Origin of the sequence: Nocardioides sp. (assembly GCF_036493135.1) — a bacterium.
GTDB lineage: Bacteria > Actinomycetota > Actinomycetes > Propionibacteriales > Nocardioidaceae > Nocardioides.
Map to the genome: position 1 here is coordinate 1 of NZ_DASXQG010000063.1, position 57,671 is coordinate 57,671.

The window sequence follows — 57,671 nt, forward strand, 5'->3', positions numbered from 1 at the left end:
CGCACGGCGTCGCTGCCGTACTCGTCGAACAGCGCGATCGGGGTGATGACGTCGCCCTTGGACTTCGACATCTTCTTGCGGTCAGGGTCGAGGATCCAGCCGGAAATCGCGGCGTTGGCCCACGGCGTGACACCGAACTCCAGATGCGAGCGGACCGTCGTCGAGAACAGCCAGGTGCGGATGATGTCCTGGGCTTGCGGGCGCAGGTCCATCGGGAACACCCGCGACATCAGGTCGTCGTCGGTGCCCCAGCGGGAGGCGATCAGCGGCGTCAGCGACGAGGTGGCCCACGTGTCCATCACGTCCGGGTCGCCGATGAACCCGCCGGGCGCGCCGCGCTGCGACTCGTCGTACCCGGTCGGGCAGTCGCTCGACGGGTCGACCGGCAGCGATGCCTCGTCAGGCACCAGTGGCTCGTCGTAGCTCGGCTCGCCTGACTCGTCCAGCCGATACCAGACCGGGAACGGCACCCCGAAGTAGCGCTGCCGGCTGATCAGCCAGTCGCCGTTGAGACCCTCCACCCAGTTGGTGTAGCGGTGGTGCATGTACGCCGGCGTCCACGCGATCTGGTTGCCGCGCTCGACCAGTGCCTCCCGGAGCCCCTCGTCGCGACCGCCGTTGCGGATGTACCACTGGAGCGTGGAGACGATCTCGAGCGGCTTGTCGCCGTTCTCGTAGAAGTTCGTCATCCGCATGGTCGGTTTCGGGTCGCCCTCGAGGTCGCCGGCCGCGCGCAACAGCGCGACCATCGCCTCACGCGCGGAGAACGTCGTCTTCCCGGCCAGCTCGGCGTACGCCGCAGCGGCCTGGTCGCCGGCGAGCCACGCAGGGGTGTCGGTCTGCAGCCGACCGTCGCGGCGGATCACCGTGCGGACCGGCAGCTGCAGCTCGCGCCACCACTGGACGTCGGTGAGGTCACCGAACGTGCAGCACATCGCGATGCCCGCGCCCTTGTCCGGCTCCGCGAGGTGATGGGCGAGGACCGGGATCTCCACGCCGAAGACGGGGCTCCTCACGGTGCTGCCGAACAGCGGCTGGTAGCGCTCGTCGTCCGGGTGGGCGATCAGCGCGACCACCGCCGGGATCAGCTCCGGCCGCGTCGTCTCGATGTGGACCGGCGCATCGGGGCCGTGGAAGGCGATGCGGTAGTAGTGGCCAGGATACTCCTGGGCCTTGAGCTCGGCCTGCGCGACCGCGGACTGGAACGTGATGTCCCACAGGGTCGGCGACTCCTGGAGGTAGGCCTCGTCCCGGCCGAGGTTGCGCAGGAAGGCACGCTGGGACGTGATCCGGGTGCTCTCGCCGATGGTGCGGTAGAGGTAGCTCCAGTCGACCGACAGACCGAGCTGCCGGAAGAGCGCCTCGAACGCGACCTCGTCCTCGGCCGTCAGCTGTTCGCAGAGCTCGATGAAGTTCTGCCGCCCGATCGGCACCTGCCGCTTGCGGTCGGGCTTCTCGGGCGGGGTGAAGTCGGCGTCGTACGGCACCGACGGGTCGCAGCGCACGCCGAAGAAGTTCTGAACCCGGCGCTCGGTCGGCAGACCGTTGTCGTCCCAGCCGATCGGGTAGAAGACCTCCTTGCCACTCATCCGCTGGTAGCGGGCGATGACGTCCTTCTGGGTGTAGGAGCAGACGCTGCCGAAGTGCAGGGTGCCGGACGCGGTGGGCGGCGGGGTGTCGATCGAGTAGACCTCGGCCCGCTCCTTGGTGCGGTCGAAGGCGTAGGTCTGGTCGACCTCCCACTGCTTGGACCACTTGTCCTCGAGACCCTCGAGTGCCGCCTTGTCCGGTACGACGACGGCCGGCTGCTGCGGCGGCGTCGTGGACAGGTGCGGCTGGGTCTGGGTCATGGCGGAAGTCTATGGAGGATGGCCGAGAGGCCGAAAACCTGTTTGTCCCCGAAGAACCGAGACGAGGCGACTCAGGACGCCCGGGCCCAGCCGTGGACGCGAGTACGGTCGTCGGATGACGCCGGAGCCGGAGCAGCCCACTGGCGACGTCTCCGGAACGATCGACCGCAACTGGACCGAGCTCGTGCAGGAGCTTCGCGCGACCCAGGTCGGGGTGCAGGTGCTCATCGGGTTCCTGCTCGCCCTGCCCTACACCGACAAGTTCGGCTCGCTCGACCACTTCGAGAAGGGGGCCTACCTGGTCGTGCTGAGCCTCGCCGTGGCCGCCACGGCCGCCGTCCTGGCCCCGGTCGCCTACCACCGCATCCTGTTCCGGCGCGGCTTGCGTCCCTGGCTGGTGGACACGGCGAACACGATCGCACGCGTCGGTCTCGTGCTCGCCGCGCTGTCCATGTGCGGCGTCGTCTTCCTGGCCTTCGACCTCGCGGCGGGGACCGCGGCGGGCGTCGTGGCGTCGCTCGTGGCAGTCCTCGGCTACGTCGTGCTCTGGCTCGTCGTGCCGCTGCGCGCCCACCCGCCCGTGCGCTCGCGCTGACCGACGCCGGCTGGACCCCCGATGGTTCCGTACAAACGGGTGGTCGCCGCCGACGGAGGCCACGTAGCGTCGGTGCATGGAGCTGCGCTTCTTCGACGACCCGGTCGCCTTCCTCGACGTCGCCGGCGACGTGCTCGCCGAGCAGCCGGTGCTCAGCACCGTGATCGCCGGCGTGGCGGAGCGGATCGCCACCCAGCGTGAGGCGGGGATCGCGTGGCCGGAGGGCCTGCCGTGCTGGTTCGTGGTGGTGCTCGATGGCGACGACGTCGTGGGTACGGCGATGCGGACCGCGCCGTTCGGCACCTACCCGGCCTACCTGATGCCGATGCCGGAGGACGCCGTCCACTCGTTGTCGAAGGCACTGCTCGACCGCGACGAGCCGGTGCTCGGCGCCAACGGCGCGCTTCCCGCGGTGCAGACCTTCTGCGAGGACATGGCCGAGGGGACCGGAAAGACGGCTCGGGTGGAGCGGCACACGCGGTTGTTCGAGCTCGGCGACCTGGTCGAGCCGCGGCCGGTGGCCGGACGGCTGCGCCCGGCCACCCTCGACGAGCAGGACCTGGTCGCCTCCTGGTACGAGGCGTTCATGGCCGACGCCGATGAGCAGGCCGGCCGCGAGCCGGGGGCGTCGCCGCACGAGGCACCGACCGACGAGGAGCTCGGACGGCGGATCGAGTCCGGCCGGGTGTTCGTCTGGGTCGACGAGGACGACGTCCCGGTCAACGTCACCGTCGCGACGGCTCCGACGTACGGCGTCTCCCGGATCGGGCCCGTCTACACGCCCAAGGAGCAGCGTGGGAGGGGCTTGGCGAGTGCGGCCGTGTACGCCGTCTCGGCGCTGCTTCGGCAGAGCGGCGAGCGGCCGTGTCTGTTCACCGACCAGGCCAACCCGACCTCGAACAAGATCTACGAGGCGATCGGCTACCGGCGTCTGGTGGACATGGCGAATCTGCGCGTGGAGTGAGGCCTCCCTAGACTCGGGCTCGACATGAGCGAGCAACCCCAGGCGCGTCTCGCCGAGACCTTCGCGGAGGTCGAGGACGCCCTCCAGTCCCGCTGGCCGGAGACCCGGCTCGAGCCGTCGCTCGAGCGCATCCGGGCGTTCACCGAGCTGCTCGGCGACCCGCAGCGCGCGTACCCGGTCATCCATCTCACCGGCACCAACGGCAAGACCTCGACCAGCCGGATGATCGACACGCTGCTGCGCGCGCGCGACCTGCGCACCGGCCGGTTCACCAGCCCCCACCTCGAGCGGATCAACGAGCGCATCTGCATCGACGGTGAGCCGCTGACCGACGAGGAGTTCGTCCGCGCGTTCAACGACGTCGCGCCGTACACCCATCTCGTCGACGAGTCCCAGCCCCACCCGCTGAGCTTCTTCGAGACGATCGTCGGGATGGCGTACGCCGCGTTCGCGGACGCACCCGTCGACGTGGCCATCGTCGAGGTCGGGCTCGGCGGCGTCTGGGATGCCACCAACGTCGCCGACGGCGCGGTCGCCGTGGTCACGCCGATCGCCGTCGACCACGCCCGGCTGCTGGGCGACACCCCCGACGTGATCGCGATCGAGAAGGCCGGGATCATCAAGCCCGGCGCCACGGCCGTGCTCACCCAGCAGCTGCCAGGTCCGGCCGAGGTGCTGCTGAGCCGCTGCGCGGAGGTCGGAGCGACGCCGGTGCGTGAGGGCCTGGAGTTCGGCGTGGTCTCACGCGTCCCGGCCGTCGGCGGTCAGCTGCTGACGCTCAAGGGGCTGCGGGCGGAGTACGACGACGTCCTCCTCCCGCTGTACGGTGCGCACCAGGCACAGAACGCCGCCGCTGCGCTGGCCGCGGTCGAGGCGTTCGCCGGCGACGAGCCCCTCGACGCCGACCTGGTGCGCGACGCCTTCGCCCGGGCGACCTCACCGGGACGGCTGGAGATCATCCGCCGCAGCCCGATGATCCTGCTCGACGCCGCGCACAACCCGCACGGTGCCGAGACCGTCGCCGCCGCGCTCGACGACTCCTTCTCCTTCTCCCCGCTGATCGGCGTCATCGGCGTGATGGCGGACAAGGAGTACGAAGCCGTGCTGGCCGCGTTCGAGCCGCTCCTGGCTCACGTCGTCTGCACGCAGAACTCCACCACACGGGCCCTGCCCGCCGTCGAGCTCGCGGCGACCGCGCGCGAGGTGTTCGGCGCCGACCGGGTCTCGGTGACGCCGCGCCTGGCGGACGCGATCGACGAGGCCACGACGCTGGCCGAGGCCGGGGAGGCCGTGGGCAGCTCGATCGGGAGTGGGGCCGTGCTCGTGACCGGCTCCGTGGTCACGGTCGGGGAGGCGCGGGCCATGCTGCGCCGTCGAGAGCGGACTGCCGGTGGCTGAGCCGTCGGCGACCTCGGCCCGGTCGACGGAGCGGTCGCCCAGGCGCGGGATGTGCGCCGCGATCCTTTCGCTCGAGGCGGTCGTGCTCGGGCTCACCACGCCGGTGATGATCAACCTCGCCGACGTGCCGTGGCGTACGGCGTGCGCGGTCGGCCTCGGGCTGTGCGTGATCTGTCTACTGCTCGCGGGGCTGCTCCGCTCCGAGGCGGCGTACGTCGCCGGCTGGGTGGTCCAGGTCGCGGCCATCGCACTGGGATTCGTGGTCCCGATGATGTTCGTCCTCGGCACGATCTTCGCCCTGCTGTGGGGCTCGGCGTACTTCCTCGGCCGAAAGATCGAGCGTGAGCGGGCGGCTGCGTACGCCGCGTACGACGCGGAACAGCAGACCGGCTAGCTACGACGGGCGACCGCATGGTGCCGCGATCCGGTCAGCCGAGGCCACGGGCGATCGCGGCCAAGGCTCGGTCGAGCTCGTCGTCGGTGCAGCCGCCGAACCCGATGATGATCCCGGTGAGGTCGGCCGTCCGGCAGTAGTCGCGCAGCAGCGGCACCTCGAAGCCCGACGTGCGGGCGGAGCGGGCGACCCGGACCGCGGTCGGATGCGGCATCAGGACCGTGACGTACATCCCCGCCACCGGCTGGATCGGCTCTGCCACGCCACTCAGCGCGGCCACGACCCTCTCGGCGCGCGCGGCGTACGTCCGGCGGGCGGAGCGGACCACCTGGTCGACGTACCCGTCCCTGAGCAGGGAGACGAACGCCCGCTGGACGGGCCACGCGCTGGTGTCGTGGGTGATCTCGCGGCGTTCCAGGATCGCGCGGTGGAGGCTCGGGGGAGCGACCAGCCAGCCCAGACGCATGCTCGGGCCCACGGTCTTGCTGGTGGTGCCGAGGTACGCGACGACGTCGCGGTCGAGCGCCGCCAGGGCCGGCACCGGCGCCACGTCGTATCGGAACTCGGAGTCGTAGTCGTCCTCGATCACCACAGCGGCCGCGCGACGGGCGGCGGCGAGGAGCGCGAGCCGGTCTGCGCCCGACATCACCGGCCCGAGCGGGTGCTGGTGGGCGGGCGTGACGTACGCCGCGGCGCACCCACCGAGGTCGGTCACCGGCTCGGTGGCCGGTACGTCGCGGATCTCCCGGCCGCCGGCCCGGATCGCCTCGGCGGCGGCCCGGTAGCCGGGGTCCTCGTGTGCGATCGGGCCGGATGGGAGGGCCGCGAGCACCTGGTTCAGGCCGCCGATCGTCCCGGTCGTCACCAGGATCTCGTCGGGCTCGCAGGTCAGGCCCCGAGTGCGGCCGAGGTGGCCGGCGAGCTCGATGCGGAGCTCCGGCATCCCGGCCGGGTCGTCGTACGCGGCGGGAGGCGTGGCGACCGAGACGTCACGCCAGGCGCGGCGCCACGCGGCGCGGTGGCGGGGGTCGATCCACGGCGTGCCGGTGTCGAGGCGCAGCAGATCGGATCCGCCCGGGCGCGGTCGCGACGGGCGGTGCCGTCGGCGCGGTGCCGCGCCGGCCGCGACGTACGTCCCCGAGCCGTGACGGCTCTCGAGCCAGCCCTCGGCGGCGAGCTGGTCGTACGCCTGCTCGGCGACGCCGCGCGAGACCGCGAGGTCGGAGGCCAGGGCGCGCGTGCTCGGGAGTCGCTGGCCGATCGGCAGCGTGCCGGCGACGACCTGGTCCCGGACCGCGCCGGCCAGCTGGCGGGCGAGCGGGACGCCGGACGCGCGGTCGAGGGTGACCGGGACGGGGGAGCTGCGTGCCACAAGTGTCCTGTCTGATCGGCGCTCAAGTGGCCCGTGCGGACAGGCCACTTTCGGTTCAGCATAGGAGCATGAGCAAGACCCTGTCGTCGACCCAGCGCACCCGGCTCACCCGCCACCGTGAGCGGGGGAGCGAGGATCGATCCGACCTGTACGCGATCATCGCCGAGGCGCTGGTCTGCCACGTCGGCATCGTCCGCGACGGCGAACCCGTCGTGCTGCCGGCGATCCACGCCGCCGATCCGGACGGCCCCGACGAGGGCGGCACGCTCTACCTCCACGGCTCGGTCGCCGCACCGTGGCTGCTGCAGGCTCCCGGGCAGACCGTGTGCGCGACGTTCACACTCGTGGATGCCGTGGTGCTGGCGCGTGCGGCGTTCAGCCACTCGATGAACTACCGCTCCGCCGTCGTGTACGGCGCAGCGCGCCGCGTGGAGGACCCCGCCGAACGTGACCACGCACTGCGACTGATCGTCGACCACGTCGTACCCGGCCGCTCGGCGACCCTGCGTGCGAACACCCGCAAGGAGCTCGTCGCGACCACCGTGATCGCGGTCGCCCTCGCCGAGGCGTCGGTGAAGGCGCGGACCGGCGGGCCCAAGGACGAGCCCGAGGATCTCGCGGCCGGCACCTGGGCAGGTGTCGTCCCGCTGACGGTGAGAGCCGGTGCCGTCGAGCCGGACCAGGACGGCCCGATTCCGGACGACGTCAGGCACCGGCTGGCCGACTGGTGAGCATGGATAGGGTGCCGCCCATGGAGCGCACCCTGGTCCTGGTCAAGCCCGACGGCGTACGCCGTGGACTCACCGGAGAGGTGATCCGGCGGATCGAGGCCAAGGGCTACGCGCTGGTCCGGCTCGAGCTCCGCGCCGCCACTCCCGAGCTGCTCGCCCGGCACTACGCCGAGCACGAGGGCAAGCCGTTCTACGAGCCCCTGGTGGAGTTCATGCTCTCCGGACCGGTCGTGGCGATGGTCGTCGAGGGCGAGCGGGTGGTCGAGGGCTTCCGCTCGCTGGCCGGCGCCACCGACCCGACCGCCGCTCTCCCGGGCACGATCCGCGGGGACCTCGGCCGCGACTGGGGCCTGGCGGTCCAGCAGAACCTCGTCCACGGCTCCGACGCACCCGAGTCCGCCGAGCGCGAGATCGCCATCTGGTTCGAGGGCCTCTGACCGCGCGAGGCGCGGCCAGAGACCCGACGCGGACGCCGTCCTAGGCGCGGAACGTGCCGAGGAACGCTCCCAGCGACGGCCGGCCCAGGTGACCCGCCTCCTGCATGATCCCGGGGGTCTCCGGGTCGGTGGCGAAGGCGCTCCAGCCCTCCTCGTCCCAGTCGAAGACCGCCCAGACGCGGTCCTCCTCGATCGGGTCGCGGTACACGCTGGAGCCCTTCGACCCGTGCGATCCGCGCTTGTCGGCGCCGGCCGCGCCGTACACCTTCAGGAACTGGTCCAGGTCCTTGATCTTCGTCGTTGCCAGGATCATCTGTCTCTCCTCGGGTCTCCCAGCACTGGTCGGCTGGATCGAGGGAATCCTGATCCGCCGGCAGGGTCGGACGCATGAGGAGATCTCCTCATTTCGGGCGCTCGAGCGCCCACCGGGTGGCGGCGGCACGGTTCGTCACCCCGAGCTTGATGTAGATGTGCTGGATGTGGTTGTCGGCGGTCTTGGCAGAGATGAACAGCCGCTCGGAGATCTCGCGCGTGGTCGCCCCCTCGGCGACCAGCCCGAGCACCTGCGCCTCGCGGGCGGTCAGGCCGGCCGGACCGCGACGCTCCTCCGCGGCCGCGAGTGCGCTGCGGGCCACGTCGATCTGGTGGACCGCGTACGCCGCAGCCTCGGGCAGGTCAAACCCCGCGCCGGTGGCCGCCACGCGCTCCGACTGCTCCTCGCCCAGGGCGTCGCGCAGCCGTTCACCGAGATCGCTGAGCGTGGGCACGTGGTGGAAGCTCGCGGGTTCGCGGGCCATGGCACCGAGCAGCGTGCCCGCGACCGCCGGACGGCCGAGGCGTTCGAACAACGCCGGCAGGCTGGCCAGGGTGATGATCAGCTGGGAGACGGCGCCGGCGCGCAGGAAGGTCTCGATCGACGAGTCGAACAGCGTCAGTGCGGTCTCCAGCTGGCCGTCCGAGGTGTGCAGCAGCGCGGCGTCGCGGGCCATGAAGCCTTCGAAGAACCGGATGTCGTGCTGGCCGATGTGGGCGACACCCTCGTCCCAGGCCTCCAGGGCACGCTGGGGGTCCGCCTTCGACCAAGCGAGCCCGACGATCCACCACGTGTACGCCACCCAGTAGGGGTTGCCCAGCTCGCGCGCCGCCTCCACCGCGGCCTCGGTGAGCTCCAGCGCCTGCTCGAGCCGACCCGCGGCCTGCAGACCGTCGACGTACGCGGCGATCGCGTACGCCCGGCTGGTGCCGGGCAGCGCTGCGATCTTGCCGGTCAGCTCGACGTAGCGGTCGAGGTTGCCGGAGTAAACCTGCCCGAGCGCCTCGATGAACGTGGCATAGCCGGGCTCGCAGGACTCGTACCCTGCTCGCCCCTCCAGCTCGGTGGCACGGTGGGCGTTCGCGGTCGCGGCCTCGGCGCGCCCCACGAAGCAGGCGTACCCGGCCGCGGCGTACAGCCGGGGCAGCCGGCGTACGTCGGCACGCGCCGCCTCCTCGAGCAGCGCCTCCGCCCACCCGATCGTCTCGAACAGCTCGACGGAGAACCCCATCAGGGCAGCGTGGGCGGCGACGTCGGTCGCCACCGCGACCTGACCTCGATCGACGCTCCACCGGAAGGCGTAGCGCAGGTTGGCAAGCTCGGCCTGCACCCAGTCGACCTGGTCACGCCATCCGGGACCGTTCCACCGTTCCCATCGGGCGGCCGCCTCGCGCCCGAAGTGGGTGGCGTGCCGGTCTCGCGCATCCCCTCGGTCGGTGACCTGCGCGAACGTCTCTTCGGCGAACGTCCGGATGGTCTCGAACAGGCTGTACCGGGTCCGGTGGGGGTCATGGTGAGCGACGACCAGGGACTTGCGCACCAGTGAGTCCAGGAGCCGCAGGGCCTCGACGTCGTCGCTGGTCTCCGCGACCGCACACAACGCCGGTAGGTCGAAGCCACCCGCGAACACCGATGCCGTGCGCATCACCTCTCGCTCCGCGTCGTCCAGGAGATCGAAGGACCACGCCACGGCGTGTCGCAGGGTGAGCTGACGATCGGGTCCGTACTCCGGGCCGGTCAACAACCGGAACCGGTCCCCGAGCCGGTCGCGCACCTCGGTCGCGCTCATGGCCGCCATCCGCGCCGCGGCCAGCTCGATGCCCAGGGGGAGACCGTCGAGCGTCTCGCAGATCTCGACCACAGCGGTCGCGGTCCGTTCGTCGAAGACGCCGAACCCGGGCCGGACCGTGCCCGCCCGCTGCACGAACAGGGTCACGGCATCGGAGGTCACCCCGCCCTCCAGGGCGAGCGGCGAGACCGACATCACCGCCTCACCGGCCACCCGCAGGTGCTCCCGCGACGTCGCCAGGACCCGCGGCGTCTCGGAGCGGGCGAGGACCTGCCCGATCGCCGAGCCGGACGCCGCCAGGAGGTGCTCGCAGTTGTCGATCACGATCAGGAGCCGACGTCCGGCGACCGCGTCCGCGACGGTGTCGATGACGGGCGTGTGGCCCTGCGGTGTGATCCCGAGGGCGTCGGCGATCGCGTCGGGTACGGCGTCGGGCTCGCCGACCGGCGCGAGCTCGACCAGCCACACGCCGTCCGGGAACCGGTCATCGACCTCGGCGGCGGCCGCCAGGGCCAGCCGCGTCTTCCCGACCCCCCCGACACCGCTCAGGGTCACCAGCTGATGGGCGCGCAGCAGCGCCGCAATCTCCGGCAGCGCCTGGTCGCGGCCGATGAGCGTCGTGGCGGACCTCGGCACGTTGCCGCGCCGTCCCTCCCGGCTCATGCGGTCAGTGTCGCACCGGCGTGAGTAGTCTGGGCCCGCCCAGACCTGGGGGGACCATGGACGACCTGACGCTGCTGACCCGGTCGGTGCACGAGCTGGAGCGGGTCATCGCGGGGCTCGACGGCGACGAGATGGACGCCGGCACCAACTGCCCGCCCTGGACCGTCCGCCGCCTGGCCAGCCATGTTCTCAAGAACCAGCTCTTCTGGGCCGGCTGCGTCACCGGGCAGGACCTGATGCCGCAGGACGAGGCCATGGCCGCCGTGCCCTATCCCGGCGACCTGGTCCCGATCGCCGCCGACGTCGCCGCGCAGGTGGTGCCGCTCTGGCTCACCGAGGGCGTGATGACGGCGCATCACCAGACACCTTTCGGTGAGCTGCCTGGCGCCGTGGTCGTCAACTTCGCCGTCATCGACGCCGCCGCCCACGCCTGGGACCTCTCCGCGAGCGTCGGCCGCGCGATCGAGTTCCCGGCCGAGTGGATCCCGCGCCTGACCGCCGTCGTACAGCTGACCTGTACCGAGCACACGGTGGAGCTCGGACTGGTGAAGCCACCGACCCGGCCGCCCGCGGACGCCACCGACACCCAGCGGCTGATGGCCGCGGCCGGCAGGACGATCCCCGCCTGATTCGTGCCGAGAGCCGACTCCATGTCTTTGCCCGGGCCCCGGCGTGGCAGCCAAGCCTGGGGCTGACCCGCTCCTAACCTGCTAGCGGGTCGTCGTGTCGCGTGGATCGGGCAGGCCGGTCCACGGGGTCGCAGGCGTGTGCCCCCACCCTTCCCCGAACGACGCAAACCTGCGAGGCACTGCGGATGGCGAACAGCATCATCGGCCGCGACATGGCCGTCGACCTCGGGACCGCCAACACGCTGGTCTATGTCCGCGGCCGCGGGATCATGCTCGACGAGCCCAGCGTGGTGGCGCTCAACGACACCACCGGCGAGGTCCTCGCCGTCGGCCACGAGGCCAAGCGGATGATCGGGCGTACCCCGGACAACATCACCGCCCTCCGCCCGATGAAGGACGGCGTGATCGCCGACTTCGAGGCGACCGAGCAGATGCTCCGGTTCTTCATCCAGCAGGTCCACCGCCGCCGCTACCTCGCCAAGCCCCGCATGGTCGTCTGCGTCCCGAGCGGGATCACCGCCGTCGAGCAGCGGGCCGTGAAGGAGGCGGGCTACCAGGCCGGCGCGCGCAAGGTCTACATCATCGAGGAGCCGATGGCCGCCGCGATCGGCGCCGGGCTCCCCGTGCACCAGGCCGCGGGGAACATGGTCGTCGACGTCGGCGGCGGCACCACCGAGGTCGCGGTCATCTCCCTCGGCGGCGTCGTGACCAGCCTGTCCATCCGCACGGCGGGCGACGACCTCGACGTCGCGATCATCGCGTGGATGAAGAAGGAGTACAGCCTGATGCTCGGCGAGCGCACCGCCGAGGAGGTCAAGATGACTCTCGGGTCGGCGTTCCCGACGCACGACGAGCCCGAGGCCGAGGTCCGTGGCCGCGACATGATCAGCGGCCTGCCCCGCTCCGTGGTCGTCTCCAGCGCCGACGTCCGCAAGGCCCTCGAGGAGCCGCTGCACGCGATCATCGACGCGGTCCGTACGACGCTCGACCAGACGCCGCCCGAGCTGGCCGGCGACATCATGGACCGCGGCATCGTGCTCACCGGTGGCGGCGCCCTCCTCCGCGGGCTCGACGAACGACTCCGGCACGAGACCGGGATGCCCGTCCACCTCGCCGAGGACCCGCTCTCGAGCGTCGCGATGGGCGCCGGCAAGTGCGTGGAGGAGTTCGAAGGACTCCAGCAGGTGCTGGTCTCGGAGCGCCGGCGGTACTGATGCCCTTCCAGCGACCGATCCGGCGATCGATGCCGAAGACCATCCGCCTGCCCCGCCTCCTCCGCGGTTATCGGCCTCTGCGACCCGGTCCCGACTCGTTCGACCAGCGCGCCGACCGCTCGCGTCTCCGGTCGCGGATGATCGCGCTGGTCCTGGCCTGCCTGACCCTGATGACCCTGGATCACCACCCCGGCCCGGGCTCCCCGATCGAGCCGGCCCGCGACGCGATGGGGTCGGTCTTCGGGCCGGTCGAGTCCGGCACGTCGTCGGTCGTCCGCCCGGTCACCGCGATCGGCGACTGGTTCACGTCGCGCCGCGCCATGCAGCACGACATCGCGGCGCTGCAGTCCGAGAACTCCCGCCTCAAGGCCGAGCAGTCGACGTCGCAGTACCAGCGCAACCAGCTCGCCGAGTACCAAGGCCTCACCTCTGCGGCCGACACCCTCGGCCAGGCGCTCGTGCCGGCCCACGTCGTGGCCTACGGCCCGGCCCAGTCCTTCTCCCGCACGGTCACCATCGACGCCGGCTCCGCAGCCGGGGTGCAGCCCGACCAGACGGTTCTCAACGACGACGGGCTTGTCGGGCGGGTGCTCCGGGTGACCCGTACGACCGCGACCGTCCTCCTCATCGTGGACACCGAGTCGGTCGTCGGGGGCAGGGTCGGGTCCTCGATGGAGGTCGGCTTCCTCAGAGGGCGTGGCGGGCTGGGCGACCACGGCGCCCTCGACCTCCAGCTGGTGGACCAGGCCGCTGCGCCGGCCAAGGGCGACCCGATCGTGACCTGGGGCAGCCAGGGCGGAGCGCCCTACGTCTCCGGTGTGCCGATCGGTCGGGTGACCGCCGTCTACGCCAGCCTCCGCGAGTCGACGCAGCGCGCGGTGATCCAGCCGTACGTCGACTTCGGCGCGCTCGACCTGGTCGGTGTCGTGGTGCCTTCGGGCACGCGCAGCGACCGTGGCATGATCGAGGCGGACGGGAGCCTCCAGTGAGGTCGCTCCGGATCCCGGTCTCGGCCGCGCTGATCGTGGTGGCGCTGGTCCTGCAGGTCGCGGTCTTCCCCCACGTCGCGTGGGAGGGGATCGTCCCCAACTTCTGCCTGCTCATCGTGGTCGCCGCGGCGCTCGTGCGCGGCCCGGCCTTCGCGGCCACCCTGGGCTTCTTCGCCGGACTGATGCTGGACCTCGCCCCTCCCGCCGACCACGTCGCGGGGCGCTGGGCGCTCGCGCTCGTCGTCGTGGGGTTCGTCGCCGGGCTCATGCGTCAGGACACCCGCATGCCGGCGACCACCGTGGTGGCGACGGTGGCGGCCGCGTCGTTCGTCGGCACGTCGGTCTACGCGCTCTCCGGGCTCGTGCTCGGCGACGCCGTCGGAAGCATGGGCGAGGTGCTCCGGGTGATCCTGGTGGCCCTGCTCTGGGACGTGCTGCTCACCCCGCTGGTGCTGCCGGGCGTGATGCGCCTGCTCACCCGGCTGGAGCCCGCGAGCGCGCGATGACCCCGTCCACCGATCGCTCGCGGCTGCGCCTGATCGTGGTGCGGGTCCTCGTGTTCTCGCTCTTCGCCACGCTCTTCGCGCGGCTGTACTACCTCCAGGTCGTCTCCGGTGACTCCTACCGCCAGGCGGCGGCCAGCCAGTCGTTGCGCGAGGTCGTGGTCCAACCGCAGCGCGGGCTCATCGTGGACGACCAGGGCCGGCCACTGGTCGCCAACCGCACCGCGTGGGCGGTGTCCGTCGACCGGACCCTCCTCGGCAGGCTCTCGGTGCACGACCGCACGGTCGTCCTGAACCGGCTGGCCGACGCGGTCCACGCCCCCACGAAGCAGATCGAGCAGGCGCTGGTCACGTGCGGCGACCCGGGCAGCAAGCGCGGGCTCTGCTGGAACGGCTCGCCGTACCAGCCGGTCCCGGTCGCCACGGAGGTCCGCCAGTCGGTCGCGCTGCGGATCCTCGAGCAGCCGGAGGACTACCCGGCGGTCGTCGCGCAGCGGCAGAGCGTCCGCGCCTACCCCCAGCCGTACGGCGTGAACCTCGCCGACATCGTGGGCTACCTCAGCCCGATCAGCGCCGGCGAGCTCGAGCAGGCCAAGAAGGACCACGACACCTCGGTGAACGGCGCGAGCACCGTCGGACGCGCGGGCATCGAGGAGGAGTACGACCGCTACCTGCGTGGCCGGCCCGGTTACCAGAAGGTCGCGGTGGACTCGATGGGTCGCGTCCTCGGTGACGAGGGCCAGGTCGAGGGCCATCCCGGAGACACGCTGGTGACGTCGATCGACGCGCGGCTGCAGTCCGCGACCGAGAAGGCGCTGCACGACGCGATCACGACCGCGCGCGCGACGTACGACCCGGTGACCCACCGCAACTACCGGGCCGACTCCGGTGCCGCGATCGTGCTCCAGGCCAAGACCGGCCGGGTCGTCGCGATGGCGAGCCAGCCGACGTACAACCCGGGGCAGTGGGTCGGTGGCATCACCAAGAAGCAGCTGGCCCGGCTGTACTCGCCGCGCTCGGGCGACCCGCTGCTCGCCCGCGCCTACCAGGGCCAGTTCGCGCCCGGCTCGACGTGGAAGCCGATCATGACCGTCGGCGCCTTCGACAACGGGATGGGCCCGGGCACGCGACTCGACTGCTCGTCGGGCTTCCAGGTCGGCAACCGGCTCTTCCACAACTACGAGTCGGAGTCCTACGGGATGATCGACTTCGCCAAGGCGCTGCAGGTCTCCTGCGACACGTTCTTCTACCGGGTCGGCTACCACTTCTGGCAGGAGTTCGGTCAGGACCCGACGAACGTCAACGCCCGCGACCCGCTGGTCAACGAGGCGAAGGCGTTCGGCTTCGGCCGGCCGACCGGCATCGACGTCCCGGGTGAGGCCGCGGGTCGGATCGCCGACCGGCACTGGAAGCTCGCCTACTGGAAGGCGATGAAGGGCTACTACTGCGGCATCGACAAGAAGCCGCCGGCGAACACCAGCGCCTACCTGAAGCTGTTCGCGCACGAGTTCTGCCTCGAGGGCAGCTACTACCGCGCCGGTGACGCCGTGAACTTCGCGATCGGCCAGGGCGACACCCTGGTCACGCCGCTCCAGCTGGCCCGGGCGTACGCCGCGCTGTCCAACGGCGGCACCCTCTACGAGCCCCGCATCGCCAAGGCGATCGTCAGCCCGAGCGGCAGGGTCGTGAAGCGGATCCGGCCGAAGGTGCAGGGTCACGTGACGGACCCGGCCCACGCGATCTCCTACGTCACCAACGCGCTGCTCGGCACGGCCAGGACCGGCACCATGGCCTGGAAGATGCTCGGCTTCCCGCTCGACCGGATCCACATCCGTTCCAAGACCGGTTCCGCCGAGGTGTACGGCAAGCAGTCGACGTCGTGGGTCGCGTCGTACGACGACAACTACGTGGTGCTGATGATGGTGACCCAGGGCGGCACCGGATCCGGCACGTCGGGTCCCTTCGTCCGCAAGATCTGGGAGTCCCTGTACGGCGTGCACGGCGAGGCCGTGAACACCAGGAACGCCCTGATCCCCGGGGTCGTCGCGCCCGAGGCCCTCCCGTCCTTCCAGCCGGACGGCTCGATCCTGCCGCCCCGTCCCCGAGCACCGGGAGCTCAGCGATGAACGGACGCCTGCGGAACCCGGGGATCGACCGGATCCTGATGCTCGCCGTGCTCTGCCTGCTGGTGCTCGGCACGCTCCTCGTCTGGTCGGCCACGTCCCACCGCGACGACCTCACCGGAGGCGACCCCACGGCGTACCTGCGCAAGCAGCTGGTGAACGTCTGCATCGGGCTGGTGCTGATGGTGGTCGTGATGGCCACCGACCACCGCTGGGTGCGGATCGTCGCGCCGGTCGTCTACCTCGCCTCGATCGGCGGGCTCGTGCTGGTGCTGACGATGGGGACCACGATCAACGGCTCACGGTCGTGGATCGACCTGGCCGGGATGTCGATCCAGCCGTCGGAGTTCGCCAAGCTCGCGGTGGTGATCGGGATGGCGCTGTTCGTGGCCGAGCGCAACGAGGGACGCCGTACCCGGGTGGGAGCGGCCGAGGTGGTCGGGATGCTCGTCATCGCCGGCGTGCCGGCCGCGCTGATCATGCTCCAACCCGACCTCGGCACCCTGCTGGTCCTGTCGGCGACCGTGTTCGGAGTGCTCGCGGTCGCGGGTGCTCCGCGGCGCTGGTTGGCGCTCCTGCTGGCCGGAGGCGTGGTGGGCGGGGTGGCGGTGCTCGCCGGTCATCTGCTCAAGCCGTACCAGATCGACCGCTTCCTGGCCTTCGCCAACCCCGACCTCGACCCGCGGGGTGCCGGGTACAACACCGAGCAGGCCCGGATCGCGGTCGGCAACGGCGGGCTCTTCGGGCAGGGGCTCTTCCACGGCTCGCAGACGCGCGCCGGCTTCGTGCCCGAGCAGCACACCGACTTCATCTTCACCGTGGCGGGGGAGGAGCTGGGCCTGGTCGGCGCCGGCGTCCTGATCGCCCTGCTCGGCTTCGTCATCTGGCGCGCCCTGGCGATCTCGGCGCTCTCGACAGATCTCTTCGGTCGCGTCGCGGCGGCCGGCATCGCCTGCTGGTTCGGCTTCCAGGCGTTCCAGAACATCGGGATGTGCCTGGGGATCATGCCGGTGACCGGCGTACCCCTGCCCTTCGTGTCGTACGGCGGATCGTCGATGTTCGCGGGGATGCTGGCCATCGGGCTGCTCCAGAACATCCACCTCCGCGCCACGGCCTCCCAGCCCACCCGCTACGCCCGCCCGGTCCGGCAGGGACACCTGGTCGGCCGTTGAGTCCGTCTGCCGCTATAACTGGCGGGTGAGCACGCACCAGCTCGTGGTGGTGGACGCGTCGCTGCGCGACCGCCCCGGGCGGTGGCGGATCGGCATCGACGACGGTCGCATCGCGAGCGTGACCCAGGAGCCCCTGACCGGGCGGGACGAGATCGATGCCGCCGGCGGGCTGGTCACCGAGAGCTACGTGAACGGTCACCTGCACCTGGACAAGGTGCACACGCTCGACCGGGCCGGCGACGCCGCGCTCACGGCGTATACCGGTGACGGGATGGCCTCCGCGATGCACGCGATCGAGCTCGCCTCGGCGGTCAAGACCGAGTACGACCGTTCCTGGATCGAGCCGAACGCGCGGTGGGCGGTGCTGCAGGCGGTGCGGTACGGCGTCCGGCACGTGCTGGCGTTCGCCGACGTCGACACCTCGGCGCAGCTGGAGGGTGTCATCCCGCTGCTCACGTTGCGTGAGGAGTTCCGCGGTGTGGTCGACCTGCAGGTCGTGGCGTTCCCTCAGGACGGCCTGCTCCGCGATCCCGGGGCCGAGACCCTGGTCCGTGAGGCGATCGAGCTCGGCGCGGACGTCGTGGGCGGCATCCCGTGGATCGAGGACACCGACGCCGAGGCGCGTGAGCACGTCCACCGGATGTGCGCGCTGGCCGCGTCCCACGGCCGCCGGGTCGCGATGCTCGTCGACGACACCGGCGACCCGAGTCTGCGGACCACCGAGATGCTCGCGGAGGCGATGCTGCAGTACGGACTGGTCGGGCGTGGAGTCGCCAACCACGCGCGTGCCGTCGGGCTGTACCCCCGCCCGTCATTGGAACGTCTGGCTGGCCTGGCCAAGCGCGCCGGCCTCGGCTTCGTGAGCGACCCGCACACCGGTCCGCTGCACCTGCCGGTGCGTGAGCTGACCGCGTTGGGGGTGCCCGTCGCGCTCGGGCAGGACGACATCGAGGACGCCTTCTACCCGTTCGGCCGGCACAACATGGTCGAGGTCGCGTTCCTCGCCGCCCATGCGCTCGAGGCCGTCGACACCGCCGGTATCGACCTGGTCTACGACGCCGTGACGACCACGGCCGCGACCGTGCTCGGGGTGACCGGGCACCGACTCGAGGCCGGCGGCAACGCCGACCTCGTCGTACACCACCAGCCCACTCTGCGCTCCGTGCTCGCCCACCACGACCCGCCGGCGTACGTCGTGGCCTCCGGTCGCGTGGTCGCCACCTCGACCTCGTCGACGGAGCTGCACCTCCCGTCCTAGCTGTACCGAGCCGGGTACGCCGGTCGATCGCGAGGGCTGGTCACGCCGTCTGGCCTCACCGGTTTCTCCGGAATTCATCGGTTGTCTCAGGCAACCGATAGGATCGACGGCGATGACCACCGCTCACCAGTCCCCGACGACTCCTTCCGAGTCGGGGGAGTACACCCACCGGCAGATCCTCACCATCATCACCGGCCTGATGATGGGCATGTTTCTCGGCGCCCTCGACCAGACCATCGTCTCCACGGCGATCCGCACCATCTCCGACGACCTGCACGGTCTCTCGGCGCAGGCCTGGGTGACCACGGCGTACCTGATCACCTCGACGATCGCGACGCCGATCTACGGGAAGCTCGGCGACATGTACGGCCGCAAGAAGCTGTTCATGTTCGCGATCTCGGTGTTCATCGCCGGATCGGCGCTGTGCTCGTTCGCAACGTCGATGCCCATGCTCGCGGCCTTCCGGGCGGTGCAGGGCATCGGCGCCGGCGGACTGTTCACGCTGGTGCTCGCGATCATCGGCGACATCGTGTCGCCCCGTGAGCGCGCCCGCTACACCGGCTACTTCATGGCGACGTTCGGTACGTCGAGCGTGCTCGGCCCGGTCATCGGTGGCTTCTTCGCCTCGCACGCGGTGATCCTCGGCCTCACCGGCTGGCGCTGGGTCTTCCTGGTCAACGTGCCGATCGGCATCGCGGCCCTGTTCGTGGTCTACCGCACGCTCCACGTCCATCACCACCCCCGCGAGGCGCGCATCGACTGGTGGGGCGCGGTCACCCTCGTCGTCACATTGGTGCCGCTGCTGACCGTGGCCGAGCAGGGCCGCCAGTGGGGTTGGGACTCCGGTCGCGCGATGGCCTGCTACGTGATCGGCGTGATCGGGCTCGGCTCCTTCTACGCCGTCGAGCGGCGCCTGGGCGACGCCGCCATGATCCCGCTCCGGATGTTCAGGATCCGTCCCGTTGCCGTCGGCATCGCGGCCAACGTGGTCACCGGCATGGCGTTGTTCGGCGGCATCTTCGTGCTCCCGCTGTACATGCAGATCGTGCACGGCGCCTCCCCGATGAGGTCCGGCTTCCTGATGCTGCCGATGGTGGTCGGGATGATGAGCGCCTCGATCGTCTCCGGCCAGATCATCTCGCGCACGGGCCGCATCCGCGCGTTCCCGATCTTCGGCTCGGCCCTGGCCGCGGCGGGTCTGCTCGCCCTGTCGCGGATCGGCGCGGACACCGCGCTGCCGGTGGTGATGGTCCTGATGTTGCTGCTCGGCTACGGCCTCGGTAACTGCATGCAGCCGCTCCTGCTGATCCTGCAGTCGGCCGTGCCGCCTCGCGACATCGGCGTCGCCACGTCCTCGGCGACGTTCTTCCGGCAGATCGGCGGCACGATCGGCGTCGCGGTCTTCCTGTCGATCCTGTTCGGCCAGGTGAGCGGCCACATCGGTCACTCGCTCGAGTCCGAGTCGAAGACGCCCGCGTTCCAGCAGGCGGTCCAGCACCCGGTCACCCCGCTCGACCACCAGTTCGCGCAGTCGTTGCAGGGCCACGGCCACGGCCAGTTCGTCGGCCAGGCGACCGACGACTCGTCGTTCATCCAGAAGCTCTCGCCGGCGCTCGCGCACCCGTTCAAGGTCGGATTCGCCGAGTCGATGGACACCGTGTTCATCCTTGCCGGGCTCCTGGGCGTCCTCGCGTTCCTGATCCTGCTGCTGATGCCGAAGGTCGAGCTGCGCGCCACCTCGGCCAGTGCTGCCGTCCGCTCCGAGGCGGCCCCGACGGCGCCGGTGACAGATCAGGTCTGAGCGGAGCGGTTCCAACGCCGCCCCGGCAATGTCACGATGTGCGGGTGGCACCACGCGAGCTGGTGCGCGACGCCGTAGAGCGGGTCGTCCTCTCGGGGCACGTGGGCAAGTCGGGAGCCGGACTGGAGCGGGTCCGGCTCGCTGACGGACGGACCCTGGTCGTCAAGCGGATCGAGCCGAGGACCGACATCACGGTCGAGGCCACCGGCGGGATGCCCGGCCGCGAGTACGTGCTGTGGCGATCCGGCGTCCTCCATCGACTGCCGGCGGGCGTGGGGCACGCCATGGTGGACGCTTGGGTCGAGGACGACTCCACCGTGCTGGTGATGCGCGATCTCGGCGACGCCGTGCTCACGTGGGACGACCGCCTGTCGCCCGAGAGGGCCGCATGGGTGATGGCGCGCGCCGCCGAGCTCCACCGGTCGTTCCTCGGCGAGGCACCGGCCGACGTCGTACCTCTCGGACAGGCGCTCGCACTCTTCGCCCCGGCAACGGCCAGACCATGGGCCGCCGAGGGCGTCGAGCTGATGAGGCTCGTCCTGCTTGGGTGGGAGCTGTTCGTCGAGGAGGCGCCGGCCGACGTCGCGGGAGCCGTGCTGACGCTCCTCGACGACGTCACGCCGCTCCGCCGGGCGCTGGAGACCGGCCCGGTCACGATGACCCACGGCGACCTCGCGACCGTCAACATGGCGATCGAGGGCGACACCCTCGTCCTGATCGACTGGGCCATGCCGACGGCGGCGCCCGGCTCGCTCGACGTGGCCCGCTTCATCGCCGGGTGCGCATCCGTCGTGGACGCGAGTCGCGAGCACCTGATCGCGGCGTACCAGGAGGCGGCCGGGCCGGCGTACGACGAGCACTCGATGCGGTTGTCCCTGCTCGCCGGCCTGATGTGGCTCGGCTGGAACAAGGCGCTCGACGCGGTCGAGCATCCCGACCCGCAGATCCGCGCACGTGAGAGAGCCGACCTCGACTGGTGGGTCGACCGCGCACGCGACGCACTGGAGACAGGAGTCCTGTGATGGACCTGAACACGCTCTACCACCGCACCGTCGAGGCCTGGGCCGACCGCGTGAACGCCGTGGGCCCCGACCAGTGGGACCGGCCCACGCCGTGCCGCGACTGGACGGTCAGCGACCTCACCAACCACGTCGTCGGCGAGGACCTCTGGACCGCGCCGCTGGTGAACGGCAGCACGATCGCCGAGGTGGGCGACCGCTTCGACGGCGACCTGGTCGGCGACGACCCGGTGCGGGCGGCACTCGACGCGGCGATGGAAGCCACCACTGCTGTCGCGCAGCGGCTGCCCGAGGGCGGCACCGTGCAGCTCTCGTACGGCGAGGAGCAGCTCACCGAGTACGTCTACCAGCTGGCCACCGACCACCTCGTCCACTCGTGGGACCTGGCCGTCGCCACCGGCGGCGACACTCGTCTCGACCCGCACCTGGTCAGCGAGGTCGCGACCTGGTTCGCCCCGCGCGAGGAGCTGTACCGCGGTGCCGGCGCGATCGGGCCGCGCGGCGTCTCGCACGGCGGAGCCCAGGGCGAGATGCTCGCGGCCTTCGGACGGGACGCCGAGTGGGGTGCGACCCATGCGGCGCTGGCGCGCTTCTCGGCGGCGTTCGGCAGCGGTGACGTCGACGCGATAATGGCGCTGATGACCGACGACTGTGTCTTCGAGGCCACCGGGCCGGCGCCGGACGGCGTACGCCAGGAGGGTGCGGACGCCGTCCGCGCGGTCTGGGTCGAGGTGTTCGGCCAGACCCGCGACGCGGCGTTCACCGAGGAGGAGTCGTACGCCGGCGGAGACCGCGGCGTACTCCGCTGGCGGTTCGACTGGACCGGGGACGACGGCACACCGGGACACGTCCGCGGGGCCGACGTGCTCCGGTTCCGGGACGGAAAGGTCTGCGAGAAGCTCTCCTACGTCAAGGGCTGAACGAGCGGGTGTCACCGCGCCCGGTTGTGTTTGGATGGTCGGCATGAGCAGCTCGGACTCGATCGACGCCCCGACCGACATCCCCGACCGGCCGGAGCGCTCCTCCGGCCTCGACCCTGTGATCGCCGAGGCCGTCGACGGGGTCACCAACCGGTTCGGCGCCGAGGGACTCGAGCAGATGATCGGGTACGCGGAGAAGTCCCTCGCCGAGGCCCGCGCCGCCCTCGAACAGCTCACCGCCGAGTAACGCTGACCCGTCAGAAGTGTGCGCCGTGACGACCTCGACCCGTCGGAAGTTCCCGTTCGCTTCTGACGGGTCGACGCTCTCACGCGTTCGCTTGTGGCGGGTCAGCGCTCTGGGGCGTTACCTTCTGACGGGTCGACTCGGACTCCGCGCACCTACACGCCCAGCAGGCTCGAGAGGGCGGTGAGGTCGGTCTCGAGGTCGCCGTCCACCACCAGCAGATCGGCCGCGAGTCCGGGAGCGAGCCGTCTGGACGGATAGCCGGCCGCCTCACCGATGCCGGGAAGCGGCCGCCTGCGTCGTACGCTGGGGGCTTCCCGCGACCACGAGGCATGCGAGAGGTTCCGTCGTGTCCACGAGCGTCTTCCCCCGGCTCGAGCCCCGACTGCCGTCGGTGTCCAAGCCGATCCAGTACGTCGGTGGCGAGCTGAACTCCACCGTCAAGGACTGGGCGTCGGTCGACGTGCGCTGGGCCCTGATGTACCCGGACGCATACGAGGTGGGGTTGCCGAACCAGGGCGTCCAGATCCTCTACGAGGTGCTCAACGAGCGCGACTGGATCCTCGCCGAGCGCTCGTACGCCGTGTGGCCCGACATGGAGCGGGTGATGCGAGAGGACCGGATCCCGCAGTTCACCGTTGACGCCCACCGGCCGGTGCGCGACTTCGACCTGTTCGGCATCAGCTTCTCCACCGAGCTCGGCTACACCAACCTGCTCAACGCCCTCGACCTCGCCGGAATCCCGATGCACGCGGTCGACCGCAGCGACGACGACCCGGTCGTGATCGCCGGTGGTCATGCGGCGTTCAACCCCGAGCCGATCGCCGACTTCCTCGACGCTGCCGTGCTGGGCGACGGCGAGGAGGTCGTGCTGGCGATCTCCGAGGTCGTCCGGGAGTGGAAGGGCGAGGGCGAGCCGGGCGGTCGCGACGAGCTGCTCCGACGGCTCGCGGTCTCGGAGAACGTCTACGTCCCGAAGTTCTACGACGTCACCTATGCCGCCGACGGCACGATCGAGGCGGTCGTGCCCAACCGGCCCAGCATCCCGTTCCGGGTGCGCAAGCACACGCTGATGGACCTCGACCAGTGGCCGTACCCGGCCAAGCCGCTGGTGCCGTTGGCCGAGACCGTGCACGAGCGCTTCAGCGTCGAGATCTTCCGCGGCTGCACCCGCGGCTGCCGCTTCTGCCAGGCCGGCATGATCACCCGCCCGGTGCGCGAGCGGTCGATCGAGACGATCGGCTCGATGGTCGAGAACGGCATCCGGAGGTCCGGCTTCGAGGAGGTCGGGCTGCTCTCGCTGTCCAGCGCCGACCACACCGAGATCGCCGAGGTCGCGCACGGGCTCGCCGACCGTTACGAGGGCACCAATGTCTCCCTGTCACTGCCCTCGACGCGGGTCGACGCCTTCAACATCACGCTGGCCAACGAGTTCTCCCGCAACGGCCGTCGCTCCGGGCTCACGTTCGCTCCGGAGGGCGGCAGCGAGCGGATGCGGAAGGTGATCAACAAGGCGGTCAACGAGGACGACCTGATCCGCACGGTGGCCGCGGCGTACTCCCACGGCTGGCGGCAGGTGAAGCTCTACTTCATGTGCGGTCTCCCGACCGAGACCGACGAGGACGTGCTCGGCATCGCCGACCTGGCCACCAAGGTGATCGCCACGGGTCGTGAGGTGACCGGCCGCAACGACATCCGCTGCACCGTCTCGATCGGTGGCTTCGTGCCGAAGCCGCACACGCCGTTCCAGTGGGCGGCCCAGCTCGACCACGAGACCACCGACGACCGACTCAAGCAGCTGCGCGACGTCGTGCGGGCCGATAAGCGGTACGGCCGGGCGATCGGCTTCCGCTACCACGACGGCAGGCCCGGCATCATCGAGGGACTGCTGTCGCGCGGTGACCGTCGCGTCGGCCGGATCATCGAGGAGGTCTGGCGCGACGGCGGCCGTTTCGACGGCTGGAGCGAGCACTTCTCATACGACCGTTGGGTCGCGGCCTCGGAGCGGGCCCTGGCCGGCACGGAGGTCGACCTCGACTGGTACACCGTCCGCGAGCGCGGGTACGACGAGGTCCTGCCCTGGGACCACCTCGACTCCGGCCTCGACAAGGACTGGCTCTGGTCCGACTGGGAGGACGCCCTCGCCGTCGCCGCGGACCCCGACGCCGTACCCGACGTCGAGGACTGCCGGTGGACGCCCTGCTACGACTGCGGCGTCTGCCCGGAGATGCACACCGAGATCCAGATCGGCCCCACCGGCCGCGAGCTGCTCCCGCTCTCGGTGGTCTAGGAAGGCCTGGGCGACTGGCCGAGGTCGCGCGCCCCCGTGGGCGTGGTGGTGGCGCCCGCCGAACCGCCTCAGGCGCAGCTGCTGGCGGTCTCGCCGACGATCTCGGCCTCGACCGGGGCCTGCGGGCGGCCGCCGCGGTTGACCAGGTAGGACCCGGTGACCACGAGGACGAACCCGACCACGGTCCAGACCGTGACCGGCTCGTCGAGGACGAGGGCGCCCGCGACCACCGCGACAGCGGGGTTGAGGTAGGTGATCGTGGTCGCCCGCACCGGCCCGACCTCGTTGACCAGGGCGAAGAGGAGCATGAACGCCGCGGCCGTACAGATCACGCCGAGCGCGACCACGGACCAGACCACCTTGCCCGACGGCAGCGGACCGGGGACACCGTCGGAGACCAGCACGACCGGCACGTAGACCAGGGCCGTGACCGTCAGCGCGGAGGCCATGATCCCGATCCCGGGCAGCCCGTTGAGCGGACGGGCGAGGATCGCCGGGCCTGCGGCGTACCCCACCACCACGACGCCCACCTCGGCCACCGCGCCGAGGTCGGAGCCGTGGACGTCGAGCCCGACCAGTGCCCCGACCCCGATGATGCCGACCGCCAGTCCGGCCCACGCGGTCGGCGCGAGTCGTTCGGCGCGCCCGGTCGCGAACGCGATCGCCAGACCCGCGAGCGGGACCGCCGCGATCAGCAGCCCGGTGGTCGAGCTCGGCAGCCGCGTCTCGGCCCTGCCGAGCAGCACCCACGGGACCGCGATCTCGACGACGGCGAACACCAGCAGCCAGCGCCAGTGCGTCAGCAGCGGTCGTACGGCGCCCCTGGCCAGCGCGATCGGCATCAGGATCAGCGCGGCGATGGCGGTCCGGGCGAGGACCAGCTCGGCCGGCGACAGCTCCTCGACCGCGACCTTGATCAGCAGATAGGGGATGCCCCAGGCCACGCCGAGGGTGAGGAAGAGCAGCATCGCGCGACGAGACACGACGCCATCCTGCCCTGATGAACTCGCATTGCTAGCACTGGCCCGGGGCGCGGAGGACGAGCTCGGTCCAGACGGCGCGATGGTCGCTCGACCCCGAGGGAAGCACCTGGGTGCTGTCACGGACGGGCGCGAAGTGGTTGTCGTAGAGGATGTAGTCGATCCGGCTGTGCGGGTCGGCCTCGGGCACGGTCAGGCCCGGGCCTCGACCGCCGTACTCCTGCGCGTCGAGGAGGTACTGCCGCAGGATCCGCACCGGCAGATCTCCGGGGCGGGAGTTCAGGTCGCCGGACAGGATCGTCGGATGGGGTGAGGTCCGGATCACCCGGGCGATGGCCTCGGCCTGGCGCACGCGCTGCGGGGCGCCGCGTCCGCCCTGGCTGAGGTGGACCGAGTAGAACGACACGGTCCGGTTGCCGACGCGCAGCGTCGCCGCGAGCAGCCCGCGCGGCTCCGAGTGCGGACGTCGCGGCAGCCGGGTGTTGTGCGACTCCCGGATCGGGTACCGGCTCAGGATGGCGTTGCCGAACCGGCCACCGTCGTACCCGAAGAGGTTGGGTCCGTAGACCGCGCGCAGTCCCGTGGCCCGGCCGAGGTACGCCGCCTCGTCGACGTGGCCGCTGCGGATCGTCCCGCTGTCGACCTCGTTCAGGCTGACGACGTCGGGGTGCGCTGCCCTGATCTCCTCCGCGATCCGGGCCAGGCCGACCCCGCCGTACCGGCTGACGCCTGCATGGATGTTGAACTGCATCACCCGGATGATCTGGGGCGGGCGGATCGGGCAGCCCGGGTCGCGGTGGATCTTCACCGGCTGGAGCGGGTCGCGCACCCGGTGGTGCGGGGGTCGCGCGGTCGGTGCGCTCGACGTCGGCGCGGTGACGACCGTCGGTGAGGTCCCGGGGCTGCCGGACGGGGCTCCTCCTGGGGACCCGAGCACCCAGACCGCGACCGCGAGCACCGCCACCAGCCCGAGCACCACTACCCCGGCGATCCAGGCGCTGCGCCACGACCGATCGAGGAGGGGCTCACCCTGCTGAGGCTGGTCGTCCGGCACGCGACAACTGTGCCCGACGGCCGTTCATCCCGGGCCCACCCGGAGCGCCCGTCAGCGCAGCTGGTCCTCCAGGTACGCCGGGCGCCCGACGTACGCACCGACGGCCATCAGCGGCAGCACCAGCACGGCGAGCAGCCACAGCGGGGTCGTCCAGCCGCCGGTGGAGTCGTAGAAGATGCCGACCAGGAACGGTCCGAGAGCCGCCAGGAGATAGCCCAGCGACTGGGTGAAGCCCGACAGCGCCGCGGTCCCGTCGGGGGTGTGTGCGCGCAGGCCGATCAACGTCAGGACGACCGGGAACACGCAGCACCCGATGCCGATCAGCACGGCCGCGGGGATCGCGAAGGAGTGCGCGTCGAGCAGGAGCAGCGAGTAGCCGACGAGGTAGCTGGCGAGCACCGCGAGGATCAGGCCGACCTGGTTCTCGAGCCGGGCACACAGGGCAGGCAGCCACAGCGACAACGGGATGCTCACGCCGGCGACGATGCCGACCAGGAGTCCGGCGTGCTCGGGGCTGTAGCCGTTGTCGCGCCACAGCTGGGCGAACCAGCCGAAGATCGAGTACGCCTGGAGCGACTGCAGCCCGAACAGCAGGGCCATCGCCCAGCCGAGCCGGGTGCGAGCCACGGCGCCGAACGAGATGCTGCGGGAGTCGCGCTCGAGGTGGCGGTCATGAGCGCCGAGCGCCACCCACGGGACGAGGGCGAGCAGCGCGGTCAGCGACCAGATGCCGAGCCCACCGCGCCAGCTGCCGGTCGTGTGGGCCACCGGGACCGTCAGCAGGAACGCCGAGGTCAAGCCGACGGCGAGGGCCGTGGTGTAGACACCCGTCGCCCACCCGACGCGGTCCGGGAAGTGCAGCTTCACCAGCGACGGGATCAGCACGTTGGCCGTCGCCATCCCGGCGAGCGCCAACGCCGAGAGAGCGAGGAACGCGACGTCGTCGTGGGCCGCTGCCCGGCCCCCGAGACCGACGACGACGGCCACCAGGGACGCGGCCGCACTGCGGTGCAGGCCCACCAAGCGGGCGAACGTCGGAGCCAGTGCGCCGAAGACCGCGAACGCGAGCACTGGCAGCGAGGTGAGGAGCCCGGCCTCGGGACCCGACAGCCCCAGTCCGTTGCGGACCTCCTCGAGCACCGGTCCGACGCTGACCGCGGCGGGACGGAGATTGAAGGAGAGGAGCACCAGCCCGACGACGACCAGAGCGGTACGACGAGCGGCGGACACCGCCGGATCCTCGCACCGGGTCACGGCCGTGGTCACATCCCCGCGCAGTGTCCGAGGGCTCGGGCAGGATGGTGATGTGGGTGAGGTGGCGCGGCACATCGACGACGACGAACGCCGGGCCCGGCTCGGTGTGCGCCACGCGCTCGCCGTACCGGTGTCCGACACGCTCGCCGTCGCCCGCGCCGTGATGTGCCTGCATGCGACCGAGCCGGCCTCGGTCCACCTCGCCGCCCGGGCAAGGGCCGGTGTCAGCCGTGACGACGTCGACCGCGCCCTCTACGTCCAGCGCTCCGTCGTCAAGCAGCTCGCGATGCGGCGGACCGTCTTCGCGTTCCCACGCGAACTGCTCCCGGCGGTCTGGGGGAGTGCCAGTGCCAGGGTCGCCGGCCAGCAGGTCCGCCGGATGGCCAAGGAGATGGAGACCAGCGGGATCACGACGGATGGCATGGCGTGGGCCGAGGATCACCTCGCGCTCGTCCACCGGTTGATCGCGGACGACGGGCCCCTGACCACCGCCGAGGTGCGCGCGGCCCTGCCGGCGCTCGACGCGCGAGTCACCCGGGGGAGGGGCGAGTACCAAGCAGACGTCGCCGTCGCCGCGACCGTGATCGTCACCCTCGCCGCCTCCGGGGCGATCGTCCGCGGCGAGAACGACGGCGGCTGGAAGATCTCGCGTCCGCGGTGGACGGCGACCGAGCAGTGGCTGGGGAACCTGCCCGAGCCGCTCCCGGAGGCCGAGGGGTACGCCGCACTGGTGACAGGGTGGCTGCGGGCGTTCGGACCCGGCATCGAGGCCGACCTGGTCTGGTGGCTGGGCGCCACCAAGGCGGCGGTGCGACAAGCCCTGGCCGAGGTCGGCGCCGTCCCGGTGTCCCTCGACGGCCAGGCGATCGGATGGGTGCTGCCCGACGACCTCGACCCGGTCGCCGACCCCGGCCCGTGGGCAGCCCTGCTGCCGGCGCTCGACCCGACCACGATGGGCTGGAAGGAGCGCGCCTTCCACCTCGGTGCCCACGGCGAGAAGGTCTTCGACCGCAACGGCAACGGCGGGCCGACCGCCTGGTGGAGCGGTCGCGTCGTCGGTGTCTGGTGCCAGCGCGACGACGGCACCGTCGAGGTCGTGCTTGCCGAGGACGTCCCGCGCGCCGGGCGCCGAGCCCTCGACGCCGAGGCGGCCGAGCTCACGACCTGGCTCGAGGGTGACGTCGTCCGGTCGATCTACCTCTCCCCGCTCGCGCGCGAGCACCTCGCCGCGAACGCCTGGGCCACCCCACTAGCCTGAGCCGGTGCGAGAGCAGCCCGAGCAGCAGGCGCCGCCGGTCCAGCGACTGCGCGTCCGCTACGCCAAGCGAGGTCGGCTCCGCTTCACCAGTCATCGCGACTTCAGTCGCGCGTTCGAGCGTGCGCTGGTGCGGGCGCGCATCCCGATGGCGTACTCCTCGGGCTTCAACCCGCATCCCCGCATCTCGTACGCCGGCGCGTCGCCGACCGGCGCCGCCAGTGAGGCGGAGTACCTCGAGATCGGTCTCGCCGAGACCGTCGACCCGGCTCGCCTCGCGGACGACCTCGACCGCTCCCTCCCGGACGGACTCGATGTCCTCGAGGTCGTGGAGGCAGGTCCCGGCAGCCTGGCGGACCGCCTCGAGGTCAGCCGGTGGGAGATCGACCTCCCCGTGCCGCCGGCCACGGTCACCTCGGCGGCCGAGGCCTTCTGGGCCTGCGCGTCCGTGACCGTCGAGCGGATGACGAAGAAGGGGTTGCGCGCGTTCGACAGCCGCGCGGCTGTGCTCGCCCTGGACGTCACGACGTGCGACGTGGGGTCGCGGCTCACGGTCGTGCTCCGGCACACGGTGCCGGCGGTGCGGCCGGACGACGTGCTCACCGGATTGCGCCAGGTGGGCCGGCTCGAGGACGCGGGAGCACCGCTGGTCAGGCGGCTCGCCCAGGGTCCGTACGACGAGGCGACCGGTGCGATCGGCGACCCGTTATCCGGTTGACAGTGCGGGGATCGGTGGTCCCGTGTGCGATACTCGAGGTGATCGGAAGTGCGGCTTGCCGTTGCGACTGATCCGACGACGTTCTTGCCGGGTCCATCTCTCCTAGGTGGTCCGGCACGCTGAGTCCAAGCATCACCCGACCGCGACGCGGCTGGCTGCATCGGTGACAGCGAGGCAGTTGCACAAGGCCCTGCGACCGCGGTTGGTGATGGCTCCCGGACGACTGTGACGCACCTGCGGAGGGTGTCGCCGCCAAACGAAGGCTTTGCGCCGTTGGCCCTGTCCACGCGGGTCGCCGGCGTCGGACACGTCCGGGGCTGCACCCAGCGTCCGGACCGAGGAGCGACATGCTCGACGATCACGCGGACGGCTCCGCGACCCCCGAGACCAACGACTCCGCGGGCGACGCCGCGGGACCGGCCGCCAAGAAGGCGACCCGGAAGCGCACCACCAAGAAGACCGCCGCGCCGGCCGAGGACACCACGGGCGACAAGCCCGAGGGCGCTGCCTCGGCCGAGAAGCCGAAGAAGAAGTCGGCCGGCAAGAAGACCACGGCCGCGAAGGCGGCCTCCGCCAAGAAGACGCCCGCCGGCGACGGGGATGGCACGGCCGACGGCGACGCCAAGGCCGAGAAGCCGGCGAAGAAGGCAACCCGCAAGAAGACCACGAAGAAGGCCGGGTCCTCCCCGGCCGGGGACGCACCGGCGGACGGGGCGGGCGACGAGACGGCCCAGCCGTCGATCGCCGCCGTGTTCCAGGCGCCCGATGCCGCGGCCGCCGCCCCCGCGCGACGCACGGCGAAGAAGGCCGCCACCAGCGACCAGGATGTACGTCACGACGCCGACGCCGGCGAGGATGACGAGCAGGAGGGCGACGACACGGGCGACGGGCCCGCGCGGCGCAAGCGTCGCCGCGGCGGCCGTCGCCGTCGCAAGCCCGGCAGCGGCGAGAACGCCGATGCGCAGTCCGATCAGGCCGACGACTCCGAAGCCCGGGCGCCGGGCGACTCCGGGAGTGAGCCCGCCGAGGGTGAGTCCACCTCGTCGCGCCGTCGCCGCCGTCGCCGCCGCACCGGCGAGGACGGCGGGGACTCCAACGACGACCCGGCGAACACCGTCACCAGGGTCCGCAGCGGTCGCAGCGCCGCCGACGAGATCACCGCGGTCAGCGGCTCCACCCGGCTCGAAGCCAAGAAGCAGCGTCGGCGCGAGGGCCGCGAGGCCGGCCGACGCCGCGCTCCGATCGTGAGCGAGGCGGAGTTCCTGGCGCGCCGCGAGTCGGTGAACCGGGTCATGGTGATCCGCCAGCGCGACGACATCACCCAGATCGGAGTGATCGAGGACAACGTCCTCGTCGAGCACTACGTCGCCCGCGAGAGCCAGACGTCGCTGATCGGCAACGTCTATCTCGGCCGGGTCCAGAACGTCCTGCCGTCCATGGAGGCGGCGTTCATCGACATCGGCAAGGGGCGCAACGCCGTGCTCTATGCCGGCGAGGTGAACTGGTCGGCCCTCGGCCACAAGGAGGGCCAGCCGCGCAAGATCGAGTCGGTGCTCTCCTCCGGCCAGACCGTGCTCGTGCAGGTCACCAAGGACCCGATCGGTCACAAGGGCGCACGCCTGACCAGCCAGATCAGCCTGGCCGGCCGCTTCCTGGTCTACGTCCCGGACGGCACCACCAGCGGTATCTCACGCAAGCTGCCCGACACCGAACGCAACCGGTTGAAGACCCTGCTCAAGGAGATCGTCCCCGAGCAGGCCGGCGTCATCGTGCGCACCGCCGCCGAGGGCGCCTCCGAGGAGGAGCTGACCCGCGACGTCGAGCGGCTCACGGCCCGCTGGGACGACATCGAGAAGAAGGCCGCGAACAAGAGCGCCGGCGCCTCCCTCCTGTACGGCGAGCCCGACCTGACCCTCAAGGTCGTCCGTGACCTGTTCACCGAGGACTTCACGAAGCTGGTCATCGAGGGCGACGAGGCCTGGGAGACCGTCCAGGGGTACGTCGTGCACGTCGCGCCCGACCTCGAGGACCGGCTCGAGCGCTATGTCCCGAAGAAGGACCAGGACATCTTCGCCGCGTACCGCATCGACGAGCAGATCAAGAAGGGGCTCGACCGCAAGGTCTGGCTGCCCTCCGGCGGCTCGCTGGTCATCGACCGCACCGAGGCGATGACCGTCGTCGACGTGAACACCGGCAAGTTCACCGGCTCCGGCGGAAACCTCGAGGAGACGGTCACCAAGAACAACCTCGAGGCGGCCGAGGAGATGGTCCGCCAGCTGCGGCTGCGCGACATCGGCGGGATCATCGTCGTCGACTTCATCGACATGGTGCTGGAGTCCAACCGCGACCTGGTGCTGCGGCGCCTGGTCGAGTGCCTCGGCCGCGACCGCACCCGCCACCAGGTGGCGGAGGTGACGTCGCTGGGGCTGGTCCAGATGACGCGGAAGCGGATCGGGACCGGTCTGCTGGAGTCCTTCTCCCACGACTGCCCGCACTGCCACGGCCGTGGCGTGATCATCGAGGATGCGCCGGTCGAGCCGAAGAAGGCCGAGGAGGAGCCGCGGCGCGCCCGCCGCAACCGGAGCCGTGGCCGGACCCAGGAGACCTCGGCGCCCGAGCCGCCGAAGCCGCCATCGCCCAAGGACCTGGCTGCCATGGCCAGGCAGCCCGAGGAGCACCCCGAGGAGCACCCCGAGGACCAGGCCGAGGATCTCGCTGAGGACCAGGCCGCGGACCAGCTGCTGGCCGAGGTCGAGCCGTTCGACGACACCACCGAAGGCACCGAGGCCGAGGTCGAGGTCGAGTCCGGGCCCGAGCCCGAGGCGCCCGTCGAGCCCGAGGCGGTCGACCTCGAGCCGGTCCCGCCCCAGGAGCCGGAGAAGCCACGGGTCGTGACCCGCACCCGGCGCCGGTCGGCGAGCCGTCCGGCCGGGCCACCTGCCTCGAACCCCGGCGGAGGAGCTGACGGCGCACCCGAGCAGCCGGCCGACGAGACCCCGGCACTGCACGTCCCGGTCAAGCGGAAGGGTGCGCGAAAGCGCTGACCCGAGATCTCTCCCCGCGCGGAGCGCGGGCAGAGATCGAGAGGAACGAAGCCGCAGGGGCGTGGCCCAGAAGGACCACGCCACTCGTGGTCACGGCCGACGGTACGGCTTCTGGTGGATCAGCTTCACGTGGTGGTTGCGGCACCCGGTCGTCGGGTGCACGACGTACTGCGAGGCCGTCGCGTTCGGCACGTAGACGCGGAAGCCGTCGACGTGCCGTGGGTGGCACACCTTGCGCGGGTAGTCCAGGGCGGTGCCCTCGTCGATCGGGCTGCGCAAGCGCTGACCGGGCTCGAGCACGTACGTCGCGACCTTGCCGTCGAGACGGACAGCCGGTGCGCCGATCTGGGTGCCGTTGCCGTCGCCCACGTACGAGACCCCGCCGTAGCCGCCGGTGTGGCAGGCGTGGCCCGACGTGTTCCGTAGGACGATCCAGCCGTAGGAGTGACCCATGCCGGCGTCGCCGTGGTGGTACGACGCGGTCAGGTCGCTGTTGGTGCAGGCCGGGGTGGCCGCGGCGGCGAGGGGCGCCGGCGCGAGGAGTCCGGCGGCCGCGAGGACGAAGCCGGCGGCGGCGCCGACCAGGCGGGTGGGTGTGTTCATGTCGTGATCCCCTGTGAGTGGTGGTGGCGCACCGGCATCTCTTGGACGACGGCGGCCGATGCGTGGTTGCGGTCGTTTTGCCGTGGGTGCCGCGCACGCCGTACCATGGATCCTCGGTGCCCGCTCGTCCGACGAGCGGTGCCCTCTGTCCGGCCGTTCGTGCGAGCCCTGCCGGGGCCGACGTTCTCGGGCCGGGAGATCCAGAGCTTGTTACGGACCTACGAAGGAGACCGCGGTGTACGCGATCGTGCGCGCTGGCAGCCGGCAGCAGAAGGTTGCCGTGGGCGACGTCATCGAGATCGACCGGACCGACGCGGCCGTAGGCGACACCCTCACGCTGCCCGTCGTGATGACCGTCGACGGTGACCAGGTCTCCGCGACCGGTCTCGACAAGGCGGGCGTGACCGTCGAGGTCCTCGGCGCCACCAAGGGTCCCAAGATCGTGATCCAGAAGTACAAGAACAAGACCGGGTACAAGAAGCGCCAGGGCCACCGGCAGAAGTACACCCAGGTCAAGGTCACCGACATCAAGGCCTGACCGGCCCCACCGCTCTCGCGAGTCTCCAGACAAGGACAGAACCCATGGCACACAAGAAGGGTGCGGCCTCGACCAAGAACGGTCGGGACTCCAACTCCCAGCGCCTCGGCGTCAAGCGCTTCGGCGGTCAGCTCGTCAACGCCGGCGAGATCATCGTCCGGCAGCGCGGCACCCACTTCCACCCGGGCGACGGCGTCGGCCGCGGTGGTGACGACACGCTGTTCGCGCTCGTCCACGGCAACGTGCAGTTCGGCACCAAGCGCGGCCGTCGCGTGGTCAACATCGTCCCGGCCGGCGAGTAACGCCCGCACCGACCACTGACCGAAGGGCGTCCCCGTTCCGGGACGCCCTTCGTCGTTTCCAGGAGCAGTCATGGCCATCCCGTCGTTCGTCGACCGGGTGACGTTGCACGTCGCCGCGGGGCGCGGTGGCAACGGCGTGGCCTCCGTCCACCGCGAGAAGTTCAAGCCGCTCGGCGGGCCGGACGGCGGGAACGGCGGCCCCGGGGGATCGGTCATCCTGCGCGTCGACCAGGGCGTCACGACGCTCCTGGCCTACCACCACAGCCCGCGTCGCGGGGCCGAGCACGGGGGGCACGGTGCCGGTGGCCATCGCAACGGCTCCCATGGCGCCGACCTCGTGCTGCCGGTGCCCGACGGCACCGTGGTCAGCCGCGCGAACGGCGAGCTGCTCGCCGACCTGGTCGGCTTGGGCACGGAGCTGGTCGTGGCCGAGGGCGGTCGCGGGGGTCTGGGCAACGCCGCGCTGGCCAGCTCCAAGCGCAAGGCACCGGGCTTCGCGCTCCTGGGCGAGCCGGGAGACGAGCTGGAGATCACCCTCGAGCTCAAGGTCGTCGCGGACGTGGGTCTGGTCGGCTTCCCGAGCGCCGGCAAGTCCAGCCTGATCGCCGCGATCTCCCGGGCCCGACCCAAGATCGCGGACTACCCGTTCACCACGCTGGTGCCCAACCTCGGCGTCGTCAGCGCGGGCGACACGACGTACACCGTGGCCGACGTGCCCGGCCTGATCGAGGGCGCCAGCGAGGGCCGCGGGCTCGGGCACGAGTTCCTCCGCCACGTCGAGCGGTGCGCCGCGATCGTGCACGTCATCGACACCGCCACCATGGAGCCGGGCCGCAACCCGCTGGACGACCTCGACGTGATCGAGCAGGAGCTCGCGTCGTACGGCGGACTCGACGACCGTCCGCGCCTGGTGGCACTGAACAAGATAGACGTCCCCGACGGACGCGAGATGGCCGACCTGGTCCGTCCGGACCTCGAGGAGCGCGGGCTGCGCGTCTTCGCGGTGAGCGCCGCGTCGGAGGAAGGGCTGCGCGAGCTCACCTTCGCGATGGCCGAGATCGTGCAGGCGGCCCGGGCGGACCAGGCGGAGTCGCCGCGCGAGCGGATCGTGATCCGGCCGCCGTCGGCCGACGGCGGGGACGACTTCACCGTCACCGACACCAGCGATGGGTGGCGCGTGCGCGGTCAGAAGCCCGAGCGCTGGGTGCGCCAGACCGACTTCAGCAACGACGAGGCGGTCGGTTTCCTCGCCGACCGTCTCAACCGGCTGGGCGTCGAGTCGCGGCTGATCGATCTCGGGGCGGCCGAGGGCGACACGGTCCTGATCGGTCACCCCGACAACGCCGTCGTGTTCGACTTCCGGCCGGCCGTCGACGCCGGGGTCGAGATGCTCGGACGTCGCGGGGAGGACCAGCGCTTCGAGGAGACGCGGCCGGCCGCCCGCCGACGCCGGGAGATCGACGCTGCGATGCCCGAGCGCGCCGAGAGTGAGGCGCGGGCCGACGTCGCACGCCGTATCGACGAGGTGCAGCGGCCCGCACGCCCGACGGGCTACGAGATCGGGTCGGACGACGACCCCGACCGCCTCGACGACGAGCGCGACGCGTGAGCGAGGCTCAATCCCGCGCCGGGCGGGTGGCCGCGGCCCGCCGCGTCGTCGTCAAGGTGGGTTCGACGTCGCTCACCACGGCCGAGGGCGGCATCGACCCCGAGCGGGTACGCCGCCTGGCCGCGGTCCTCGCGGACACCCGGAGGCGAGGCGTCGAGGTCGTGCTGGTCTCCTCGGGAGCGATCGCGGCCGGACTGGCGCCGCTCGGCCTGAAGCGTCGTCCGCGAGCACTTCCGGCTCAGCAGGCCGCCGCCGCGGTCGGACAGGGGCTGCTGGTCCAGCGGTACACAGCGGACCTCGCCGACCACGGGATCGTGGCCGGGCAGGTGCTCCTCACCGCGGACGACGTCACGCGACGCAGCCACTACCGCAACGCCCACCAGACGCTGGCCAAGCTCCTCGAGCTCGGCGTGCTCCCGATCGTCAACGAGAACGACACGGTGGCGACCAGCGAGATCCGGTTCGGCGACAACGACCGGCTCGCGGCACTGGTCGCCCACCTCGTCCACGCGGAGCTGCTCGTGCTCCTCAGCGATGTCGACGGTCTGTACGACGGGCCTCCGACCGCCCCGGGCAGCCGCCTGGTGGCCGAGGTGGCGCTCGCGGACGACCTGGCCGGGGTCCGCGTGGGCAAGTCGGGCGCGGCCGGGATCGGCACCGGCGGCATGCGGACCAAGCTCGATGCCGCCCGGATCGCCACCGGTGCCGGCACGCCGGTGGTGCTCACATCCGCGGCACAGGCCGGTGAGGCGCTCGCCGGCGAGCCGGTCGGCACCTGGTTCCACGCCGCCGCCCGGCGTCGGCCGACCCGCCAGCTGTGGCTGGCCCACGCCACCGAGCCGAAGGGTGTGCTGCTGCTGGACGAGGGCGCCGTCCGGGCCGTCACCGAGCGCCGCGCGTCGTTGCTGGCGGCCGGGCTGACCGGCTCGACCGGCTCCTTCTCGGCCGGCGACCCGGTCGACCTTGCCGGACCCGACGGAGCCGCGGTGGCGCGGGGACTGGTGAACTTCGACGCCGACGAGATCCCCGCGCTGGTCGGCAAGACCTCGGCCGTGCTGCGGCGGGAGCTGGGCGCGGCGTACGAGCGTGAGGTGGTGCACCGCGACGACCTCGTGCTCCTTCAAGGCCGCGGCTGACCCCGCTGGTTTGGCGTCGGTGGTCTTGGGCAGTATCGGACCATGAGTCCTCGACGCGTGCTCGCCCTGGCTGCCTCCCTGACGGTCGCCGGCCTGGTCGCCGCGACGACCGTGACCCCGGCCTCCGCCCGCTCGGCTGCCGGTGCCGCGGACCCTTGTCCGGGGAGTGGCGCGATCCCGATCGGTTCGCTCGCCGCCGCCGTGCGCTCGGGCTGCTCGCTCGTGGGCCGGATGGTGACCGACGGCCGCATCTCGGTGATGGTGCCCCCCGCCGGCATGAGCGTGGCGGGCGACGGCGTCGGCACCCATGGTGAGGTCCGCGGCCTCACCGTGACTAACACCGGGACGACGGTGCGCGCGGTCCGCGACTCGGCCGGTGCGGTGTCGCTCGGGCACACGACCTCGGCCCGGCGCGGGTCGCCGCCCGCTTGCAAGGACCGCACCTCCAACCTCGAGGGTCCCAAGTGGAAGACAGGGCTGCGCTACCACGTGAACCTGAAGGGGCTGCCCGGACGCCTCCACCAGAGCAAGGTCGTCAAGCAGATCAGGAAGGCCAACGGCAACATGCGCACGGGGCGCAACACCTGCGGCAAGCCGCGCCTGAGGACGCCGGCGTCTGTCTACCTCGGCCGCACGAAGGCGAAGCCCGACATCGGAGCCGGTGGCCCCTCGTGCCGGAAGGGGAACTCCCAGAACGTGGTCGGGTTCGGCAACCTTCCCGGTGGGCTGCTCGGCTGGACCTGCTACTGGTTCTTCGGGAGTCGGATGGCGGGCTCCGACATGCTCATCGACAACGGCCCGAACCTCGTGACCAACCTGCCCAAGAACTGCACGAACAAGTGGGACTTCGAGGGCACGGTCACCCACGAGTGGGGGCACGCCTACGGACTGGCCCATTCCGGGTCCGGCCACGACAACCTCACCATGCAGGCCATCCTGAGCCCGTGCTCGACGTATGCCCGGACGCTCGGCCTGGGCGACTGGATCGGCATGAACAAGATGTACGGCCACCGCCACTGACCGGCACTGACCCGCTTCTGGGTAGGGTCTCGCGGGTGCGTGAGCCGCTGGACTTCACCCCCGAGGAGCTCGCCGAGGAGCACGCCTTCCACGCACTCTTCGGTCCTTGGGCGTCGTTCGACGTCGACGGCGTCTGTGACTTCTTCGACGGCTTCGACCGGCCGTGGTGGTTGGTCGGCGGCTGGGCGATCGAGGCGTTCACCGGCGCCGAGCGCGAGCACGAGGACGTCGACGTCTCGATGCTGGCCTGCGACGTCCCGGCGCTCCGGGAGTTCGTCGGCGACCGCTGGCACCTGTGGACCAACCTCGGTGGCACCCTCCGCCCGCTGAACGAGCGCTGGCCCGACCTCCCGCATCCCGAGTGCCAGATCTGGGTCCGGCGCGACTCCGGCTCGCCGTGGGTGATCGACATGCCGATCTCGCCCGACGTCGACGGTCTGTGGCAGAGCAAGCGGATGTCGGACCACGTCGCGCCGTTGGACGAGGTCACCTGGGTGACCGACGACGGGATCCGGGTCGCGAACGTCGAGATCGTGCTGCTCCACAAGGCGTTACCGGACCGGCGCAAGGACCGACGTGATCTCGACCGCGCTCTGCCGCTCCTCGACGACCGGCAACGCACCTGGCTCCGGGGGTCGATCGCGATGCTCTACCCCGACCACGCCTGGCTCGACCTGATCGGACTGAGCCGACGATAATTCGGGTGCGGCCGGGGCGCGCGCTCCCTACCGTTCTCGACATGGGTATCCAGGAGTGACCTCAGCCAGGCGCCGACCGGCGGCCTGACGACCGCGCCCCACCACCCCTCTGGCACAGGAGCGGGGACGGCGGTCGGGACGTCACTCCTGCTCGTCGGAGCCCACCATGCCCACCACCACGCACCTCTCTGTCCCGCGCGCGACCAGTCCGGCCGCGCTCGAGCGTCTCCAGCCCGTCGGGCCCTCCCACGACGACGTACGCCGCTACTCCCGCGCGCGGCGCAACGTGCTGCCGCGCGCCGACCACGTCACCGCGGTCACCGGAGGCTGGGCGCACGACGTCGTCCTGCGCAGCGACGCTCCGGTCGAGGTCGCGCTCTGGTGCCCCGGGGACCGGCCGTACCCCGGGCTCGAGGCGACCGCCGCCCGGGTGACGGCCCGCGCGATGCGCGCCCACCGGATCTCCGAGCGGGTTCTGGCCCGGATCCAGCCCGAGGCGACCGCGCCGGCGCTGCTGTCGGTGGTGCGGCTGCCACGATGTGAGCCGGCCCGGGTGGTCACCGGCTCGGCTCTTCTGGTGCTGGTCGCCGACGGCATCGAGTACGCCGGGAACCTCGGTAGCCTGGTCCGGACCGCCGACGCCTGTGCGGCCGACGCGCTCGTCCTCACCCGGGCGACCGCGCGGGTGACGCACCCGAAGGTGTTCGCGGCCAGCCGCGGCACGGTGCTGACCACGCCCGTACTGACCTACGCGACGGTCGCGGAGGCGCAGGCGGGACTCGCCGACGCCGGCTTCACCACGTACGTCGCGGACCCGGCGGGCGCCATGCCGTACCGCTCCGCCGGGCTCGGCGCCGGCCGCACCGCAGTCGTCGTCGGCTCGGAGGGGGAGGGTGTGAGCGACGAGTGGGGCGCGGGTCTGACCCGGGTCTCGATCCCGATGCGTGGTCGTGCGGACTCGCTCAACGTGGCGGCCTCGGCCGCGGTGCTCCTCTTCGAGGCGCGAGCGGCGCTGGACGAGGGCGATCTCGGTTGAGCCACGAGGTGGCTGCGGGTTCGCGGCGCCAGGGCGCGCGCCGTACGCTGGGTGCGACATGCACGACGCCCCCGATCAGACCGTCTACCTCGACCATGCCGCGACGACTCCGATGCTCCCGGCTGCCGTCGAGGCGATGACCGCTCATCTCGGCGACGTCGGCAACCCGTCCTCGCTCCACGCCAGCGGCCGAGCGGCCCGGCGCATCGTCGAGGAGTCACGCGAGACCATCGCCCAGGCGCTCAACTGCCGGCCGGGCGAGGTGGTGTTCACCTCCGGCGGCACCGAGGCCGACAACCTCGCGCTCAAGGGACTGTTCTGGTCGCGGCACGACGCCGACCCTGCGTGCGTGCGGATCCTGGCGTCGTCCATCGAGCACCACGCGGTGCTCGACGCCCTCCACTGGCTCGCCGAGGAGGAGCAGGCAGAGGTCGAGCTGCTCGCGGTCGACAGCCGTGGCCGGCTCGACGTGGACGCCTACCGAGCCAGCGTCGAGCGCGACCCCGGATCGGTCGCCGCGATCTCGGTGATGTGGGCGAACAACGAGGTCGGATCGGTCCAGCCCATCGAGGAGGTCGTCGCCGTCGCTGCCGCCTACGGCATCCCGGTGCACACCGACGCCGTCCAGGCCGTCGGGGCGGTGCCGGTGGACTTCGCCGCGAGTGGTGTCGACGCGCTGACGCTGACCGGCCACAAGCTCGGCGGCCCGTACGGCGTAGGCGCGCTGGTGCTCCGGCGCGAGCTCACGCTCACCCCGCTGCTGCACGGCGGCGGGCAGGAGCGCGACATCCGGAGCGGCACCCTCGACATGCCGGCCATCGCCGGATTCGCGACCGCCGTCGAGCACGCCGTGAAGGCGCAGCCGGAGTACGCCGAGCGGATGGCAGGCCTGCGCGACTCGTTGGTACGCCGGGTCGTCGAGGTCGTGCCCGACGCCCACCTGCACGGCGATCCGGAGAACCGCCTGCCGGGCAACGCCCACCTCGGCTTCCCCGACTGTGAGGGCGACTCGCTGCTGATGCTGCTCGACGCCCGCGGCATCGAGTGCTCGACCGGCTCGGCCTGCTCCGCCGGCGTCCCGCAGCCGTCGCACGTGCTGCTGGCCATGGGGCTCGACGACGAGGGAGCGCGGCACTCGCTGCGGTTCACCCTCGGCCGCACCTCGTCGGAGTCCGACGTCGACGCGCTCGTCGAGGCGATCGGCCCAGCGGTCGAACGTGCTCGGGGGGCGCGGACCCGATGAAGGTCGTCGCCGCGATGTCCGGCGGCGTCGACTCGGCCGTGGCCGCCGCTCGGGCGCACGAGGCCGGCCACGACGTCACCGGCATCCACCTCGCGCTCTCCCGCAACCCAGCGTCGTACCGCTCGGGGGCGCGCGGGTGCTGCACGATCGAGGACGCGAACGACGCGCGGCGCGCCGCCGACGTGATCGGCATCCCGTTCTACGTCTGGGACCTGTCCGAGCGCTTCCACCAGGACGTCGTCGAGGACTTCATGGACGAGTACGCCGCCGGCCGCACGCCCAACCCCTGCCTGCGCTGCAACGAGAAGATCAAGTTCGCGGCCGTTCTCGACCGTGCCCTGGCGCTGGGCTTTGACGCCGTCGCCACCGGGCACTATGCCCAGGTACGCCGCGCGGCCGACGGCAGCACCGAGCTCCACCGGGCGGTCGACCCCGGCAAGGACCAGTCCTACGTGCTCGGGGTGCTGACCCAGCAGCAGCTCGCACACTCGCTCTTCCCGCTCGGTGACACCGCGAAGCCGCAGGTGCGCGAGGAGGCCGCCGCCCGAGGGCTGCTGGTCGCCGACAAGCCGGACTCCCACGACATCTGCTTCGTCTCCGACGGCGACAACGCCGGCTGGCTCCGCGAGAAGCTCGGCCAGCGGGCTCCGAACCACGGGGGCGCGATCGTCGACGCCGGGACCGGCACGGAGCTCGGTCGCCACGACGGCACGTTCGGCTTCACCATCGGCCAGCGCAAGGGCCTGCGACTCGGCACGCCGGCACCCGACGGCAAGCCGCGCTTCGTGCTCGACATCGAGCCGGTCACGGGCACGGTCACGGTCGGGCCGCGCGACGCCCTGACCGTCGACCGGATCGCCGCCGACCGGCCGCGCTGGTGCGGAGCCGCGCCCGAGGCGCCTTTGGACGGCACGGTCCAGCTCCGCGCCCATGGCGACCAGCACCGGGCACGGATCGCGGTCGCGGACGACCGGGTCGAGATCGAGCTGGTCGACCCGGCCCAAGGCATCGCCCCCGGCCAGGCCGCGGTGGTCTACGACGGCACCCGCGTCGTCGGCTCGGCCACCATCGTGTCCACCGCGCGCGTCGGCGCGACCGCGTGACCGTCTCGAGTGGCGTCGGGTCGTGGCCGGGCTCGGAGGCCGAGGAGTACGCCGAGGCGGTGCGCGTCGTCCTCGGCGAGGCCCCGGACCTGCCCTACCTTCCCGAGCTGCCCGAGCGGGGCGCCGAGGCCGGCATGATCGGCCGGACGCTGGCCACGATCGGAGACCTCGGCTTCGACCTCCAGCCCGCCGGCTGGCGGCTCACCGACACGCCGGGCATCGACCACCGGCGAGCGCGGTCCCTGCTGGCCCACGACCTCGATCACCTCGAGGAGCAGACGCAGGACTTCCACGGCGTCCTCAAGGTGCAGCTGGCCGGGCCGTGGACGCTCGCCGCGACCGTCGAGAAGCCGCGCGGCGACAAGGTGTTGTCCGACCACGGCGCGCGGCGCGAGCTCGCGCAGGCCCTGGCCGAGGGCGTCGCCGCGCACCTGGACGACGTACGCCGGCGGGTCGACGCCGAACGCGTCGTGGTCCAGCTCGATGAGCCGGCGCTCCCGGCCGTGCTCGCGGGGTCGGTCCCGACGGCGTCCGGCTTCGGCCGGCACCGGACGGTGCACCCACCGGAGGTGTCGGAGGCGCTCGGGTGGGTCCTCGAGCGGGCCGGCGTCGAACCCTGGGTGCACTCGTGCGGGCGCGACGCCCCGTGGCGGCTGCTGCGGAGCGCGGGCGCTCGTGGTCTGAGCGGTGACCTGTCAGTGATGGGGGCCGATGACCTCGACGCGTTCGCCGAGGCGCTGGAGGCAGGGGAGTGGGTGGCGCTCGGCATCGTCCCGGCGACCGACCCCGACCCGGAGCCGACGGAGAAGGCCGTCACCGAGCACGTCCTGCGACTGCTCGACGTACTCGGCCTCGAACCCGACACGGTGTCCGACCAGCTGGTGATCACCCCCGCGTGCGGACTCGCCGGAGCGTCGCCGGCGTGGGCGCGCCGGGCCACCGAACTGTGCCGCGCGGTCGCGCGCAACCTGTCGACGACGCCCCCCGGTGATGCGACGTGACAGACCTGACCACCCGTCCCACGCTGCGGGGGACCTTCGGCATGACGTCGTCGACCCACTGGTTGGCGTCACAGTCGGCGATGGCGGAGCTCGAGGCGGGTGGCAACGCCTTCGACGCCGCGATCGCGGGCGCGTTCGTGCTGCACGTCGTCGAGCCGCACCTGAACGGTCCCGGCGGCGAGGTGCCGGCGGTCTTCGCCACCGCCGGCGACCCGACGCCGACCGTCCTCTGCGGGCAGGGGACAGCGCCTGCGGGCGCCACGCTCGAGCACTTCCGCGGGCTCGGCCTCGACCTGGTGCCCGGGTCAGGACCGCTCGCGGCCGCCATCCCGGGGGCCGTCGACGCCTGGCTGATGCTTGGCCGCGACCACGGCACGCGGTCGCTGCGCCAGGTCCTCTCGTACGCCGCGGGCTACGCGCGGCACGGACACCCGCTGCTGCCGCGCGCGGCCTCCACGGTCGCGGCGATGGAGCAGATGTTCTCCGAGCACTGGCCGACCTCGGCGGCGCACTGGATCCCCCAGGGGAGGCTGCCACGGGCGTGGGAGCTCGTCGTCAACGCCGCCTACGCCGACGTCCTCGACCGCCTCGTCGCCGAGGGAGAGGCCGGCGGGCCGGATCGCTCGGCGCAGTACGCCGCCGCCCGCCGCGCCTGGGGTCAGGGCTTCGTCGCGGAGGCGGTCGACGCCTTCCAGCGGAGGCCGTTCCAGGACTCCAGCGGAGGGCCCCACGCGGGCGTGCTGACCGGTGCCGACCTGGCGGGCTGGTCGGCGACGTACGAACCCGCCGTCACCCAGGCGTTCCGCGGCTTCGAGGTCGCGAAGACCGATCTGTGGGGGCAGGGCCCGATGCTCCTTCAGTCACTGGCGATGCTCGACCGGCTGTCCGACGACGTGCTCGACCCGTCCACCGTCGAAGGGGCGCATGTGACGGCCGAGGTGCTCAAGGTCGCCTTCGCCGACCGTGAGGCGTGGTACGGCGACGGCAGCCCGGTGTCCGTCGCCGAGCTGCTCGACCCGGCGTACGTCGATGAGCGCCTCGCCCTGGTCGGCGACACCGCCTCGGCCGAGCTGCGGCCCGGGTCGCCCGGGGGCCGGACCCCGCGGCTGTCCCAGCACGTGCTGCGTGAGTCCGGAGCGGAGGACGCAGCCGGGCTCGGCGAGCCGACCGTGTCCTGGACCGGCGAGACCAAGGGCGACACCTGCCACATCGACGTGGTCGACCGGTGGGGCAACGTCATCTCGGCGACCCCGAGCGGCGGCTGGCTGCAGAGCTCGCCGACCGTGCCGGAGCTCGGCTTCTGCCTGGGCAGCCGGATGCAGATGTTCTGGCTCGACGAGGGGCTGGCCTCCTCGCTGGCGCCGGGGCGACGTCCGCGGACCACGCTCTCGCCGACGCTCGTGCTCCGTGACGGTCGACCGGTGCTGGCCTGCGGGACGCCCGGTGGCGACCAGCAGGACCAGTGGCAGCTTCCGTTCCTGCTGCGCCACCTGGTCGGCGGCCAGGACCTGCAGGAGGCGATCGACGCACCGACGTTCCACACGACGTCCATGCCGAGCTCCTTCTACCCCCGCGAGATGACGCCGGGTGAGCTGGTGGTCGAGGATCGGCTCGGGGACGACGTGATCGGGGCGCTGGCCGGGCGTGGGCACGACATCACCCGGGCCGGCCCGTGGACGTTGGGGCGGCTGTGCGCAGTCTCGCGCGACCCGGAGACCGGCCTGCTCGCGGCCGGTGCGAACCCGCGCGCCAACCAGGGCTACGCCTGCGGTCGATGACGTTGTCCTCCGCACAGGTCGAGAGCGGCTCCTTGGTCGCGATCGCAGAGATGTGTGGGCATGGGGCCGATGCCTCCGCGCACATCGTGGTCAGCGACCTGTCGGGCCGTCCGATGACCGAGGTCGATCCGGACGACGTCGGCTCAGACGGCATCCACACCCAGTCGTCGGCGGCGGGACCGTACGTGCCCTGGCACGACAAGCAGGGAGGCCACGTGGGGGGTTTCACCCGGTAGCCGCCAGACTGGGCGGCATGGACATCGTCAGCCCCGCCATCAACGACTACCTCCTCGCCCACTCCGAGCCCGCCGACGAGGTGCTGCGCGACCTCGCCGAACAGACCCATCGCGAGCTCGGTGGCCGGGCCGGCATGCAGATCACCCAGGACGAGGGCGAGCTCCTCACGATGCTGGTGCGGCTCACGGGCGCGCGGCGGGCGGTGGAGGTCGGCACGTTCACCGGGTACTCCTCGATCTGCATCGCGCGCGGACTGCCCGACGACGGTCACCTGTTGTGCTGCGACGTCAGCGAGGAGTGGACCTCGATCGCACGAGGCTATTGGGAGCGAGCGGGCGTGGCCGACAAGATCGAGCTCCGGATCGCACCGGCCGTCGAGACGCTGCAGGCGCTGCCGGGGGAGCCGTCCCTCGACTTCGCGTTCATCGACGCCGACAAGGTCGGCTACCCGGCATACGTCGAGGAGATCCTGCCGCGGATGCGCCCCGGCGGGCTGATGGTCCTGGACAACATGCTCCGCGACGGGCGCGTGCTCGCCCCGGAGAACGACGACGACCGCGCCATCGACGAGCTCAACCGGGCCCTGGTCGCCGACGACCGGGTCGACGTGGTGCTGCTGCCGGTACGTGACGGAGTGAGCCTCGCCCGCAAGCGCTGATCACAGACACGACAACGCCCCCGGAGCAGCGCTCCGGGGGCGTCGTACGTCGGACGGCTGGTCAGCCGACGTGGACCTGCTGCTCCTCGGGCGACTCGGTGGCGAGCTCCTCGTGCTTGACGTCGAGGAACAGCCACACCACGGCGGAGCCGGCCAGCATCATGAAGACGCCCACCAGGAACGCGTGGGTCGCGCCCGTCGGGAAGCCGCCGAGGTAGGCCAGGGTCTGGACGAGGGCCTCCGGCGAGGCGGCCCCGAGCCGGTCCATCAGCGCCGACGTCACGTGCTGCGGTAGCGACTGCAGGCCATGGGCGATCGTCGGTGCGATCGACGAGATGTGGGCGTTGGTGAAGTGGCTGCCCACCGTCGACAGGGCGGCGAGGCCGAAGGCGCCACCGACCTGCTGCATCGTGTTCAGCACACCGGAGCCGACCCCGGCGTCCTCCGGACGCAGGTGGTGGACGGCGGTGAGGGTGAGCGGCACGAACACCGCGCCCATGCCGAGCGCCATCAGAAACACGAACGGCAGGATCTGGGTCCAGTAGCTGACGTCCGAGCCGAGGCTCTGACCGGTGCTGACGGCGTTCAGGACATCCTGACCGCTGTCCGGCACAGACAGCCGGGAGAACCCGTAGAGGGCGACGGCGGCCGTCAGCGTCCCGACGCCCGCGATGTAGCGCGGGTCGATCCGGGCGACCAGCTTGGACACGATCGTGGCGCTGATGATGATGCCGATGCTGAACGGCAGGAACGCGAACCCGGCCTTGAGCGGGCTGTAGCCCATCACGTTCTGGATGAACAGGCTCAGGAAGAAGAACATCGAGAACATCGCCGCCGGGAGCAGCATCATCGCCGCGAAGCTCGCGGCCCGAGAGCGGTTGGCGAAGACCCGGAAGGGCAGCAGCGGGTGCTCAACCCGGAGCTCGACGAGCATGAACAGTCCGAGCAGCACCACACCGGTGATCAGGCTCGCGATCGTCAGGCCGTCGTGCCAGCCGTACGCCGCGTTGCCCGCGCGGGTGAGCCCGTAGACGACCGCGAGCAGGCCGCCGGTACCGGCGACCGCGCCGGGAACGTCGAGCTGGCCGCTGTGGCGCTCGGACTCCTTGAGGAGCCGGGGCGCGAGCAGGGCGGCGGCGATGCCGATCGGGACGTTGATCAGGAAGGTGAGGCGCCAGCCGTCCTGCGGGTTGAACATCGAGATGTCGAGACCGGTCAGCCAGCCACCCAGGATCAGGCCCACGGCCGCGCCGGCACCGGACATCGCGGCGTACACCGCGAAGGCGCGGTTGCGTGCGGGCCCGGCGGGGAAGGTCGTGGTGATCAGGGCGAGGGCGGCCGGCGAGGCGAGCGCGGCACCGAGCCCCTGTATGCCTCGGGAGGTCAGGAGCAGGGCCTCGCTCTGGGCGAGCCCGCCGGCCAGGGAGGCGACCGCGAAGACCGTGAGGCCGATCATGAAGGTGCGGCGACGGCCGTAGAGATCACCGAGGCGACCTCCGAGCAGCAGGAAGCCGCCGAAGGCCAGTGCGTAGCCGGTGACGATCCAGGTGAGGTTCGTGCCGGACATGTGGAGGTCTCGGCCGATGTACGGCAGAGCGATGTTGGCGATGGTGGCGTCGAGCACCACCATCAGCTGGGCGATGCAGATCAGCACCAGAGCCCAGCCGAGGTGCTGCTTCGGGCCGGAGGCGGTCGCCTCCGGCTCTGAAGAGCCGACGGTTTCGGCTTCGGTCAGGTCGGACATGGGTTTCCTAACTTCTCTTGGCTTCTGACTTCTTGACGGGTCTCAGACCTGCGGCCTGACAGCCGGCAGGATGATCTGGTCGATGGCGCGCTCGATGAGCGCCGCGTCGGGCCGCTCGCCGAGGACGAACACCCGGTGCAGGACGATCCCGGAGAGGGCCGGGACGATGATGTCGAGGTCGATGTCGGCGCGTAGCTCGCCCCGGTCGCGGGCCCGCTCGAAGAGGGTGCGCGACACCTGCGACTTCGGCCCGACGACCTGCGTGCGGAACTCCGCGGCGAACTCCGGGTCGGTGGTCACCGCGGTAATCACGGCCCCGAACGTCGAGGTGGTGTCGTGGTCGGTGAGGCCACCCATGCCGCAGAACGCCGTCATCAGGTCGGTGCGCAGGTCACCGGTGTCGGGCAGCTCCTCCGGTGTCGTCTTCATCCGGGCCAGGGACTCCACGACGAGCTTCGCCTTGGAGTTCCACCGCCGGTAGAGCGTCGCCTTGGAGGCCTTCGCCCGCTGGGCGACCGCGTCCATGGTGAGCCGGTCGTAGCCGTGCTCGGCGAGCACCTCGAGCGCGGCATCGAGGATCTCCTGCTCCCGGTCGCCCTCGACGCGTGGTCGGGCGGCGGCGGCGGCTTCGGGGGTCATACGTCGGGCACCTGTTCTTCGCGGAGATGAAACGAAACGGTTTCGTTCCGTCAGCGACGGTAGCGGACGCGGGCGGATGGAACAAATCAGTTTCATCCGGAGTCCGGAGGAACTCTCCGGTCAGCTCAGGATCCGGCGGACCCGGTCGACCGCGAAGTCGTTCCACGCGCCGATGCCGTTCAGCAGGTAGTGGCCGCGCTCGCCCATGTCGGTGAACGACGCAGCGCTCGCGACCGTGCGGGCGCGCTCGACGTACGCGCGCGTGTCGCGGGCGCGGGTGATCCGGTCGCGACGACCGTGCGCGGCGTGGAGCTCCCTGCCGGCCAGGGCGGCCACGGACTCGTCCGGGGGCAGCCAAGGGGCGAGGGCGACGACGCCGAGGACGAGCGGATGGTCGGCCGCGTGGCACGCCGTACGTCCGCCCAGGGAGTGCCCGACCAGTACGACCGGGACCTTGCCGACCTCGTCGTTGATCCGGTCGAGCGCCCAGAGCGCATCGGCGATCTTGTCCGCGCCGTCGCCGTTCCAGCCGACCGAGCGATACCGCAGCAGCCGGACCCCGACCCGCGCGACGTGCAGCTGCCGCCCGAGGGTTCGGCCCAGTGCGGCTCCGCGCTGCCACGACAGGCTGCGGCGGGTGACCTCGGCGCGTGAACGGTCCTTCCCGCCGTGCAGCACCAGGACCATCGCTGCGGGCCCGTCGACCGAGTCGTGCACGGTGAGGGTCGGACTCGATGCAGGCTCGGTCACGGTCCTCCGGGGGTCGTCGGTGTCGGGGGTCGTTGGCAGGATAGGGGCCATGGGCGAACCGCAGTCGGCGACTCCCGAGGCCAAGGACCGACACCGTCAGCTGAGCGAGGAGATCGAGGACGCCCGCTGGCGCTACTTCGTGCTCGACGACCCGACCCTCGACGACGGGGACTACGACCGTCGCCTGCGTGGGCTGCAGGCGCTCGAGGAGGAGTTCCCGGAGCTGCGCACCCCCGACTCCCCGACACAGAAGGTGGGCGGTGCCGTCTCGACCGAGTTCACCGCCGTCGACCACCTGCGGCCAATGGAGAGTCTCGACAACGCGTTCTCCTACGCCGAGCTGGCCTCGTGGCACGCACGGCTGTCGCGCGACGGCGTCGACGATCCCGCGCTGCTCTGTGAGCTCAAGGTCGACGGGCTCGCGATCAACCTGCTCTACGAGAAGGGCCGGCTGAGCCGGGCCCTGACGCGGGGCGACGGCCGCACCGGTGAGGACGTCACGCCCAACGTTCGCACCATCGACTCCGTGCCCCACCGGCTCACCGGCACTGACGACTTCCCGGTCCCGGCCCTGCTCGAGGTGCGCGGCGAGGTGTTCCTCCCGGCCGAGGCGTTCGAGCGGCTCAACGTGTCGATGACCGATGCCGGCAAGCCGGTCTTCGCCAATCCGCGCAACGCCGCGGCCGGGTCGCTACGGCAGAAGGACCCCCGCGTGACGGCCGGTCGCGACCTCGGCATGGTCTGCCACGGCATCGGTGCTCGCGAGGGGTTCGACCCGCTGTCGCAGTCGTCGGCGTACGGAGCTTTGCGTTCCTGGGGTCTGCCCACGTCGGACAAGGTGGAGGTGCTGCCGTCGCTGGCCGAGGTGCAGGCCTACATCGACAACGTCGGTGAGCATCGCCACACGATCGTCCCCTACGAGATCGACGGCGTCGTGATCAAGGTCGACCAGGTGGCCCTGCAGCGTCGGCTCGGCTCGACCTCGCGTGCGCCGCGGTGGGCGATCGCGTTCAAGTACCCACCCGAGGAGGTCAACGCCAAGCTGCTCTCGATCGAGGTCAACACCGGCCGCACCGGCCGGGTGACGCCGTTCGCGGTGATGGAGCCGACCAAGGTCGCCGGCTCGACGGTCGAGCGGGCCACCCTGCACAACGCCCACGAGGTGAAGCGGAAGGACGTCCGGCCGGGCGACACCGTCGTGCTGCGCAAGGCGGGCGACGTCATCCCCGAGATCGTGGGTCCGGTGCCGGCGCTACGACCGAAGGGCCTCAAGAAGTGGGTGATGCCGACCGAGTGTCCTTCGTGCGGCACGACGCTGGTCCAGCAGAAGGAGGGCGACAAGGACCTCCGCTGCCCCAACACCCGGGCCTGCCCGGCCCAGTTGCTCGAGCGGGTCTACCACGTGGCGAGCCGCGGCGCGTTCGACATCGAGGGCCTCGGCTCCGAGGCGGCGCACGCGCTGCTCCATGCCGGGGTGCTCTCCGACGAGGGCGAGGTGTTCGACCTCGACCGCGCCAAGCTGCTCAGGACCGACCTGTTCACGCGCGCGCCGAAGAAGGGCGAGGAGGGCCCGCAGCTCAGCGCCAACGGCGAGGGCCTGCTGGCCAACCTCGGTGAGCGCAGGTCGGTCCCGCTGTGGCGGGTGCTGGTCGCGCTGTCGATCCGACACGTCGGGCCGACCGCGGCCCGGGCGCTGGCCACGGAGTTCGGCTCGATGGCCGCGATCCGGGCGGCGTCGGAGGCGCAGCTGGCCGCGACCGAGGGCGTCGGTCCGACCATCGCGGAGTCGGTGATCGAGTGGTTCACCGTCGACTGGCACCGCGCGATCGTCGACAAGTGGGAGGCGGCCGGGGTCAGCATGGCCGACGAGCGCGACGAGTCGACGCCACGCACCCTCGAGGGCCTGACCATCGTCGTCACCGGCTCACTGGTCGACTTCTCGCGCGACTCCGCCAAGGAGGCGGTCGTCTCCCGCGGCGGCAAGGCGGCCGGCTCGGTGTCGAAGAACACCGACTACGTCGTCGTCGGTGACAACGCCGGCACCAAGGCCGACAAGGCCGAGCAGCTCGGTGTGCCCGTCCTCGACGAGGGCGGCTTCAAGGTGCTGCTCGAGAGCGGGCCGGACGGCCTCTGACTAGGTCGTGGCCGAGCTGGCTGGTGACGACGGCGTACCCGGGGTCTTGTCCATCTCCGTGCGCCACAGGTGCGTGCCGAGGGCGCCCGCGAGCAGGAGGAAGACGACGCCGACGATGTGGTGACCGGTGACCAGGGACCACGTCGCCAGGATGGCGACGAACCCGAGCATCGACAACAGGCCGATCCGGGTGTTGGCGACGCGGCCGAACGCGACGGCGGCGCGCTCGGTCGTACTCATCCGTCGGAAGGTCACGGTCCGGTCGGGCATGGGGACGTGCCGGTCGGCCGGGATCGCGTCGTCCAGTGCCTTGCTCAGGTCCTTGCCGCGCATCCACTCACGCGGCTCCATCTCCATCACATTGCCGCCATGCCCGATCAGTCGCCGCGCGCCGTCGCGCCAGGCGAGGAGGGCGACGACGTCCTCCAGCCGCATGGACGTGGACATGGCGCCGGTGACGCGTTCGGCGACGTGCTCGTCGACGGAGAACGTCGTCAGGTCGGCGGGCCAGTTCACGTGGCTGTGCTTCTGGCCGGTGCCGACCGGGCCGGAGTCGGGGAACGTCACGGCCGGGATCGTGCGGCCCAGCGGCGCCGCCTCGGGCAGCCCGACGAGCAGTGATGCGTGCAGCTCCCGGGCAGCGTGGTCGACGCGAGCCGGGTCGGTGTCGTGCAGCTGCTGCAGGAGATCCTGGTAGCTGACCGGCACCTGGTCGCGCAGGACGGAGTATGCCGCCTCGAGCGCGGTCTCGACCATGGCGGCCGGAGACTCCAGCACCCGGAGCCGTGTCTCGACCGCCTCCTGCACCCACTCACGCGGAACTCCCTCGTCGGCCAGGCGTTGGGTGACCTCGAGCGAGGCGCGAGCCAGGCTGGGAAGCATCTCGGGGAGCACGTCCGCGCCGGCGCCCACGACCGCGTGCTGGTTGTCGACCTCGGTGATGCCGGACCAGAGTCCGTAGGCACCACCGCTGTGCCGGCGCAGCCCGTCGTGGAGGGAGCGCTCGAGGATGTCCGACAGGAAACTCGCCTCGTGCGTGCGAGTGACCGTGCCGCTGAGCGTGAGTCCGGCCTCGTCGCGGTAGGCCGCCGGCACGACCCGGTCCAGCGGCGTAGCAGTGGGAGTGGGCAGGTACTCGCCTGCCGGTAGCGGCACCGAGAACCCGGCGGGAGGTGGTCCGTCCAGCACGAGGACGGCGTTCGAGGCGCTGAAGACACGTCGCGACCGCTCGAGCAGCGCGTGCTCGTTGGCGCGCACGGCACCGACCTCGGCGTAGCTGGCCACGCCCGGCCCTCGTGCGCCGTACCGCCAGGTCAGGGACCTGACCAGGCCGTCGCGCGGTCCGTGGGCTCGCGCCTGCAGCACGCCGCGCTCGCGGGCGAGCAGACGAAGGTCGGGCTCGCCCAGCCACCGAGCCAGTGCGCCGAGGCGCTCCGTGATCGCCTCGGGCCCGCCGAACGCCGCGAAGTGCGTGAGCAGCATCGAGAGTCGGCCCTCGATCGGACGCTCCAGGGTCTCGCGGTCGAGGAGGGCGAGGTGCTCCAGGAGGTGCAGCCATCCGGTCTCGTGCAGCGGCTCGTCGGCCATGCCCTGACGGAAGAGCAGGTGGGCAGCAGAAGCCGGGCGTCCCATGTCTACGAAGAAGCAGAGGACGCCGTCGACATCGGTCTCTTGGACCGTGCGGAGAGCGGTGTTCATAGTCGGCCTGGGGGGTGGCTGGCGTGGGGCTGGCGTGGGTCTATTCGCTCAGCACGGTAGCCCCGCGAAGGGGCCCGTGTAGGCGGTTTGGCCAACCTGGTACCTCACCCGACCCCACCGACCCCGACCAGGAAGCCGGCGTGGCCGCCCGCTCACCAGAGCCTGCGACGGCCGCGGAAGTACGCCTTCGGGACGCGGATCAGGCAGAGCAGGGCCAGGATCACGAAGGGCGCGGCGATGGCCACGTGCCGGCTGGCCGCGATGATCCCGACCAGGGCGAGCACGACGGCCAGCAGGGCCAGTCCCGGCGCCGAGACGAGCGATCGGCGAAGACGGGGGGACCAGCGCTTCCACCGGGACAACCGTCGAAAGGCACCGCTGCCGTCTCCCTCGAGCGGGAGGTGCAGGTGGCTGGGGACCCTGTCGTCCATCGTCCTGGTCAGGTCGGCACCTCCGTGCCACTGCGCAGGCGACATGGTCAGGCCCCACCCTTCGCGACCGACGACGTGTCGGGTGCCGTCCTGCCACGTCAAGAGAGCGGTCACCTCCGCCAGCAGCACCTGCTGGGCGTCGTGGTCGTGGATCAGCTCGACGCCGGCAGGTCCGGCGCCGAAACGCCTGCCGTCGTTCGGCCAGTTCCGGTGGCGGTGCCCGCGTGTGTCACGCCAGGGCCGGGTGATCGGGAACTCCACCCGCGGGATCCGCTTCGGGAGCTTCGTCGGTGCGGGGGCACCGAGCAGAAGCGTGGAGTGCAGCTGGTCGAAGGCCCTCCTGACCTGCTCGCGATCGGTCTGCTCGGTCTCGGCGATGAGGTCGTCGTAGGTCAACGGCAGCCTGTCGCCGAGCACCTCGTGACCGGCGCGCAGCGCGACACCCATCGCGTTGTACGGATCGCGGAGCGCCTGCAGTCGGGCGGCCACCTGCTCCTCGATCCAGCCCTGAGGTGCCCCGCTCCGGAGCCGCTCGAGGACGACGAGCGACTTCTCCAGGATCGTGGGCAGGATGTCGGGTCGCAGGTCCGAGCCCGCCGCGATCACCGCGGTGTCCGCATCGACGGGTTCGTAGCCGGACCACGGCGCGTAGGCAGCACCGGCGCGTTCACGTACCTCCTGTCGGAGCGCCTTCTCCAGAAGCGAGGCGGCCACCCCGGCGCCCTGGCTGCGCTCGACGACGCCGCTGAGCACGAGGCCCGCGCTCTCCTGGTACGCCGCGGGGAACTCCGACTCGACACTCACCGCCGGTGCGGGTGGGAGGAAGGAGCCGTCCGCCAGTCCGAGCCCCAGGCGGTGCGGGGGTGCACCGTCGAGGACCAGGACGGCGTTCCCGCGGTTGAAGACTCGCCGGCACCTCTCCCACAACACCTCGGGAGTCGCGCGGACCAGCCCCGGCTCGGCGTACGAACCGACGCCGGGTCCCTGCGCGCCGTACCGCCACCGTAGGGAGTTCACGAACGGGCCGCCGCGGAGCTCCGACTCGGCCCGGAGCACCCCGCGCTCCCGCTCGACGCCGCGCAGCTCCGGGTCGCCCAGCCAGGACGCGAGCCGCGTGAGGTGGCGGGCGACCGCCTCCGGGGGACCGTGGGTCTCGAAGGTGGTGATGAGCGGAGAGACGGAACCGTTCACGTGCAGCGAACCGCTCCCGGTGCCGTGCAGCGCCATGTGCTCGAGGAGGTGGAGCCAGCCGCTCTCGTGCAAGGGCTCGTCGGCCGTGCCTTGGCGGAAGAGCAGACGCGCAGCCAGAGTGGGGCGTCCGGTCTCCACCCAGAAGCACGGGACGCCATCGACCTCACTCTCCCGGACGGTGACCATCGCGGCGGCATCCTAGGCAGTCCTGACCTCCCCGTGGGTCATTCCGGCCGGAAACCGATGAGGAGTCGCGGCGGAAGCCTCCCTAGGATGAACTCATGCCCGAGACTTCCGAGCACCCCGGCGCGCCCGAGGACGGTCGCGCGGCGGTGGAGCAGCCGACCCTCTCGCGCGACCAGGTGGCGCACCTCGCCGATCTCGCGCGGATCGACCTGAGCGACGCCGAGCTGGACCACCTCGCCCCGCAGCTGAGCGTGATCCTGGACTCGATCGCGTCGATCCAGGGCGTCGCCGGTGACGACGTGCCGCCGACCTCCCACACGCTGCCGTTGACCAACGTCTTCCGCGACGACGTGGTTCGGCCCGGCCTGACCGCCGAGGAGGCGCTGAGCGGTGCGCCCGAGGTGGAGCAGCAGCGGTTCAAGGTGCCGCGAATTCTTGGAGAGGAGCAGTGACCGGGGAGAGCACGAAGCGGCCGGCACCGTCGCTGCGAGCGAGCGCTGCGGCCATGGCCGCTGCGCTGGACGACGGTGCGACCACCAGCGTCGAGATCACCCAGGCCCACCTCGACCGCATCTCCGAGGTCGACGGAGCGGTCCATGCGTTCCTCCAGGTCGACACCGAGGGTGCGCTGCGTGACGCCGCCGCGTCGGACGCGCGGCGCGCTGCCGGCTCGCCCGCCGGGCCGCTCGACGGGGTCCCGATCGCGGTCAAGGACGTGGTTGCCACGCGCGGGCTGCCGACGACCTGTGGCTCGCGGATCCTCGAGGGCTGGGTGCCGCCGTACGACGCGACCGTGGTCGCCCGGCTGCGCGCGGCCGGCCTGCCGATCCTCGGCAAGACGAACATGGACGAGTTCGCGATGGGCTCGTCGACCGAGCACAGCGCCTTCGGCCCGACCCACAACCCGTGGGACCTCGACCGCATCCCGGGCGGGTCCGGCGGCGGCAGCGCGGCCGCGGTAGCGGCGTACGAGGCACCGCTCGCGATCGGCACCGACACCGGCGGCTCGATCCGCCAGCCGGGCGCCGTCACCGGCACGGTCGGCGTGAAACCGACGTACGGCGGGGTCTCGCGCTACGGGCTCGTCTCGCTGGCCAACTCGTTCGACCAGGCCGGCCCGGTGACCCGGAGCGTGCTCGACGCCGCGCTCCTCCACGAGGTGATCGGCGGCCACGACCCGCTCGACTCCACCTCGATCGACCAGCCGGTGCCCGCCTTGGTCGAGGCGGCTCGGCGGGGCGCCGACGGCGACCTGACCGGCGTCCGCATCGGCGTGGTGAGCGAGCTCGGCGGCGAGGGCTACCAGGACGGCGTGCTCGCGCGGTTCGCGGAGTCGGTCGAGCTGATGACGAAGGCGGGGGCGGAGGTCGTCGAGGTCTCGTGCCCGAGCTTCGTGCACGCGTTGGCGACGTACTACCTGATCCTGCCGGCGGAGGCGTCGTCCAACCTGGCCCGCTTCGACGCGATGCGGTACGGCCTGCGGGTGACTCCCGACGGCGATCCGAGCGCCGAGGACGTCATGCGCGCCACCCGCGAGGCCGGCTTCGGCGACGAGGTGAAGCGCCGGATCATCCTGGGCACATTCGCACTGTCCAGCGGCTACTACGACGCGTACTACGGTCAGGCTCAGAAGGTGCGCACCCTCGTGACGCGCGACTTCGAGGCGGCCTTCCGGCTGGCCGACGTGCTGGTCAGCCCGACCGCACCGACGACGGCGTTCAAGATCGGCGAGAAGGTCGACGACCCGCTCGCGATGTACCTCAACGACCTGGCCACGATCCCGGCCAACCTGTCCGGCGTACCCGGCATCTCGATACCCAGCGGGCTGGCCGACGAGGACGGACTCCCGGCCGGCGTCCAGATCCTCGCGCCGGCGATGGCCGACGACCGGGTCTACCGCGTGGGTGCCGCGCTCGAGGCGCTGCTCGGCCAGGAGTGGGGCGGCGCGCTGCTCGACCGGGCACCGCAGCTGACAGGAGCCGGAGCATGACCGACACCCTCCTGTCGTACGACGACGCGCTCGCGCAGTTCGACCCGGCGCTCGGGCTCGAGGTGCATGTCGAGCTGAACACCGAGACCAAGATGTTCTGCGGCTGCCCCACGACGTTCGGCGCCGAGCCGAACACCCAGACCTGCCCGACCTGCCTCGGCCTGCCCGGCTCGATGCCGGTGGTCAACGCGAAGGGCGTGGAGTCGGCGATCCGGATCGGCCTGGCACTGAACTGCGAGATCGCGGAGTGGTGCCGGTTCGCGAGGAAGAACTACTTCTACCCGGACATGCCGAAGAACTTCCAGACCTCCCAGTACGACGAGCCGATCGCGTTCAACGGCTTCATGGACGTCGAGGTGAACGGCGAGACGTACCGGGTCGGCATCGAGCGCGCTCACATGGAGGAGGACACCGGCAAGTCGCTTCACGTCGGCGGCAGCACCGGTCGCATCCACGGCGCCGACTACTCACTGGTGGACTACAACCGTGCCGGCATCCCGCTGATCGAGATCGTGACCAAGCCGGTGCTCGGCACCGGCGACAAGGCACCCGAGGTCGCCCGGGCGTACGTCGGACAGCTGCGCGAGCTGCTCCTCGGCCTCGGCGTGAGCGACGTACGCATGGAGCAGGGGTCGCTGCGCTGCGACGTCAACCTCTCGCTGGCGCCGAAGGGTTCGGGCACGCTCGGCACCCGGACCGAGACCAAGAACGTCAACTCGCTCAGGTCCGTCGAGCGGGCGGCGCGCTACGAGGTGCAGCGTCATGCCGCCGTGCTCGCCGGCGGAGGTCGGGTCTTCCAGGAGACCCGGCATTGGCACGAGGACACCGGCGTCACCACCAGTGGCCGGGAGAAGTCCGACGCCGATGACTACCGCTACTTCCCCGAGCCCGACCTGGTGCCGGTCGCGCCGAGCCGGGAGTGGGTCGCCGAGCTGAAGACCAGGCTGCCTGAGCCGCCACACGAGAAGCGCGC

General features: G+C 71.6%; 51 protein-coding genes (1 of these 51 running past the window's edge). 38 read left to right on the top strand and 13 right to left on the bottom strand.

Annotated features, from left to right (window positions below):
* On the bottom strand, window positions 1-1,850 hold a 1,850-nt coding region (valS, locus tag VGJ24_RS11475), incomplete at its 3' end, for a valine--tRNA ligase (RefSeq protein ID WP_331500729.1).
* A gap of 115 nt (window positions 1,851-1,965) precedes the next feature.
* Between valS and VGJ24_RS11480 the strand changes: the two genes are divergently transcribed.
* The 4 genes from VGJ24_RS11480 to VGJ24_RS11495 all read left to right on the top strand — a co-directional run bounded on the left by VGJ24_RS11480 (window position 1,966) and on the right by VGJ24_RS11495 (window position 5,201).
* Window positions 1,966-2,445, top strand: coding sequence for a DUF6328 family protein (locus tag VGJ24_RS11480; protein WP_331500730.1), 480 nt, complete (start codon window positions 1,966-1,968; stop codon window positions 2,443-2,445).
* A gap of 76 nt (window positions 2,446-2,521) precedes the next feature.
* Window positions 2,522-3,409: a GNAT family N-acetyltransferase gene (locus VGJ24_RS11485; protein ID WP_331500731.1), complete on the top strand. Its 888-nt coding sequence runs from the start codon at window positions 2,522-2,524 to the stop codon at window positions 3,407-3,409.
* Between the two features lie 24 nt (window positions 3,410-3,433).
* Window positions 3,434-4,807: a folylpolyglutamate synthase/dihydrofolate synthase family protein gene (locus VGJ24_RS11490; RefSeq protein WP_331500732.1), complete on the top strand. Its 1,374-nt coding sequence runs from the start codon at window positions 3,434-3,436 to the stop codon at window positions 4,805-4,807.
* Entirely contained in the window at window positions 4,800-5,201 is a 402-nt protein-coding gene (locus VGJ24_RS11495; RefSeq protein ID WP_331500733.1) for a DUF4233 domain-containing protein, read from the top strand. Before VGJ24_RS11490 ends, VGJ24_RS11495 begins: the two co-directional genes overlap by 8 nt.
* 34 nt (window positions 5,202-5,235) lie before the next feature.
* On the opposite strand, the gene VGJ24_RS11500 is transcribed toward VGJ24_RS11495, so the two are convergent.
* Window positions 5,236-6,573, bottom strand: a complete 1,338-nt coding sequence (locus VGJ24_RS11500) for a PLP-dependent aminotransferase family protein (RefSeq protein ID WP_331500734.1) — start codon at window positions 6,571-6,573, stop codon at window positions 5,236-5,238.
* Window positions 6,574-6,641: 68 nt separating this feature from the next.
* On the opposite strand from VGJ24_RS11500, the gene VGJ24_RS11505 reads away from it, so the two are divergent.
* Both VGJ24_RS11505 and ndk read left to right on the top strand, forming a co-directional pair.
* Entirely contained in the window at window positions 6,642-7,304 is a 663-nt protein-coding gene (locus VGJ24_RS11505) for a pyridoxamine 5'-phosphate oxidase family protein (protein ID WP_331500735.1), read from the top strand.
* A 20-nt stretch (window positions 7,305-7,324) separates the two neighbouring features.
* The gene (gene ndk, locus VGJ24_RS11510; RefSeq protein ID WP_331500736.1) at window positions 7,325-7,741 is read left to right on the top strand and encodes a nucleoside-diphosphate kinase; all 417 of its coding nucleotides are present in this window, start codon (window positions 7,325-7,327) and stop codon (window positions 7,739-7,741) included.
* A gap of 40 nt (window positions 7,742-7,781) precedes the next feature.
* Here ndk and VGJ24_RS11515 read toward each other — a convergent pair whose 3' ends face one another.
* Window positions 7,782-8,054, bottom strand: coding sequence for a hypothetical protein (locus VGJ24_RS11515; RefSeq protein ID WP_331500737.1), 273 nt, complete (start codon window positions 8,052-8,054; stop codon window positions 7,782-7,784).
* An 88-nt stretch (window positions 8,055-8,142) separates the two neighbouring features.
* Entirely contained in the window at window positions 8,143-10,506 is a 2,364-nt protein-coding gene (locus VGJ24_RS11520) for a helix-turn-helix transcriptional regulator (protein WP_331500738.1), read from the bottom strand.
* A gap of 56 nt (window positions 10,507-10,562) precedes the next feature.
* On the opposite strand from VGJ24_RS11520, the gene VGJ24_RS11525 reads away from it, so the two are divergent.
* From VGJ24_RS11525 to VGJ24_RS11580, 12 genes are all read left to right on the top strand, one after another.
* Complete coding sequence (locus VGJ24_RS11525) at window positions 10,563-11,135, top strand: TIGR03086 family metal-binding protein (RefSeq protein WP_331500739.1); 573 nt, start codon at window positions 10,563-10,565, stop codon at window positions 11,133-11,135.
* Between the two features lie 185 nt (window positions 11,136-11,320).
* Window positions 11,321-12,349: a rod shape-determining protein gene (locus VGJ24_RS11530; RefSeq protein ID WP_331500740.1), complete on the top strand. Its 1,029-nt coding sequence runs from the start codon at window positions 11,321-11,323 to the stop codon at window positions 12,347-12,349.
* A gap of 29 nt (window positions 12,350-12,378) precedes the next feature.
* A complete protein-coding gene (gene mreC, locus VGJ24_RS11535; RefSeq protein WP_331500741.1) occupies window positions 12,379-13,338 on the top strand; it encodes a rod shape-determining protein MreC in 960 nt (319 codons plus the stop codon).
* Window positions 13,335-13,844 (top strand): rod shape-determining protein MreD, encoded by a 510-nt coding sequence (mreD, locus tag VGJ24_RS11540; RefSeq protein WP_331500742.1) that lies wholly within the window; start codon window positions 13,335-13,337, stop codon window positions 13,842-13,844. The genes mreC and mreD overlap by 4 nt, the downstream gene beginning before the upstream one ends.
* Window positions 13,841-15,967, top strand: a complete 2,127-nt coding sequence (mrdA, locus tag VGJ24_RS11545; RefSeq protein ID WP_331500743.1) for a penicillin-binding protein 2 — start codon at window positions 13,841-13,843, stop codon at window positions 15,965-15,967. The genes mreD and mrdA overlap by 4 nt, the downstream gene beginning before the upstream one ends.
* On the top strand, window positions 15,964-17,136 hold the full coding sequence (rodA, locus tag VGJ24_RS11550) for a rod shape-determining protein RodA (RefSeq protein WP_331500744.1): 1,173 nt from the start codon (window positions 15,964-15,966) through the stop codon (window positions 17,134-17,136). The genes mrdA and rodA overlap by 4 nt, the downstream gene beginning before the upstream one ends.
* Window positions 17,137-17,161: 25 nt before the next feature.
* Window positions 17,162-18,394, top strand: a complete 1,233-nt coding sequence (locus tag VGJ24_RS11555; protein ID WP_331500745.1) for an amidohydrolase family protein — start codon at window positions 17,162-17,164, stop codon at window positions 18,392-18,394.
* Window positions 18,395-18,506: 112 nt separating this feature from the next.
* Window positions 18,507-20,195, top strand: coding sequence for an MDR family MFS transporter (locus VGJ24_RS11560; RefSeq protein ID WP_331500747.1), 1,689 nt, complete (start codon window positions 18,507-18,509; stop codon window positions 20,193-20,195).
* A 44-nt stretch (window positions 20,196-20,239) separates the two neighbouring features.
* Window positions 20,240-21,217, top strand: coding sequence for a hypothetical protein (locus VGJ24_RS11565; protein ID WP_331500748.1), 978 nt, complete (start codon window positions 20,240-20,242; stop codon window positions 21,215-21,217).
* Complete coding sequence (locus VGJ24_RS11570; protein WP_331500749.1) at window positions 21,217-22,134, top strand: TIGR03086 family metal-binding protein; 918 nt, start codon at window positions 21,217-21,219, stop codon at window positions 22,132-22,134. Before VGJ24_RS11565 ends, VGJ24_RS11570 begins: the two co-directional genes overlap by 1 nt.
* Before the next feature lie 43 nt (window positions 22,135-22,177).
* The gene (locus VGJ24_RS11575) at window positions 22,178-22,381 is read left to right on the top strand and encodes a hypothetical protein (RefSeq protein ID WP_331500750.1); all 204 of its coding nucleotides are present in this window, start codon (window positions 22,178-22,180) and stop codon (window positions 22,379-22,381) included.
* Window positions 22,382-22,727: 346 nt separating this feature from the next.
* On the top strand, window positions 22,728-24,668 hold the full coding sequence (locus tag VGJ24_RS11580; protein ID WP_331500751.1) for a TIGR03960 family B12-binding radical SAM protein: 1,941 nt from the start codon (window positions 22,728-22,730) through the stop codon (window positions 24,666-24,668).
* A 68-nt stretch (window positions 24,669-24,736) separates the two neighbouring features.
* On the opposite strand, the gene VGJ24_RS11585 is transcribed toward VGJ24_RS11580, so the two are convergent.
* From VGJ24_RS11585 to VGJ24_RS11595, 3 genes are read right to left on the bottom strand one after another with little or no spacing between them, the layout of a single operon-like run.
* Window positions 24,737-25,651 (bottom strand): DMT family transporter, encoded by a 915-nt coding sequence (locus VGJ24_RS11585; protein WP_331500752.1) that lies wholly within the window; start codon window positions 25,649-25,651, stop codon window positions 24,737-24,739.
* 31 nt (window positions 25,652-25,682) lie between these two features.
* Entirely contained in the window at window positions 25,683-26,702 is a 1,020-nt protein-coding gene (locus VGJ24_RS11590; RefSeq protein ID WP_331500753.1) for an endonuclease/exonuclease/phosphatase family protein, read from the bottom strand.
* Between the two features lie 51 nt (window positions 26,703-26,753).
* The gene (locus VGJ24_RS11595) at window positions 26,754-27,932 is read right to left on the bottom strand and encodes an MFS transporter (RefSeq protein ID WP_331500754.1); all 1,179 of its coding nucleotides are present in this window, start codon (window positions 27,930-27,932) and stop codon (window positions 26,754-26,756) included.
* 76 nt (window positions 27,933-28,008) lie between these two features.
* On the opposite strand from VGJ24_RS11595, the gene VGJ24_RS11600 reads away from it, so the two are divergent.
* From VGJ24_RS11600 to VGJ24_RS11610, 3 genes are all read left to right on the top strand, one after another.
* Entirely contained in the window at window positions 28,009-29,214 is a 1,206-nt protein-coding gene (locus VGJ24_RS11600) for a winged helix DNA-binding domain-containing protein (protein WP_331500755.1), read from the top strand.
* A gap of 4 nt (window positions 29,215-29,218) precedes the next feature.
* The gene (locus tag VGJ24_RS11605; protein ID WP_331500756.1) at window positions 29,219-29,929 is read left to right on the top strand and encodes a TIGR03936 family radical SAM-associated protein; all 711 of its coding nucleotides are present in this window, start codon (window positions 29,219-29,221) and stop codon (window positions 29,927-29,929) included.
* A 347-nt stretch (window positions 29,930-30,276) separates the two neighbouring features.
* A complete protein-coding gene (locus tag VGJ24_RS11610; protein WP_331500757.1) occupies window positions 30,277-32,973 on the top strand; it encodes an Rne/Rng family ribonuclease in 2,697 nt (898 codons plus the stop codon).
* Window positions 32,974-33,063: 90 nt separating this feature from the next.
* Here the strand turns inward: VGJ24_RS11610 and VGJ24_RS11615 are convergent, their stop codons facing one another.
* Complete coding sequence (locus VGJ24_RS11615; RefSeq protein ID WP_331500758.1) at window positions 33,064-33,576, bottom strand: DUF4232 domain-containing protein; 513 nt, start codon at window positions 33,574-33,576, stop codon at window positions 33,064-33,066.
* Window positions 33,577-33,811: 235 nt separating this feature from the next.
* Between VGJ24_RS11615 and rplU the strand changes: the two genes are divergently transcribed.
* The 13 genes from rplU to VGJ24_RS11680 all read left to right on the top strand — a co-directional run bounded on the left by rplU (window position 33,812) and on the right by VGJ24_RS11680 (window position 45,935).
* Window positions 33,812-34,114, top strand: a complete 303-nt coding sequence (gene rplU, locus VGJ24_RS11620) for a 50S ribosomal protein L21 (RefSeq protein WP_331500759.1) — start codon at window positions 33,812-33,814, stop codon at window positions 34,112-34,114.
* A 44-nt stretch (window positions 34,115-34,158) separates the two neighbouring features.
* Window positions 34,159-34,416 carry a 50S ribosomal protein L27 gene (gene rpmA, locus VGJ24_RS11625; protein ID WP_331500760.1) on the top strand — a complete coding sequence of 86 codons (258 nt, stop codon included), beginning with the start codon at window positions 34,159-34,161 and terminating at the stop codon, window positions 34,414-34,416.
* A 70-nt stretch (window positions 34,417-34,486) separates the two neighbouring features.
* Window positions 34,487-36,025: a GTPase ObgE gene (gene obgE / locus VGJ24_RS11630; protein ID WP_331500761.1), complete on the top strand. Its 1,539-nt coding sequence runs from the start codon at window positions 34,487-34,489 to the stop codon at window positions 36,023-36,025.
* Complete coding sequence (proB, locus tag VGJ24_RS11635; RefSeq protein WP_331500762.1) at window positions 36,022-37,161, top strand: glutamate 5-kinase; 1,140 nt, start codon at window positions 36,022-36,024, stop codon at window positions 37,159-37,161. Before obgE ends, proB begins: the two co-directional genes overlap by 4 nt.
* Window positions 37,162-37,203: 42 nt before the next feature.
* Window positions 37,204-38,181, top strand: a complete 978-nt coding sequence (locus VGJ24_RS11640) for a hypothetical protein (protein WP_331500763.1) — start codon at window positions 37,204-37,206, stop codon at window positions 38,179-38,181.
* A 35-nt stretch (window positions 38,182-38,216) separates the two neighbouring features.
* Entirely contained in the window at window positions 38,217-38,879 is a 663-nt protein-coding gene (locus tag VGJ24_RS11645) for a nucleotidyltransferase domain-containing protein (protein ID WP_331500764.1), read from the top strand.
* 166 nt (window positions 38,880-39,045) lie between these two features.
* Window positions 39,046-39,915, top strand: a complete 870-nt coding sequence (locus VGJ24_RS11650) for a TrmH family RNA methyltransferase (protein ID WP_331500765.1) — start codon at window positions 39,046-39,048, stop codon at window positions 39,913-39,915.
* A 58-nt stretch (window positions 39,916-39,973) separates the two neighbouring features.
* Entirely contained in the window at window positions 39,974-41,158 is a 1,185-nt protein-coding gene (locus VGJ24_RS11655; protein ID WP_331500766.1) for a cysteine desulfurase family protein, read from the top strand.
* Window positions 41,155-42,261: a tRNA 2-thiouridine(34) synthase MnmA gene (mnmA, locus tag VGJ24_RS11660; RefSeq protein WP_331500767.1), complete on the top strand. Its 1,107-nt coding sequence runs from the start codon at window positions 41,155-41,157 to the stop codon at window positions 42,259-42,261. The genes VGJ24_RS11655 and mnmA overlap by 4 nt, the downstream gene beginning before the upstream one ends.
* A complete protein-coding gene (locus VGJ24_RS11665) occupies window positions 42,258-43,262 on the top strand; it encodes a methionine synthase (protein ID WP_331500768.1) in 1,005 nt (334 codons plus the stop codon). The genes mnmA and VGJ24_RS11665 overlap by 4 nt, the downstream gene beginning before the upstream one ends.
* Window positions 43,259-45,040: a gamma-glutamyltransferase family protein gene (locus VGJ24_RS11670; RefSeq protein WP_331500769.1), complete on the top strand. Its 1,782-nt coding sequence runs from the start codon at window positions 43,259-43,261 to the stop codon at window positions 45,038-45,040. Before VGJ24_RS11665 ends, VGJ24_RS11670 begins: the two co-directional genes overlap by 4 nt.
* Window positions 45,037-45,276, top strand: coding sequence for a hypothetical protein (locus tag VGJ24_RS11675; RefSeq protein WP_331500770.1), 240 nt, complete (start codon window positions 45,037-45,039; stop codon window positions 45,274-45,276). Before VGJ24_RS11670 ends, VGJ24_RS11675 begins: the two co-directional genes overlap by 4 nt.
* Before the next feature lie 17 nt (window positions 45,277-45,293).
* Complete coding sequence (locus VGJ24_RS11680) at window positions 45,294-45,935, top strand: O-methyltransferase (protein WP_331500771.1); 642 nt, start codon at window positions 45,294-45,296, stop codon at window positions 45,933-45,935.
* A 61-nt stretch (window positions 45,936-45,996) separates the two neighbouring features.
* Here the strand turns inward: VGJ24_RS11680 and VGJ24_RS11685 are convergent, their stop codons facing one another.
* The 3 genes from VGJ24_RS11685 to VGJ24_RS11695 all read right to left on the bottom strand — a co-directional run bounded on the left by VGJ24_RS11685 (window position 45,997) and on the right by VGJ24_RS11695 (window position 49,068).
* Entirely contained in the window at window positions 45,997-47,679 is a 1,683-nt protein-coding gene (locus VGJ24_RS11685) for an MFS transporter (RefSeq protein WP_331500772.1), read from the bottom strand.
* 42 nt (window positions 47,680-47,721) lie between these two features.
* Entirely contained in the window at window positions 47,722-48,318 is a 597-nt protein-coding gene (locus VGJ24_RS11690; protein WP_331500773.1) for a TetR/AcrR family transcriptional regulator, read from the bottom strand.
* 120 nt (window positions 48,319-48,438) lie between these two features.
* Window positions 48,439-49,068, bottom strand: coding sequence for an alpha/beta fold hydrolase (locus tag VGJ24_RS11695; protein WP_331500774.1), 630 nt, complete (start codon window positions 49,066-49,068; stop codon window positions 48,439-48,441).
* 49 nt (window positions 49,069-49,117) lie between these two features.
* On the opposite strand from VGJ24_RS11695, the gene ligA reads away from it, so the two are divergent.
* Complete coding sequence (ligA, locus tag VGJ24_RS11700) at window positions 49,118-51,202, top strand: NAD-dependent DNA ligase LigA (RefSeq protein WP_331500775.1); 2,085 nt, start codon at window positions 49,118-49,120, stop codon at window positions 51,200-51,202.
* On the opposite strand, the gene VGJ24_RS11705 is transcribed toward ligA, so the two are convergent.
* Both VGJ24_RS11705 and VGJ24_RS11710 read right to left on the bottom strand, forming a co-directional pair.
* Window positions 51,203-52,789 carry a hypothetical protein gene (locus VGJ24_RS11705; protein WP_331500776.1) on the bottom strand — a complete coding sequence of 529 codons (1,587 nt, stop codon included), beginning with the start codon at window positions 52,787-52,789 and terminating at the stop codon, window positions 51,203-51,205.
* Between the two features lie 263 nt (window positions 52,790-53,052).
* A complete protein-coding gene (locus VGJ24_RS11710; protein ID WP_331500777.1) occupies window positions 53,053-54,708 on the bottom strand; it encodes a hypothetical protein in 1,656 nt (551 codons plus the stop codon).
* A 95-nt stretch (window positions 54,709-54,803) separates the two neighbouring features.
* On the opposite strand from VGJ24_RS11710, the gene gatC reads away from it, so the two are divergent.
* The 3 genes in view from gatC to gatB are tightly spaced (at most 53 nt apart) and all read left to right on the top strand, a layout consistent with a single transcriptional unit that may run on beyond the window.
* Complete coding sequence (gene gatC, locus VGJ24_RS11715; RefSeq protein ID WP_331500778.1) at window positions 54,804-55,160, top strand: Asp-tRNA(Asn)/Glu-tRNA(Gln) amidotransferase subunit GatC; 357 nt, start codon at window positions 54,804-54,806, stop codon at window positions 55,158-55,160.
* A 53-nt stretch (window positions 55,161-55,213) separates the two neighbouring features.
* Window positions 55,214-56,698, top strand: coding sequence for an Asp-tRNA(Asn)/Glu-tRNA(Gln) amidotransferase subunit GatA (gatA, locus tag VGJ24_RS11720; protein WP_331500813.1), 1,485 nt, complete (start codon window positions 55,214-55,216; stop codon window positions 56,696-56,698).
* Window positions 56,695-57,671 carry the 5' portion of an Asp-tRNA(Asn)/Glu-tRNA(Gln) amidotransferase subunit GatB gene (gene gatB / locus VGJ24_RS11725; protein ID WP_331500779.1) on the top strand. 517 nt of this gene lie beyond the right edge of the window, so the window shows 977 of its 1,494 coding nt (coding positions 1-977); the start codon lies at window positions 56,695-56,697; the stop codon falls past the right edge of the window. The genes gatA and gatB overlap by 4 nt, the downstream gene beginning before the upstream one ends.

Coding starts and splice junctions, on each gene's coding strand:
- VGJ24_RS11480 (WP_331500730.1), top strand. CDS start 1,966: ATGACGCCGGAGCCGGAGCAGCCCACTGGCGACGTCTCCGGAACGATC.
- VGJ24_RS11485 (WP_331500731.1), top strand. CDS start 2,522: ATGGAGCTGCGCTTCTTCGACGACCCGGTCGCCTTCCTCGACGTCGCC.
- VGJ24_RS11490 (WP_331500732.1), top strand. CDS start 3,434: ATGAGCGAGCAACCCCAGGCGCGTCTCGCCGAGACCTTCGCGGAGGTC.
- VGJ24_RS11505 (WP_331500735.1), top strand. CDS start 6,642: ATGAGCAAGACCCTGTCGTCGACCCAGCGCACCCGGCTCACCCGCCAC.
- ndk (WP_331500736.1), top strand. CDS start 7,325: ATGGAGCGCACCCTGGTCCTGGTCAAGCCCGACGGCGTACGCCGTGGA.
- VGJ24_RS11515 (WP_331500737.1), bottom strand. CDS start 8,054: ATGATCCTGGCAACGACGAAGATCAAGGACCTGGACCAGTTCCTGAAG.
- VGJ24_RS11520 (WP_331500738.1), bottom strand. CDS start 10,506: ATGAGCCGGGAGGGACGGCGCGGCAACGTGCCGAGGTCCGCCACGACG.
- VGJ24_RS11525 (WP_331500739.1), top strand. CDS start 10,563: ATGGACGACCTGACGCTGCTGACCCGGTCGGTGCACGAGCTGGAGCGG.
- VGJ24_RS11530 (WP_331500740.1), top strand. CDS start 11,321: ATGGCGAACAGCATCATCGGCCGCGACATGGCCGTCGACCTCGGGACC.
- mreC (WP_331500741.1), top strand. CDS start 12,379: ATGCCGAAGACCATCCGCCTGCCCCGCCTCCTCCGCGGTTATCGGCCT.
- mrdA (WP_331500743.1), top strand. CDS start 13,841: ATGACCCCGTCCACCGATCGCTCGCGGCTGCGCCTGATCGTGGTGCGG.
- rodA (WP_331500744.1), top strand. CDS start 15,964: ATGAACGGACGCCTGCGGAACCCGGGGATCGACCGGATCCTGATGCTC.
- VGJ24_RS11560 (WP_331500747.1), top strand. CDS start 18,507: ATGACCACCGCTCACCAGTCCCCGACGACTCCTTCCGAGTCGGGGGAG.
- VGJ24_RS11570 (WP_331500749.1), top strand. CDS start 21,217: ATGGACCTGAACACGCTCTACCACCGCACCGTCGAGGCCTGGGCCGAC.
- VGJ24_RS11575 (WP_331500750.1), top strand. CDS start 22,178: ATGAGCAGCTCGGACTCGATCGACGCCCCGACCGACATCCCCGACCGG.
- VGJ24_RS11610 (WP_331500757.1), top strand. CDS start 30,277: ATGCTCGACGATCACGCGGACGGCTCCGCGACCCCCGAGACCAACGAC.
- VGJ24_RS11615 (WP_331500758.1), bottom strand. CDS start 33,576: ATGAACACACCCACCCGCCTGGTCGGCGCCGCCGCCGGCTTCGTCCTC.
- rpmA (WP_331500760.1), top strand. CDS start 34,159: ATGGCACACAAGAAGGGTGCGGCCTCGACCAAGAACGGTCGGGACTCC.
- obgE (WP_331500761.1), top strand. CDS start 34,487: ATGGCCATCCCGTCGTTCGTCGACCGGGTGACGTTGCACGTCGCCGCG.
- VGJ24_RS11640 (WP_331500763.1), top strand. CDS start 37,204: ATGAGTCCTCGACGCGTGCTCGCCCTGGCTGCCTCCCTGACGGTCGCC.
- VGJ24_RS11650 (WP_331500765.1), top strand. CDS start 39,046: ATGCCCACCACCACGCACCTCTCTGTCCCGCGCGCGACCAGTCCGGCC.
- VGJ24_RS11655 (WP_331500766.1), top strand. CDS start 39,974: ATGCACGACGCCCCCGATCAGACCGTCTACCTCGACCATGCCGCGACG.
- mnmA (WP_331500767.1), top strand. CDS start 41,155: ATGAAGGTCGTCGCCGCGATGTCCGGCGGCGTCGACTCGGCCGTGGCC.
- VGJ24_RS11675 (WP_331500770.1), top strand. CDS start 45,037: ATGACGTTGTCCTCCGCACAGGTCGAGAGCGGCTCCTTGGTCGCGATC.
- VGJ24_RS11680 (WP_331500771.1), top strand. CDS start 45,294: ATGGACATCGTCAGCCCCGCCATCAACGACTACCTCCTCGCCCACTCC.
- VGJ24_RS11685 (WP_331500772.1), bottom strand. CDS start 47,679: ATGTCCGACCTGACCGAAGCCGAAACCGTCGGCTCTTCAGAGCCGGAG.
- VGJ24_RS11690 (WP_331500773.1), bottom strand. CDS start 48,318: ATGACCCCCGAAGCCGCCGCCGCCGCCCGACCACGCGTCGAGGGCGAC.
- ligA (WP_331500775.1), top strand. CDS start 49,118: ATGGGCGAACCGCAGTCGGCGACTCCCGAGGCCAAGGACCGACACCGT.
- VGJ24_RS11705 (WP_331500776.1), bottom strand. CDS start 52,789: ATGGCCGACGAGCCGCTGCACGAGACCGGATGGCTGCACCTCCTGGAG.
- VGJ24_RS11710 (WP_331500777.1), bottom strand. CDS start 54,708: ATGGTCACCGTCCGGGAGAGTGAGGTCGATGGCGTCCCGTGCTTCTGG.
- gatC (WP_331500778.1), top strand. CDS start 54,804: ATGCCCGAGACTTCCGAGCACCCCGGCGCGCCCGAGGACGGTCGCGCG.
- gatA (WP_331500813.1), top strand. CDS start 55,214: ATGGCCGCTGCGCTGGACGACGGTGCGACCACCAGCGTCGAGATCACC.